Source organism: Devosia faecipullorum (assembly GCF_015158295.1).
Classification (GTDB): Bacteria; Pseudomonadota; Alphaproteobacteria; order Rhizobiales; family Devosiaceae; genus Devosia; species Devosia faecipullorum.
This window is the reverse complement of sequence record NZ_JACDXV010000008.1, coordinates 1-55086: the sequence shown is the minus strand read 5'-3', so window position 1 is coordinate 55086 and position 55086 is coordinate 1. Positions and strand designations below refer to the sequence as shown.

Annotated in this window: 62 protein-coding genes, 1 tRNA gene and 1 pseudogene (1 of these 64 only partly in view); 24 read left to right on the top strand and 40 right to left on the bottom strand. The window is 61.6% G+C overall.

Going from position 1 to position 55086, the window contains the following annotated elements:
- From H0482_RS14935 to H0482_RS14910, 6 genes are all read right to left on the bottom strand, one after another.
- Window positions 1–37 carry the 5' end (the start) of a type I restriction endonuclease subunit R gene (locus H0482_RS14935; protein ID WP_193730863.1) on the bottom strand. 3134 nt of this gene lie to the left of the window's left edge, so the window shows 37 of its 3171 coding nt (coding positions 1–37); its start codon is at window positions 35–37; the stop codon falls past the left edge of the window.
- A gap of 1 nt (window position 38) precedes the next feature.
- Entirely contained in the window at window positions 39–1274 is a 1236-nt protein-coding gene (locus tag H0482_RS14930; protein ID WP_193730862.1) for a restriction endonuclease subunit S, read from the bottom strand.
- On the bottom strand, window positions 1271–2827 hold the full coding sequence (locus tag H0482_RS14925) for a type I restriction-modification system subunit M (protein WP_193730861.1): 1557 nt from the start codon (window positions 2825–2827) through the stop codon (window positions 1271–1273). Before H0482_RS14925 ends, H0482_RS14930 begins: the two co-directional genes overlap by 4 nt.
- The gene (locus H0482_RS14920) at window positions 2817–3014 is read right to left on the bottom strand and encodes a type II toxin-antitoxin system prevent-host-death family antitoxin (protein WP_230989681.1); all 198 of its coding nucleotides are present in this window, start codon (window positions 3012–3014) and stop codon (window positions 2817–2819) included. Before H0482_RS14920 ends, H0482_RS14925 begins: the two co-directional genes overlap by 11 nt.
- 284 nt (window positions 3015–3298) lie before the next feature.
- Window positions 3299–3541 (bottom strand): conjugal transfer protein TraD, encoded by a 243-nt coding sequence (locus H0482_RS14915; RefSeq protein ID WP_193730859.1) that lies wholly within the window; start codon window positions 3539–3541, stop codon window positions 3299–3301.
- Window position 3542: 1 nt separating this feature from the next.
- Complete coding sequence (locus H0482_RS14910; protein WP_193730911.1) at window positions 3543–3869, bottom strand: conjugal transfer protein TraD; 327 nt, start codon at window positions 3867–3869, stop codon at window positions 3543–3545.
- Window positions 3870–4050: 181 nt separating this feature from the next.
- Between H0482_RS14910 and traA the strand changes: the two genes are divergently transcribed.
- Window positions 4051–7020 carry a Ti-type conjugative transfer relaxase TraA gene (gene traA, locus H0482_RS14905; RefSeq protein ID WP_193730858.1) on the top strand — a complete coding sequence of 990 codons (2970 nt, stop codon included), beginning with the start codon at window positions 4051–4053 and terminating at the stop codon, window positions 7018–7020.
- 137 nt (window positions 7021–7157) lie between these two features.
- Complete coding sequence (locus H0482_RS14900) at window positions 7158–7388, top strand: helix-turn-helix transcriptional regulator (protein WP_193730857.1); 231 nt, start codon at window positions 7158–7160, stop codon at window positions 7386–7388.
- Window position 7389: 1 nt separating this feature from the next.
- On the opposite strand, the gene H0482_RS14895 is transcribed toward H0482_RS14900, so the two are convergent.
- From H0482_RS14895 to guaB, 5 genes are all read right to left on the bottom strand, one after another.
- Window positions 7390–8739: a tyrosine-type recombinase/integrase gene (locus H0482_RS14895; RefSeq protein ID WP_193730856.1), complete on the bottom strand. Its 1350-nt coding sequence runs from the start codon at window positions 8737–8739 to the stop codon at window positions 7390–7392.
- Between the two features lie 221 nt (window positions 8740–8960).
- Window positions 8961–10532: a glutamine-hydrolyzing GMP synthase gene (gene guaA / locus H0482_RS14890; protein WP_210319200.1), complete on the bottom strand. Its 1572-nt coding sequence runs from the start codon at window positions 10530–10532 to the stop codon at window positions 8961–8963.
- Between the two features lie 65 nt (window positions 10533–10597).
- Window positions 10598–11080, bottom strand: coding sequence for a TspO/MBR family protein (locus H0482_RS14885; protein WP_193730855.1), 483 nt, complete (start codon window positions 11078–11080; stop codon window positions 10598–10600).
- Between the two features lie 86 nt (window positions 11081–11166).
- Window positions 11167–12456: an RsmB/NOP family class I SAM-dependent RNA methyltransferase gene (locus tag H0482_RS14880; RefSeq protein ID WP_193730854.1), complete on the bottom strand. Its 1290-nt coding sequence runs from the start codon at window positions 12454–12456 to the stop codon at window positions 11167–11169.
- A gap of 100 nt (window positions 12457–12556) precedes the next feature.
- A complete protein-coding gene (gene guaB, locus H0482_RS14875; protein WP_193730853.1) occupies window positions 12557–14059 on the bottom strand; it encodes an IMP dehydrogenase in 1503 nt (500 codons plus the stop codon).
- A 277-nt stretch (window positions 14060–14336) separates the two neighbouring features.
- Here guaB and H0482_RS14870 point away from each other — a divergent pair, with 277 nt between their 5' ends.
- On the top strand, window positions 14337–15725 hold the full coding sequence (locus H0482_RS14870) for a DHA2 family efflux MFS transporter permease subunit (RefSeq protein WP_193730852.1): 1389 nt from the start codon (window positions 14337–14339) through the stop codon (window positions 15723–15725).
- 33 nt (window positions 15726–15758) lie between these two features.
- Window positions 15759–17144, top strand: coding sequence for an MDR family MFS transporter (locus H0482_RS14865; protein ID WP_193730851.1), 1386 nt, complete (start codon window positions 15759–15761; stop codon window positions 17142–17144).
- A gap of 21 nt (window positions 17145–17165) precedes the next feature.
- On the opposite strand, the gene H0482_RS14860 is transcribed toward H0482_RS14865, so the two are convergent.
- The 3 genes from H0482_RS14860 to H0482_RS14850 form a co-directional block, all read right to left on the bottom strand.
- Window positions 17166–18026: a DUF6232 family protein gene (locus H0482_RS14860; protein ID WP_193730850.1), complete on the bottom strand. Its 861-nt coding sequence runs from the start codon at window positions 18024–18026 to the stop codon at window positions 17166–17168.
- 230 nt (window positions 18027–18256) lie between these two features.
- Window positions 18257–19009 (bottom strand): RlmE family RNA methyltransferase, encoded by a 753-nt coding sequence (locus tag H0482_RS14855; RefSeq protein ID WP_193730849.1) that lies wholly within the window; start codon window positions 19007–19009, stop codon window positions 18257–18259.
- Complete coding sequence (locus H0482_RS14850) at window positions 18999–20180, bottom strand: Ppx/GppA phosphatase family protein (RefSeq protein WP_330998277.1); 1182 nt, start codon at window positions 20178–20180, stop codon at window positions 18999–19001. Before H0482_RS14850 ends, H0482_RS14855 begins: the two co-directional genes overlap by 11 nt.
- A 238-nt stretch (window positions 20181–20418) precedes the next feature.
- Here H0482_RS14850 and H0482_RS14845 point away from each other — a divergent pair.
- Window positions 20419–20492, top strand: a tRNA-Gln gene (locus tag H0482_RS14845).
- Window positions 20493–20640: 148 nt separating this feature from the next.
- Here the strand turns inward: H0482_RS14845 and H0482_RS14840 are convergent.
- The 7 genes from H0482_RS14840 to H0482_RS14810 all read right to left on the bottom strand — a co-directional run bounded on the left by H0482_RS14840 (window position 20641) and on the right by H0482_RS14810 (window position 26627).
- Complete coding sequence (locus tag H0482_RS14840) at window positions 20641–21609, bottom strand: hypothetical protein (RefSeq protein ID WP_193730848.1); 969 nt, start codon at window positions 21607–21609, stop codon at window positions 20641–20643.
- A 37-nt stretch (window positions 21610–21646) separates the two neighbouring features.
- On the bottom strand, window positions 21647–22213 hold the full coding sequence (locus H0482_RS14835) for an SLATT domain-containing protein (RefSeq protein ID WP_193730847.1): 567 nt from the start codon (window positions 22211–22213) through the stop codon (window positions 21647–21649).
- A gap of 8 nt (window positions 22214–22221) precedes the next feature.
- A complete protein-coding gene (locus H0482_RS14830) occupies window positions 22222–23100 on the bottom strand; it encodes an SMODS domain-containing nucleotidyltransferase (RefSeq protein ID WP_193730846.1) in 879 nt (292 codons plus the stop codon).
- Between the two features lie 106 nt (window positions 23101–23206).
- Entirely contained in the window at window positions 23207–24919 is a 1713-nt protein-coding gene (locus H0482_RS14825) for a DUF2326 domain-containing protein (protein WP_193730845.1), read from the bottom strand.
- On the bottom strand, window positions 24909–25151 hold the full coding sequence (locus H0482_RS14820; protein ID WP_193730844.1) for a hypothetical protein: 243 nt from the start codon (window positions 25149–25151) through the stop codon (window positions 24909–24911). Before H0482_RS14820 ends, H0482_RS14825 begins: the two co-directional genes overlap by 11 nt.
- Window positions 25144–26103: an SMEK domain-containing protein gene (locus tag H0482_RS14815; protein ID WP_193730843.1), complete on the bottom strand. Its 960-nt coding sequence runs from the start codon at window positions 26101–26103 to the stop codon at window positions 25144–25146. The genes H0482_RS14820 and H0482_RS14815 overlap by 8 nt, the downstream gene beginning before the upstream one ends.
- A gap of 170 nt (window positions 26104–26273) precedes the next feature.
- On the bottom strand, window positions 26274–26627 hold the full coding sequence (locus tag H0482_RS14810) for a hypothetical protein (RefSeq protein WP_193730842.1): 354 nt from the start codon (window positions 26625–26627) through the stop codon (window positions 26274–26276).
- A 456-nt stretch (window positions 26628–27083) separates the two neighbouring features.
- On the opposite strand from H0482_RS14810, the gene H0482_RS14805 reads away from it, so the two are divergent.
- Window positions 27084–27869, top strand: coding sequence for a glutaredoxin family protein (locus tag H0482_RS14805; protein ID WP_193730841.1), 786 nt, complete (start codon window positions 27084–27086; stop codon window positions 27867–27869).
- Between the two features lie 40 nt (window positions 27870–27909).
- A complete protein-coding gene (locus H0482_RS14800; protein ID WP_230989677.1) occupies window positions 27910–28362 on the top strand; it encodes a DUF305 domain-containing protein in 453 nt (150 codons plus the stop codon).
- A gap of 75 nt (window positions 28363–28437) precedes the next feature.
- On the opposite strand, the gene H0482_RS14795 is transcribed toward H0482_RS14800, so the two are convergent.
- A complete protein-coding gene (locus tag H0482_RS14795) occupies window positions 28438–28908 on the bottom strand; it encodes a hypothetical protein (protein WP_193730840.1) in 471 nt (156 codons plus the stop codon).
- A gap of 338 nt (window positions 28909–29246) precedes the next feature.
- On the opposite strand from H0482_RS14795, the gene H0482_RS14790 reads away from it, so the two are divergent.
- The 7 genes from H0482_RS14790 to arsK are packed head-to-tail and all read left to right on the top strand — an operon-like array spanning window position 29247 to window position 33945.
- Complete coding sequence (locus H0482_RS14790) at window positions 29247–29603, top strand: ArsR/SmtB family transcription factor (RefSeq protein WP_191772199.1); 357 nt, start codon at window positions 29247–29249, stop codon at window positions 29601–29603.
- Window positions 29596–30123 (top strand): arsenate reductase ArsC, encoded by a 528-nt coding sequence (locus H0482_RS14785; RefSeq protein ID WP_191772200.1) that lies wholly within the window; start codon window positions 29596–29598, stop codon window positions 30121–30123. Before H0482_RS14790 ends, H0482_RS14785 begins: the two co-directional genes overlap by 8 nt.
- Window positions 30120–30545: an arsenic resistance N-acetyltransferase ArsN2 gene (gene arsN2 / locus H0482_RS14780; protein WP_193730839.1), complete on the top strand. Its 426-nt coding sequence runs from the start codon at window positions 30120–30122 to the stop codon at window positions 30543–30545. The genes H0482_RS14785 and arsN2 overlap by 4 nt, the downstream gene beginning before the upstream one ends.
- Before the next feature lie 7 nt (window positions 30546–30552).
- Window positions 30553–31614 carry an ACR3 family arsenite efflux transporter gene (arsB, locus tag H0482_RS14775; protein WP_193730838.1) on the top strand — a complete coding sequence of 354 codons (1062 nt, stop codon included), beginning with the start codon at window positions 30553–30555 and terminating at the stop codon, window positions 31612–31614.
- Window positions 31611–32033 (top strand): arsenate reductase (glutaredoxin), encoded by a 423-nt coding sequence (arsC, locus tag H0482_RS14770; protein WP_191772203.1) that lies wholly within the window; start codon window positions 31611–31613, stop codon window positions 32031–32033. Before arsB ends, arsC begins: the two co-directional genes overlap by 4 nt.
- Window positions 32008–32733, top strand: coding sequence for an arsenical resistance protein ArsH (gene arsH, locus H0482_RS14765; RefSeq protein WP_193730837.1), 726 nt, complete (start codon window positions 32008–32010; stop codon window positions 32731–32733). The genes arsC and arsH overlap by 26 nt, the downstream gene beginning before the upstream one ends.
- Before the next feature lie 6 nt (window positions 32734–32739).
- Window positions 32740–33945, top strand: coding sequence for an arsenite efflux MFS transporter ArsK (gene arsK, locus H0482_RS14760; RefSeq protein WP_193730836.1), 1206 nt, complete (start codon window positions 32740–32742; stop codon window positions 33943–33945).
- A gap of 61 nt (window positions 33946–34006) precedes the next feature.
- Here arsK and H0482_RS14755 read toward each other — a convergent pair whose 3' ends face one another.
- The 4 genes from H0482_RS14755 to H0482_RS14740 all read right to left on the bottom strand — a co-directional run bounded on the left by H0482_RS14755 (window position 34007) and on the right by H0482_RS14740 (window position 36521).
- Window positions 34007–34297, bottom strand: a complete 291-nt coding sequence (locus H0482_RS14755) for a heavy-metal-associated domain-containing protein (RefSeq protein WP_193730835.1) — start codon at window positions 34295–34297, stop codon at window positions 34007–34009.
- Window positions 34290–35537, bottom strand: a complete 1248-nt coding sequence (locus tag H0482_RS14750) for a L,D-transpeptidase family protein (RefSeq protein ID WP_193730834.1) — start codon at window positions 35535–35537, stop codon at window positions 34290–34292. Before H0482_RS14750 ends, H0482_RS14755 begins: the two co-directional genes overlap by 8 nt.
- 58 nt (window positions 35538–35595) lie before the next feature.
- The gene (locus tag H0482_RS14745) at window positions 35596–35925 is read right to left on the bottom strand and encodes a hypothetical protein (protein WP_035083843.1); all 330 of its coding nucleotides are present in this window, start codon (window positions 35923–35925) and stop codon (window positions 35596–35598) included.
- A gap of 113 nt (window positions 35926–36038) precedes the next feature.
- Window positions 36039–36521, bottom strand: coding sequence for a DUF305 domain-containing protein (locus tag H0482_RS14740; RefSeq protein ID WP_051960711.1), 483 nt, complete (start codon window positions 36519–36521; stop codon window positions 36039–36041).
- 559 nt (window positions 36522–37080) lie between these two features.
- Here H0482_RS14740 and H0482_RS14735 point away from each other — a divergent pair.
- The 6 genes from H0482_RS14735 (at window position 37081) to H0482_RS14710 (ending at window position 42097) form a co-directional block, all read left to right on the top strand.
- Window positions 37081–39636 carry a heavy metal translocating P-type ATPase gene (locus H0482_RS14735; RefSeq protein WP_193730832.1) on the top strand — a complete coding sequence of 852 codons (2556 nt, stop codon included), beginning with the start codon at window positions 37081–37083 and terminating at the stop codon, window positions 39634–39636.
- A complete protein-coding gene (gene cueR, locus H0482_RS14730; protein ID WP_193730831.1) occupies window positions 39633–40094 on the top strand; it encodes a Cu(I)-responsive transcriptional regulator in 462 nt (153 codons plus the stop codon). Before H0482_RS14735 ends, cueR begins: the two co-directional genes overlap by 4 nt.
- Before the next feature lie 163 nt (window positions 40095–40257).
- Window positions 40258–40560 (top strand): GNAT family N-acetyltransferase, encoded by a 303-nt coding sequence (locus H0482_RS14725; RefSeq protein WP_328769773.1) that lies wholly within the window; start codon window positions 40258–40260, stop codon window positions 40558–40560.
- A 67-nt stretch (window positions 40561–40627) separates the two neighbouring features.
- Complete coding sequence (locus H0482_RS14720) at window positions 40628–40828, top strand: heavy-metal-associated domain-containing protein (RefSeq protein WP_193730830.1); 201 nt, start codon at window positions 40628–40630, stop codon at window positions 40826–40828.
- Between the two features lie 94 nt (window positions 40829–40922).
- Complete coding sequence (locus H0482_RS14715; protein ID WP_193730829.1) at window positions 40923–41720, top strand: WD40/YVTN/BNR-like repeat-containing protein; 798 nt, start codon at window positions 40923–40925, stop codon at window positions 41718–41720.
- Window positions 41699–42097, top strand: a complete 399-nt coding sequence (locus tag H0482_RS14710; RefSeq protein ID WP_084587675.1) for a c-type cytochrome — start codon at window positions 41699–41701, stop codon at window positions 42095–42097. Before H0482_RS14715 ends, H0482_RS14710 begins: the two co-directional genes overlap by 22 nt.
- Here H0482_RS14710 and H0482_RS14705 read toward each other — a convergent pair whose 3' ends face one another.
- From H0482_RS14705 to H0482_RS14670, 8 genes are all read right to left on the bottom strand, one after another.
- Window positions 42098–42418, bottom strand: a complete 321-nt coding sequence (locus H0482_RS14705) for a hypothetical protein (protein ID WP_193730828.1) — start codon at window positions 42416–42418, stop codon at window positions 42098–42100. It lies immediately after the preceding gene.
- 456 nt (window positions 42419–42874) lie between these two features.
- The gene (locus H0482_RS14700) at window positions 42875–43351 is read right to left on the bottom strand and encodes a DUF305 domain-containing protein (protein WP_230989676.1); all 477 of its coding nucleotides are present in this window, start codon (window positions 43349–43351) and stop codon (window positions 42875–42877) included.
- 30 nt (window positions 43352–43381) lie between these two features.
- Window positions 43382–43753 carry a hypothetical protein gene (locus H0482_RS14695; RefSeq protein WP_193730827.1) on the bottom strand — a complete coding sequence of 124 codons (372 nt, stop codon included), beginning with the start codon at window positions 43751–43753 and terminating at the stop codon, window positions 43382–43384.
- 56 nt (window positions 43754–43809) lie between these two features.
- Window positions 43810–44697, bottom strand: a complete 888-nt coding sequence (locus H0482_RS14690; RefSeq protein ID WP_193730826.1) for a c-type cytochrome — start codon at window positions 44695–44697, stop codon at window positions 43810–43812.
- A 3-nt stretch (window positions 44698–44700) separates the two neighbouring features.
- A complete protein-coding gene (locus tag H0482_RS14685) occupies window positions 44701–45327 on the bottom strand; it encodes a cytochrome c (protein ID WP_193730825.1) in 627 nt (208 codons plus the stop codon).
- A 54-nt stretch (window positions 45328–45381) separates the two neighbouring features.
- A complete protein-coding gene (locus H0482_RS14680) occupies window positions 45382–45747 on the bottom strand; it encodes a hypothetical protein (RefSeq protein WP_193730824.1) in 366 nt (121 codons plus the stop codon).
- A gap of 43 nt (window positions 45748–45790) precedes the next feature.
- Window positions 45791–48154 (bottom strand): heavy metal translocating P-type ATPase, encoded by a 2364-nt coding sequence (locus H0482_RS14675; protein ID WP_330998276.1) that lies wholly within the window; start codon window positions 48152–48154, stop codon window positions 45791–45793.
- 137 nt (window positions 48155–48291) lie between these two features.
- Window positions 48292–48849: a hypothetical protein gene (locus tag H0482_RS14670; protein ID WP_035083857.1), complete on the bottom strand. Its 558-nt coding sequence runs from the start codon at window positions 48847–48849 to the stop codon at window positions 48292–48294.
- Between the two features lie 33 nt (window positions 48850–48882).
- Here H0482_RS14670 and H0482_RS16985 point away from each other — a divergent pair, with 33 nt between their 5' ends.
- On the top strand, window positions 48883–49746 hold the full coding sequence (locus tag H0482_RS16985; protein ID WP_330998275.1) for a murein L,D-transpeptidase family protein: 864 nt from the start codon (window positions 48883–48885) through the stop codon (window positions 49744–49746).
- 4 nt (window positions 49747–49750) lie between these two features.
- On the opposite strand, the gene lspA is transcribed toward H0482_RS16985, so the two are convergent.
- The gene (lspA, locus tag H0482_RS14660) at window positions 49751–50242 is read right to left on the bottom strand and encodes a signal peptidase II (RefSeq protein WP_035083859.1); all 492 of its coding nucleotides are present in this window, start codon (window positions 50240–50242) and stop codon (window positions 49751–49753) included.
- A complete protein-coding gene (locus tag H0482_RS14655; RefSeq protein WP_230989675.1) occupies window positions 50239–51117 on the bottom strand; it encodes a cation transporter in 879 nt (292 codons plus the stop codon). Before H0482_RS14655 ends, lspA begins: the two co-directional genes overlap by 4 nt.
- 71 nt (window positions 51118–51188) lie before the next feature.
- Between H0482_RS14655 and H0482_RS14650 the strand changes: the two genes are divergently transcribed.
- Window positions 51189–51584, top strand: coding sequence for a MerR family transcriptional regulator (locus H0482_RS14650; RefSeq protein ID WP_035083863.1), 396 nt, complete (start codon window positions 51189–51191; stop codon window positions 51582–51584).
- Window positions 51545–51976 (top strand): c-type cytochrome, encoded by a 432-nt coding sequence (locus H0482_RS14645; RefSeq protein ID WP_035083864.1) that lies wholly within the window; start codon window positions 51545–51547, stop codon window positions 51974–51976. Before H0482_RS14650 ends, H0482_RS14645 begins: the two co-directional genes overlap by 40 nt.
- Before the next feature lie 9 nt (window positions 51977–51985).
- Here H0482_RS14645 and nadE read toward each other — a convergent pair whose 3' ends face one another.
- The 3 genes from nadE to H0482_RS14630 all read right to left on the bottom strand — a co-directional run bounded on the left by nadE (window position 51986) and on the right by H0482_RS14630 (window position 54295).
- Window positions 51986–52810 carry an ammonia-dependent NAD(+) synthetase gene (nadE, locus tag H0482_RS14640; RefSeq protein WP_035083866.1) on the bottom strand — a complete coding sequence of 275 codons (825 nt, stop codon included), beginning with the start codon at window positions 52808–52810 and terminating at the stop codon, window positions 51986–51988.
- A gap of 65 nt (window positions 52811–52875) precedes the next feature.
- On the bottom strand, window positions 52876–53832 hold the full coding sequence (locus H0482_RS14635; protein ID WP_193730823.1) for a toll/interleukin-1 receptor domain-containing protein: 957 nt from the start codon (window positions 53830–53832) through the stop codon (window positions 52876–52878).
- 31 nt (window positions 53833–53863) lie between these two features.
- A complete protein-coding gene (locus tag H0482_RS14630) occupies window positions 53864–54295 on the bottom strand; it encodes a MerR family transcriptional regulator (protein WP_193730822.1) in 432 nt (143 codons plus the stop codon).
- A gap of 79 nt (window positions 54296–54374) precedes the next feature.
- Between H0482_RS14630 and H0482_RS16675 the strand changes: the two are divergent.
- Window positions 54375–54551: pseudogene (locus tag H0482_RS16675) on the top strand (cation transporter); the annotation flags it as partial.
- A gap of 165 nt (window positions 54552–54716) precedes the next feature.
- Here the strand turns inward: H0482_RS16675 and H0482_RS17040 are convergent.
- Window positions 54717–54926 carry a helix-turn-helix domain-containing protein gene (locus H0482_RS17040; RefSeq protein ID WP_407925744.1) on the bottom strand — a complete coding sequence of 70 codons (210 nt, stop codon included), beginning with the start codon at window positions 54924–54926 and terminating at the stop codon, window positions 54717–54719.
- Window positions 54927–55086: the final 160 nt, after the last annotated feature.

Below are 55086 nucleotides of genomic sequence, written 5' to 3'. Positions count from 1 at the left end.
CTTCGGAGAATTGGCTGGCGAGCGAAGGCGGGGTCATGTCAGGCGGCCTCCAGTTCGCGCTCGGCCTGCGCAACGGAAAGCTGGCCGGAGATCAGACGCGGGAGAAGGAGGTCGCGGGAGGCGGCGAGGCACACATTGGATTTCCGCAGATCATCACACAACCGCAGCATTGGCTCTGCAAAGTCCGTAAAGCGGCCGACAAGATCGCTGGGAGGCAACAACACGATCGCGCGTTCGAAAGTTGCCGCAGTGACCGCAGGGTAGGCCGCGCCTTGGGCGTTTCCAACCAGATAGCCTGTGAAGTTTTCGGTCGTGACCCAATGGTAGAGATAGGTGAATGAGGTTTCCTTTGCATCCAGCACGGTGAAGCCCGTCGAGGCGACGATCTCAGGTGCAGGATCAAGGACCAGCGCAAACGAGCGCCGGTTCGGTCGGACGTTTGACCACAAGATACTGCCGTCCTTGACCAGCCGACGTGCCCGCCCTGGCGCTTCCGAAAACGGCATATGGTTGATGGCGTTAATCTGGCCCGGTGATACCGAAGCGATGTCGATATAGCCGATTTCAGCAGGTGCTGCGGTGGGCTTCAACGACGCGGCGTTGATCGCTGCGACTTTGCCCAAAGTATCAAAGGCCCATCCCTGCGGCGAAAGCCCATCGGGGGTATCCTCGATGGATGCCGCTTCATGGCCGGGGAAACGGAAGCGGACGAACCATTCCTCGAACAGCCCCCGCGCCATCTCCTCCAGCCCCGCGATCCGCCGCCGGTTGACCTCGATCAGATCGTCATACGTCCCGAGGATTGACGCGATGCGGCGCTGGGTGGGGAGAGATGGTGCGTCAATCTCCACCTCGGAAAACGCTGTCTTGTTAATGATCGGCGTGGCCGCACCCGCTGCACGAGCCACCAATTCGTCGGCTTTCGTTCGCAGTCCGTAATAGACAAACCCTTGATCGAAACGATCAGGGTCAACAATCACGCTGTTGACTTGCTGATTGGTCTGAGATGGCTTGCTCGTCATACAGATTTTGCCGATCGTCGCGCCGATACAGACGACGCAGACTGCCCTTGCCGGCAATAAGGTCCTCTTTTTGCTGTCCCAATCAGTCGAAACGAAACGCTCGGTTGAGATGTTGCGATGGTCGTAAGCCATATCGCTTGGGGTTATGAACGGGATGTCCCCTTCGAACAGTTCCGGTTGCGATGAAGGAGGCGTTTTCCCGGTCACTATGCGGCCAAGGTCAGCAATACGGTAAGTCCGCCACTCACTCACGCCAGCACCTCGGCCACATTCACCGCGATCACATCCTGCAAGCGCGCTGCCTCGGCGTTCAACCCTTCCAGTTCCTCCTGCAAGGCTCCCAGCCGCTCACGGAAGTCCTCATCCTCCACCTGCTGACCCGGCGCGACGCCGACATAGCGACCGGGATTGAGGCTCCAGTCCTGCGCGGCGATCTCGGCGCGGGTGGCCACTTTGCAGAGGCCGGGAATGTCCCGATAGCCACTATCGTCTCCGAAAAGCCGGGTCATTTCCGGGCCGCTGCCAACCTCCAGCTCCTCCTCCTCGCCACGCCACAGCCGTACGATATTGCCCAGCAGCTCGATCTGGTCGGGCGTGAAGTCGCGATGCGCGCGCGTTAACTGGCGGAAGATATTGCGGGCGTCGATGAACAAAACCTCGTCGGCGCGATCAGTGCCCTTCTTCCCCTTGTCGAGGAACCACAGGGTCACTGGCAGAGTGACAGTGAAAAACATATTGGGCGACGTTGAAATGATGACATCGACCGCGCCGCTCTCGATCAGTTTGCGCCGCATTTCCCGTTCGGAGCCGCCCGCGTCGCTGGCGGAATTGGCCATCACGAAGCCGGCGCGGCCCTTTTCGTTCAGCGCGGCGGCGAACAGGCCGATCCAGAGGTAGTTGGCATTGTTGACCGTGGGGATGCCCAGACTGAAGCGCGCGTCCACCGCACCCGCCTCGTTCACCAGCCGGGCCTGATCGACCTCTTTCTGGTTGAAGGGCGGATTGGCCATCACGAAATCGAAGGTGCCGACCATATGGTGCGGGTCTTCATAATAGCTCGACGCTACCCGCACATCGCCGCTGAGCCCGTGGACCGCGAGATTGAGGCGGCAGAGCTTCTGCGTGTCCGCCATCTTCTCCACGCCGTAGATACTGATGGCGCGAGCCGGGTTTTCATTATGCCGGCGGACGAACTCGGCGGAATGGACGAACATCCCGCCGGAGCCGCAGGCGGGATCGAAAATCTTGCCGTGGTATGGCTCGATCACTTCCACGATCAGTTTCACGATGGAGGATGGCGTGAAATATTCCCCGCCCTTCTGCATGAAGGCGCTGGCGAACTCGCCCATGAAATATTCGAAGATCAGCCCGTAAGCGTCGCCGGTGATCTGGAGCGGCTGCAACAGCCGCAGCAGCTCGCGCAGAACCGAATTGGGCAGCGAGCCGTAACCCTGCGGCAGCACGCCCGCCAGATCGGGGTTATGCTCGGCGATGGCCTTCATCGCCTCATTCAGCGCCTCTGCCAGATTCTCCGTTTCCGGCAGGCCGAGCAGGTAGGAAAAGCGCGCGTGCGGCGGCAGGAAAATCGCGCCCTTGGCGTGGTAATCGGCAGGAACAGGATCGCCCAGCCGCCCGCCTCGGGGCAGTTCCGCATCCACCAGATCGAACCGCGCCTCCATCTGCCGCAATGCGATCAGCGCCAGCACCGGCTGCGCATATTGATCCGGCCGCAACTCCGTATTGGTCCAAAGCTGGTTCGCCGTCTGGAACAGGCGCCGGGAAAGGTCTTGCAGGTCAATCCTCAATGTTATCCCCCTGGACTACCGGAACTCGGGACCCAGACTCAGTTTTGGACCGCGCGGAAAGGCGTTCGTACTCTTCCACGGACAGGACCACTACGACGCCGCGCCCGTGTTTTTCGATTCGCACAGGCTCGGCTCGCGCCGTGTCGATCAGCAGACCGAAGCCGTTCTTCGCTTCCCGCGCCGACATGGTTTTCATGGTCCGTCCCGCCGCATTTCGATAGTCCATTTAGGACAAAATGGCTCTTAATGGCAATGCTTGCACTGACATTGTGGATCGTGTCCCGCGAAAGGGCACCGCTACGCTGTGTGAGGGCTCCGCGCCGCCCTTTCGCTAACGCAGAGTGGCGTGGTGCCGCCTCGGCAAGCAACAGCATCATATCGAGGAATCCGCCTTGAAAGCCGATTTTTTTGATGATTCGACGATGGCGACGAAAGACCAAAGGCGGAAGAAGTACGGGAGCGTTTCGGAATCTAGGCATTCCCGGCGATGCTGTCGCGCTCAGACTCGAACGCTTCTTTCCCCTTTCCTGCCCACAGTTCGCGCGCCCGTTCGCTGTCCTCGCTGTTGAGTTTTTCGGCCATCCAGATCATCGCCCCGTAGATAATGGCGCGGTCATCGCCGGTAAGTTCGACAACGCCCGCCTTGACGACGAGGCCGCCGAGTTCGATCAGATGCCGCGTTCGCTTGCGACGCTCGACCTGCCACGTCCGCATGTCATGTCGCGCCCGCTGCGCCTGATGCCGGTTGCGCGCCGCCCGATTGCGTTTGAGCGCTGCCGTGATCGCGGTCAGGCGTTGGTGATGATCGCCGCGACCGGCCTTGAAAGAATGCGGCCCCGCGCTTGGCCCATGCCTCCCTCTTTCCGGCATCGGTCGTTTCCGCCAGCACGATCAGCGCACCGGCCAGTTCGTCGGCAGTGAGCGCATCGGCACCCGTGGCGATCACCAGTTCGCCAAGTTGCTGCACCTTTCGAGTTTTCAGTTCGCGCGCCTTGTCTTCCAGCGCCTTCAGTTCCGCATCATAGTCCCGTGGTTTTCGCATTGCCGTGTCCTTTCCCGGTCGCAAGTGGTTGATGCAGTAAGGATAGTTGCGAAGGCGGCAAAACGCAGTAATGTTGCCGGGACGGTCTGGCACGGGCCGCTCCATCCCGAGATTTTTTCGAGGGAGGGCGCGCTTATACGTCGTTCCGACGTGCGCTTGACCGTGCCAATGCTTGATCGCGATGGCGATCTATCATCTTCACGTCAAGGTCATCGGCCGCAAGGCCGGAAGCAGCGCGGTAGCCTCTGCCGCCTACCGCTCAGGCTCGCGCCTGCGTGACGAACGCATCGACCGCGTGCAGGACTTTTCCAACAAGCGCGGCGTCGTCCATTCCGAAATCCTGCTGCCGGAGAACGCACCGGAGGCATGGAGCGACCGCGAACGGCTCTGGAACGATGTCGAGGCGTTCGAGCTCAGAAAGGACGCCCAGCTTGCCCGCGAGGTCGAGTTCGCCATTCCGCGCGAGATGACGCAGGCGCAGGGCATCGAACTTGCCCGAGACTTTGCGCAGGTCGATTTTGTCGATCAGGGCATGATCGCCGATCTGAATGTGCATTGGGACATTGGCGAGGACGGGATGCCCAAACCCCATGCTCATGTCATGCTCACCATGCGCGAAGTCGATGAAGACGGCTTCGGCAAAAAGGTCCGCGACTGGAACCGCACGGAGATGGTCGAGCAATGGCGCGAGCGTTGGGCCGAACACGTCAACGAGCGCCTTGCCGAACTCGACATAGACGCGCGGATCGACCATCGCAGCCTTGAGGCGCAGGGGATCGGGCTTGAACCGCAAAGCCAGATCGGCGCACCCGCCCAACGGATCGAGGGTGACGGCGTTGAAGTCGCAGACCGTGCCGACATGCACCGCGAGATCGCGCGGAACAACGGCGCGCGGATCATCACCGATCCTTCCGTTGCGCTGGACGCGATCACGCAGCAGCAATCGACCTTCACGCGCCGCGACATGGCGATGTTCGCGCACCGGCACAGTGACGGCATCGATCAGTTCAACGAGGTGATGGGTGCGATGCGCGGTTCGCCCGATCTGGTCGAGCTTGGGCAGGACGGACGCGGCGAGGATCGGTTCACAACCCGCGACATGATCGAGGCCGAACAGCGCCTGCATCGCGCGGCGGAAATAATGGCCGAAAAGGAACGGCACGAAGTCAGCGAGAAAGACAGACTCGACGCTCTTGCCCGCGCCGAGCAGCGCGGCCTTGTCCTGTCCGGCGAGCAGGCCAATGCGCTGGCGCAGGTCACGGACGGGCGCGACCTTGGCATTGTCGTCGGCTATGCCGGGACGGGAAAGAGCGCCATGTTGGGCGTGGCGCGCGAGGCTTGGGAGGCGTCCGGCTTTGAAGTCCGAGGCGTGGCGCTATCCGGCATCGCGGCGGAGAATCTGGAAAGCGGATCGGGCATCGCGTCCCGCACCATCGCCAGCATGGAACATGGCTGGCAGCAGGGCCGCGACATGCTCACGTCGCGCGATGTGCTTGTCATCGACGAGGCGGGCATGGTCGGCACACGGCAGTTGGAGCGCGTCCTATCCCATGCCGCCGATGCGGGTGCGAAGGTCGTGCTGGTCGGCGATCCGCAGCAGTTGCAATCCATCGAGGCGGGTGCGGCGTTTCGCTCGATCCACGAGCGCCACGGCGGCGTCGAAATCCATGAAGTGCGCCGCCAGCGCGAGGACTGGCAGCGGGACGCCACGCGCGATCTGGCCAGCGGCAGGGCGGGCAATGCCATCGCCGCTTATGACCGTCACGACATGGTGCATTCCGCCGAAACCCGCGAACAGGCGCGCGGCGATCTGATCGACCGCTGGGACCGCGACCGGCAGGCGTCACCGGACAGCAGCCGCATCATCCTTACCCACACCAATGCCGAGGTGCGCGAACTCAACGAGGCCGCCCGCGACAGGATGCGGGCAGCAGACAATCTTGGCGAGGACGTGCGCGTCACGGTCGAGCGCGGCGAACGCAGCTTCGCCGCCGGGGACCGCGTCATGTTCCTGCAAAACGAACGCGGGCTTGGCGTCAAGAACGGCACGCTCGGGACCATCGAACAGGTTAACGCGCAGAGCATGACGGTCCAGACCGACGATGGCCGTTCCATTGCCTTCGACCTCAAGGACTACGACTGCATCGATCACGGCTATGCCGCCACGATACACAAGGCGCAGGGCATGACGGTGGACCGCACCCATGTGCTGGCGACGCCGGGACTGAACGCCCACGGCAGCTATGTCGCCCTGTCGCGCCACCGCGACGGCATGGATCTGCATTACGGTCGCGATGACTTCGCCAGTCAGGACAAGCTCATCAATACCCTCTCGCGCGACCGCGCCAAGGACATGGCGACTGACTATCAGCCCGAGCAGAACTACGCCGAACGGCGCGGCATCACCTTGCCTGAGCGCGATGTCTCGGTTGGACAGGCGCGCGCGCCGAGCACCGCCATCGACCGGATCGGCGACATCATCTTCAGCGTGCGCGAACCCCGCGACGGCGCAGAAGGGCCGGAAAGGGAGACGACAGGCAGGGGGATCAGGCAGGAAATCGAGGCGGTAGCACAGGACGCCGGGATCGATCCAGAAGATGCCTTACGCCACGCGCGCAGAATGGCGCTCATTCGCCATGCCCATGCCGTTGGCCAGGTCTTCGATGCCGAGGATGCCAAGGGCAAGGCCAGCCCCGCGCAATGGGATGAACTGATCGATGCCCGCAAGGCATTCGATGCGGTGCGGCCCTACGGTTGGCAGGACGCGGAAGCGGCCTATGCCAAGGATGAGAGCCTTGCCCATGAGGCGGGATCGGGCAAGGTCAGTCGCGCCATCCGTGCCCTGCAACTGGAAACCGAGATTCGGACCAGCCCGGAGCGCCGAGCCGACCGTTTTGTCGAACGCTTTCGCGACCTCAAACAGACCAGCGAGCGTCAATATGCGGAGGGCAACTATTCCGGCTATCGCGCTGCGCGGGCGGAGATGGGCAACATGGCGATGAGCCTCGAACGCGATGCGCAGCTTGAGTCCGTTCTTGAGGGACGCAAGCGACAACTCGGCATCAGCATGGATTTCGAATCAGGGATGAGGCTTGGTCGGCAACTCGCCCTCAGTCACGGCCTCGGCAGGGGAAGGAGCATCGGATTGTAGGACGTAGAACCATCCTATTTACCGCCGTTTCTACGCCACACTACTACGACACCTAAATATCTATTGCACAATGATAATTCGTTGCTCTCACTGGTCTCTGCGATCGTCAGAAACAACCAGCAGGAGGCAGCGCAGCCATGCGTCAACCAGACCGTATCGTCCGCCTGAAAACCGTTCTCGCCCGCACCGGCCTGTCGCGGTCCACCATCTACCGCAAGATCGCCGAGGGCACGTTCCCGCCCCAACTTAGGATCAGCATCAACGGCGCAGGATGGCATGAATCCGACATTGACCGCTGGATCGCCGATCCTGCCGGCTGGCGGCCACCAATGACAACGGCTGACAGAATGGGCGCGGGCCGCATGTAGTTCAGAGATCGTCGTCCAGTTCATCATCATGGACTTCGGCGGCACGTCGCTTCGCGTCGGCGATCAGCTCCCTCGCGGATTCGCCCTTCACCCAAGCATCGAGCATGTCAGCCCAGCACTGAATCATGATCTTCCGCTCGGCGAGGTAGCGGTTCACATTGTAGATCGCCGCGATCCGGTTCCGAGGCGCATGGGCCAAGCTCATCTCGATCCAACGATCATCGAACTTGGCGCGATTTAGGCCGGTCGAAAACGTGCGGCGTAGGTCGTGAACACCGAAGCTCTGAAAGTCAGGATCAGTCTCCCGGATACGTTCTACAACCGTGTCGATCACACGGTTGAGTGTGGCGTTGCTGATCGGCGTATCGCCATCGTACCGGCCGGGATGCAGGTATCGGCTGGCACCGAACATGGTGCGGAACGCCGTCAGAATGTCGAGCGCCTGATCGCTCAGCGGGACGACATGCGCCTTGCCGGCCTTCATGCGCTCTGCCGGAATAGTCCACCGCGCGGTGGCGAAGTCGATTTCCTTCCATGTGGCGTCGATGAACTCCGACTTACGGACGCCGGTCAGCAGGACAAACTTCACCGCTGAACGTAGCGTGGGAGCCGCCGCCACATGATCCAAAGCCGTCAGGACCGCGCGGACCTCGGATGGCGAAAGGGCGCGGTCGCGCGGCTCGAACGTGGCGATGGCGCTGGTGCGGATCGACTCGGCCGGGTTGCTCACATCCAGCCCACTTCCTTGGGCGTGACGGAACACCAGCAATACGACCTCGCGGACATGCACGGCGACGGCCGGGCCGCGCTTCTCCTTAACCTCGTCGCATAGGCGTTTGAGGCGCTGCGGCGTCACTTCCGCCAGCTTGAGCTTCGACAACGCGCCTGCAATGGCGCGATCATAGACGGATCGGCGCATCGCCAAGGTGCTGTCAGCCAGTTTCTCGGCTCCCGACTTGGGATCAGCTTTGTGCTTGAAATAGGCTTCCGCCCATCCGCCGAAAGTCAGTGCTGCGGCTGACGCGGTGCGCTTTTCCACCTTTGCTTTCGACGGCGATTCCCCTCGCTCGACCTGACGGCGGGCGCGTGCCAGTAGCGTCCTCGCCTCCGCAAGCGACACCTCCATTCCGTATTCCAGCGCATCGGGCGTGCGTGTCAGCTTGCGCGCCGCCTCGGCGCTATATCGGCCGATGGTCAAGACTTCCTGCCGCCCGTTCACCCGGTACTGATACCGGAACGAGATGACCCCTGTCGGCGTGACGGCCGCGTGCATCCCGTCGCGGTCAGTCACCTTATAGAGCTTGGCCCTCGGCTTCAGATTTTTCAGTTCTTTATCAGTGAGATCGCCCATAAATCCGCATCCGGTCTGGGGGCGAACGCATACCAACAAAGGAGGTTGTTGGTAGCGAAAGCCCGTTTCTCGACCATCCTGCGCCATACCAACATCGCTACCAACAAAGTGGCTGGGTTGGGGTGACATGCAGCGATACGGGGTAGGAAGAAAAATCCTTGTCAGTCAAAGAGTTCGTGCGATTTCCGGCACGGAGCGGAATGGTCTGAAACCACCCTAATTCACTCCCACTCGATCGTGCCGGGGGGCTTGCTGGTCACGTCATAGACCACCCGGTTGATGCCGCGCACTTCGTTGATGATGCGCGTGGCGGTCTTGCCGAGGAAGTTCATGTCGAAGGCGTAGAAATCGGCCGTCATGCCATCGACCGAGGTGACGGCGCGCAGGGCGCAGACGAATTCATAGGTGCGGCCATCGCCCATGACGCCCACGGTCTGCACCGGCAGAAGCACGGCGAAAGCCTGCCAGATCTTGTCATACTGGCCCGACTTGCGGATTTCATCGAGATAGATGGCGTCGGCCTGACGCAGAATATCGAGCTTTTCGGGAGTGATGCCGCCGGGGCAACGGATGGCGAGGCCCGGCCCCGGGAAGGGGTGGCGGCCAATGAAGCTATCCGGAATACCCAGTTCGCGCCCCAGGACACGGACCTCGTCCTTGAACAATTCGCGCAGCGGCTCGACCAGCTGCATGTTCATGCGCTCGGGCAGGCCGCCGACATTGTGGTGGCTCTTGATGGTGACCGAGGGGCCGCCAGTGAAGGAAACGCTTTCGATGACGTCGGGATAGAGCGTGCCCTGAGCCAGAAAATCGGCGCCGCCGAGCTTTTTCGCCTCTTCCTCGAAGACCTCGATGAACAGGCGCCCGATGGTCTTGCGCTTGGTTTCGGGATCGGTCTGGCCTTCCAGTTCGCCAAGGAATTTAGCGCTGGCATCGACATGGACCAGCGGGATATTGAACTGGTCGCGGAACATGGTGACGACCTGTTCGCTTTCGTTCAGCCGCATCAGGCCGTGATCGACATAGATACAGGTGAGCTGGTCGCCGATGGCCTCGTGGATGAGGACAGCTGCGACCGATGAATCGACGCCGCCCGAGAGACCGCAGATGACCTTGCCGGAGCCGACCTGCTCGCGGATTTTCTCGATCATCTTCTGGCGGTAGGCCGACATGGTCCAATTGGACGCGATGCCGCAAATCTTGTGGACGAAATTGACGTAGAGCTTCGCCCCGTCCGGCGTGTGCACCACTTCAGGGTGGAATTGCACGGCCCAGATGCGGTGGGCCTCGTTGGCAATCATGGCGTAGGGTGCGTTGGGCGAAGTGCCGACGACTTCAAAGCCTTCCGGCAGGGCCACGACGCGGTCGCCATGGCTCATCCAGACCTGGTGGCCATCGCCAATGTCCCAGACCCCATCGGTCAGCGAACTGGCCTGCTGCATCGTCAGTTCGGCGCGGCCAAATTCGCGGTGATGCCCCGCTTCCACCTTGCCGCCCAAAGCCACGCATAGCGCCTGCTGGCCGTAGCAGATGCCCAGGATCGGCACATCGGCCGCAAGGATGGCCGGATCGATCGTCGGCGCGCCCTCATCCAGCGTCGATGCGGGCCCACCCGAGAGCACCACGCCCTTGGGATTGAGCGCAACCATCGCTGCGCCGGCTGACTGGAACGGATGGATTTCGCAATAAACGCCGGTCTCGCGGATGCGTCGCGCGATCAGCTGCGTGACCTGCGATCCGAAGTCCACGATCAGGATGGTGTCGTTGCGGGCGGAAATGTCTGGGTGCTGCATGGCGGGGCTTTAGCTCCACCACGCAGATTCCGCAAGCGGCGCGTGGCGCGCAGCCGCCATGCAGTTCAATTCAACAGGGCAATTGAGAGATTGAGATAGCCGGCAAAGCTGACCCAGACGATATAGGGAACGAACAGGATAGGCGCGAGAGCGTCATGCTTGCGGCTGACGGCGATGAAGCCGGCAATGGAAAGCCACATGGCGACCAGGACGACGAAGGCCAGCCAAGGCTGCTGCGCCAGGAACCAGATCGGCGACCAGGCCCAGTTCAGCAGCATCTGCGACACCCAGAAGCGCATGGCCCCGGAGCGCGGGGCCTTGATCCAGATGCGCCAACCGGCAATGGCGATCAACACGTAGAGAGTGAACCAGACGGGCCCAAAGATCCAATTAGGCGGATTGAGCGGCGGCTTGGCGAGATTTTCGTACCAGATGCCGGGGACCGATTGTGTGCCGATCAAGGCGCCGATGCCGATCACCAACACCAGAAATACGGCAAGAGCGACATAGGATTGAGGACTGCGATAGTCGGTGGCGGCAATGTTCATATCGGCGCATCCTGAATTGTTGAGGTCGTTACCTCCACAACGCAGCGATGTGACCAGCGGTTCACTCCAGCGCCAATGTCGCGCGCTCAGGCGGCCTTGCGCAGCAGGTGACAGTAGAAGCCATCCGTGCCGCTGCGGCGTGGTGTCAGGCAAAGGCCGCCGCCGGAGGTGGCAAGCCCCTCGGGCAATTCGGTGATCAGCGCGCTGCGCCAGGCCGTAGCCAGATCGAGCGTTTCAAAGTCGGGCTGTTGCTCCAGAAACGCGACGATCTGTTCGTCGTTTTCCTCGGGCAGGATGGAGCAGGTGATATAGACCAGCGTGCCGCCCGGACGGAGATAGCGCGCCGCCTCGACCAGCAGCGCCGCCTGTTCCGACTGACGCTGTGCCAACAGGTCGGCGGAAAGCTTCCACTTGGTATCGGGTCTCCGGCGCCAGGTGCCGGCGCCGGTGCAGGGAGCATCGACGACCACGCGATCCATTCTGCCGACGAGATCATCCAGCGCGCCGGGATTGGGCGCGCGCACCTGAGCATTACGCACGCCATTGCGCTTGAGCCGATCATAGATCGGGGCAAGACGCTTGCGGTCACTGTCATAGGCGAAAATCTGGCCGGAATTGCCCATGATGGCAGCAAGGGCGAGGGTCTTGCCCCCTGCCCCGGCACAAAGGTCCAGCACCTGCTCGCCCTCTTTTGCGCCGGCCAGGGCAGCAACGATCTGACTGCCCTGATCCTGTATTTCAAACCAGCCCTTGAGATAGGCCTCGTCGGTCGTAACATTGGCGGTGCGGGCGTCGCGCGGACCGGAAGGCAGAGTGAGGCCGAAGGGCGCGATGGCGGTGGGCTGGGGGGAGAAGCGCGCCAGCGACTTCATGACTTTTTCCGGCGCGGCCTTGAGCGCATTGACCCGCAGGTCGAGTGAAGGCCGCCCGGCCATGGCCTCGCCTTCTTCCACCCAATCGGCCCCGAAGGCGCGCTCCAGCGAAGGCGCGAGCCAATCGAGAAAATCGGCCCGAACGGCCTCGGGGGCAGCGGAGAGATCGGCGGCGGCTCCCGCCATCTCTTCCGGAGTCAGCGGGGCGGGGGCATGGCTATCGCCGGCAAAGGCTTCAGTGAGGCTTTCCGCCGTCTCGCCCCAATCGCGCATCGCCACGGCCAGCACCAGTGCGCGCGGGCTGTCGCTGCCCATGGCAAAAGCATGGGAGGCGCGGCGGCGCAGCGCGTCATAGACCAGATTGCCGATGGCGGCGCGGTCCCCTGCCCCGGCGAAGCGATTGTTCAGCCCCCAGGCCTTCAGCGCCTCCGAAACCGGGCGCTTGCGCTGCTCCACGTCGCTGAGGACTTCGATGGCGGCGGACAATCGGCCAGGAAAACGCATATCGGGACTCCGGGGGAGCAATAGTCAGGCACGATAGCCAGAAATAAACCGGCGCGTCACCCTCGGGCTTGCCCCGAGGGTGACGATCTGCTGGTGGGGTTTAACGCCCGCTGCGATAATTGGGAGCTTCGCGGGTGATGGTCACGTCATGGACATGGCTTTCGCCCAGCGCTGCCGCGGAAATCTTCACGAAGGTGGCGTTTTCCCGGAAATCCTTGAGATTGTGCGCGCCGGTATAGCCCATCGACGCCCGCAGCCCGCCCGCGAGCTGATGCAGCACCGCACCCACCGAGCCCTTATAGGGCACCTGACCTTCGATGCCCTCGGGCACCAGCTTCATCTGGTCGCGCACATCCTGCTGGAAGTAGCGGTCGGCCGAACCAGCCCCCATGGCCCCGACCGAGCCCATGCCGCGATAGGATTTGTAGGAACGACCCTGATAGAGATAGACCTCGCCGGGGCTTTCGTCGGTGCCGGCGAGGAGCGAGCCGACCATGACGCAGGAGGCGCCGCCCGCCAAGGCCTTGGCCAGGTCGCCGGAGAACTTGATCCCGCCATCGGCGATGACCGGCACGCCAGACTTATGTCCTTCATCAGCGCAGGCCATGATCGCGGCGAGCTGGGGCACGCCCACCCCGGCGACGATGCGGGTGGTGCAGATTGAGCCTGGCCCGATGCCGACCTTGACCGCGTCTGCTCCGGCATCGATCAGCGCCCTGGTGGCCTCGGCGGTGGCGACATTACCGGCCACGATGCGGGTGGAATTGCTCTCGCGCTTGACCCGCTCCACCGCTTCGGCGACGCGGACGGAATGGCCATGCGCGGTATCGATGACCAGCAGGTCCACCCCGGCATCGATCAGCGCCAGCGAGCGCTCAAAGCCGTTATCGCCCACGGTGGAAGCGGCGGCGACGCGCAGGCGTCCCTGCTCGTCCTTGACTGCATTGGGGTGAAGCTGGGCCTTTTCGATGTCCTTGACGGTGATAAGGCCGATGCAGCGATTGTGCTCATCGACCACCAGCAGCTTCTCGATACGGTGACGGTGCAGGAGGATTTTGGCATCGTCCTTGGAGACGCCTTCGCGCACCGTGATAAGGTTCTGATGCGTCATCAGCTCGGATACCGGCTGATTGGGATTGCTGGCGAAGCGCACGTCGCGGTGGGTCAGGATGCCGACCAGCTTGCCGATGGCGCGACCGCCATGACCGCCATTCTCGACGACGGGAATGCCGGAAATGCGGCTCTTCTGCATCAAGTCCAGCGCGTCGGCCAGCGTCGCGTCGGGGCCGATGGTGATAGGGTTCACCACCATGCCGGATTCGAAGGACTTCACCATCCGCACCTGCTCGGCCTGTTCGGCGGCGGTCAGGTTCTTGTGGATGACGCCCATGCCGCCGGCCTGCGCCATGGCAATGGCCATATTGGCTTCGGTCACCGTGTCCATGGCCGAGGAAAGGATGGGAAGGTTGAGCGCTATGTCCTTGGTGACATAGGTGGAAATGTCGGTTTCGGTGGGCAGGATGTCGGAGCGCGCCGGCTGCAGCAGCACGTCGTCAAAGGTGAGCGCCGCATCGCCGGTGATGGTGGTAATAATCTTCGCCAAGGCCAGACCCTTCCTGCCTTCTGATAAGAACCAGATATGTTGGAATATGAACCGGCCCATGAGTAGCGCGGGTTCAGGTTGGCGAGGGTCAATAGCACCGGGACGGTCCGCTGCATAGGGGTTTACCCTGGATTGGCCCGCACGGAACACCTGCATTTTTTCCGGGAAGACAGATGGCCGGGCTCGTGCAATAAGCATTAGGTTTGACTGGCCAAGCGCCACGAAGCGCTGCATAGTGCTGATGCGGTTCAGTTCTGGCCGCTGATTTCCAGTTTAAATGCCCCCGATCCGCATTACTCCGCTCATATTGGCGGTGGCGCTGTTCATGGAACAGATGGATTCCACCGTGATCGCGACGTCCCTTCCGGCAATCGCGGCCGATATCGGCACCGAGCCGATCGCGCTCAAGCTGGCCCTGACCGCCTATTTCGTGGCGCTGGCCATCTTCATTCCCATCAGCGGCTGGATGGCGGACCGGTTCGGGGCTAAGAATATCTTCCGGCTGGCCATCTTCGTCTTCATGCTCGGCTCGCTGGCCTGCGCCTTCTCCTTCTCGCTCGAAACCTTCGTCATCTCGCGCTTCTTCCAGGGGATCGGCTCGTCGATGATGACCCCGGTGGGCAGGCTGTTGCTGGTCCGCTCCACACCGCGCAACGAACTGGTGGCCGCCATGGCCTGGCTCACCATTCCGGCCCTGGTGGCGCCGGTGACCGGGCCGCTGCTCGGCGGGTTCCTCACCACCTATCTCTCCTGGCACTGGATTTTCTGGATCAACATTCCCATCGGCATTGCCGGGATCATCCTGGCCGGCATCTATCTGCGGGTACCGGACGAACGTACGCCACGCCCGGTCGATCTCGTGGGCTTTCTCATTGCTGGCGTCGCATTTTCGGGTCTCGTTTTCGGCCTCTCGGTCGTCAGCCTGCCAGCCCTGCCGATCATCTACGGATATCTGACCCTGGCCGTGGGAGCGACGGCGGGCGTCCTCTACCTGCTCCACGCGCGCAAGACGAAATACCCGCTGCTCGATCCGCGGCTGTTCCGACACAAATTGTTCCGCACCTCGATCATCGGCGGGTCATTGTTCCGCATCGGGGTCGGCGCCGTGCCGTTCCTTCTGCCATTGATGCTTCAGCTCGGCTTCGGCCTCAACCCGTTCGAATCGGGCGCGATTACCTTCGTATCCGCCATCGGCGCCATCATGAGCAAATTCATCGTGGAGCGCATTTTCGCCCGCTTGGGCTTTCCGCGCGTGCTCGGCTTTGCAGCCGTCTTCGGTGGCCTGCTGATCGCGGCGCAGGGATTGTTCACGCAGGAAACTTCCGTTCCGGTGATGATGATGGTGCTTATCGGCGGGGGCATTTTGCGGTCGATGTTCTTCACCGGCACGAACGCCATCGGCTATGCCGACATTTCCGACGAGGAAGCCAGCCAGGCAACCGCCATCGTCGCGGTAGCTCAACAAATCTCGATTGCCTTCGGCGTGGCTGTGGCCGGCGCCATTCTCGAAATTTCCAGCGCCATCAATGGCGGCGTGCTGACGCTGCTTGATTTTCAGATCGCGTTTTTCGCTGTCGGCGGCATGAGCGCGCTGGCAGGCACCACTTTTTTCCGCTTGCCGTCCGACGCCGGCGGCAATGTTTCCGGCCACAAGGCCGAAAGCTAACGCAAAGGCCGCTCGAGACGGCCCGGAGGAGCATTGTCCCGTACGATCCCGCTGATCCTGGCCACTGCCGTGTTCATGGAGAACATGGATTCCACGGTCATCGCCACCTCGCTGGCGGCCATTGCCGGCGATATCGGCACCGATCCCATTTCGCTCAAGCTGGCGCTGACCGCCTATCTGGTGGCGCTCGCCATCTTCATCCCCATTTCGAGCTGGATGGCCGACCGGTTCGGAGCGCGGCGCGTCTTCCGCGTGGCCATGCTGGTGTTCATGGTCGGATCAATCGGCTGTGCCTTCTCCGGCTCCCTCACCGCCTTTGTCATTGCCCGTTTCGTGCAGGGGATGGGAGGCGCGATGATGGGGCCGGTGGCGCGTCTGGTCCTGGTGCGGATGACCCCGCGCCATCAACTGGTGGATGCCATGGCATGGCTCACCATTCCCGGGCTGATCGGCCCTATCGTGGGCCCGCCCTTCGGCGGTTTTCTCACCACCTATTTCTCCTGGCACTGGATCTTCATCATCAACATTCCCATCGGCGTGCTGGGAATCATGCTGGTGGGACTGGCCTTGCCCAATGAGACGCGCAACCAGCCCCGCAGGATCGACGGCAAGGGATTTGTGCTGGCTGGACTGGCCTTTGCGCTCTTCGCCTTTGGTTGTTCGGTGGTGAGCCTGCCGGCCCTGCCCCCGATCTATGGCATCGCCGCCTCTGCGGCGGGCATCGGGCTGGCCTATTTCTATATCCGCCACGCCCTGGCCAGCGACTACCCGCTGCTTGACCTGCGATTGCTCAAGGTCCGCAATTTCCGCATTGCGCTGGTGGCCGGCACGTTCTTCCGCCTGAGCCAAGGCGCGACACCCTTCCTGTTCCCGCTGATGCTGCAACTGGCCTTCGGACTGTCGCCGTTCGAAAGCGGCATGGTGACCTTTGCCGGAGCGGTGGGGGCGCTGGTGGCCAAATTTGCCGCCAATTGGATCTTTGCCCATTGGGGCTTCAAATATCCGCTGGTGATCTCCACCGCCATTTCAGCCGCCGGCATCCTCGCCATGGGCTTTTATACGCCCGACACCCCGATCCCGTTGATCCTCGCCATGCTGGTGTTCACCGGCTTCTGGCAATCGACGTACTGGACCGGCTCCAACGCCTTCACCTTCGCCGATATCGAAGACAAGGATGCGGGCCAGGCCAATGTCATGAGCCAGGTCTGGGGGCAGCTCATGTTCGCCATGGGCGTGGCGCTGGGCGGGGGCCTGCTGGAGCTGTCCCATCGCCTGCGCGGCGGCGCTGAACTGGCGCTGTTGGATTTCCACGCCGCGTTTTTCATCGTCGCCGGCGTGGGCACGATATCGACGCTGCTCTTGCTGCGATTGCCGAAAAATGCGGGCCACCAATTGATCGGCGGCCCGCGCATGCATTGATGAACCTCGGTTGTCAGGCTCTCAGATAACGTTGAGCAACGTCGTGACGCCCATGCCGACCGTAGAGACAATCGTGCCAATGGTGGCGCCGGTATCCCACACGTCGCACATGCCTTTCAGCCGGCCCCATGCCGCCCGCAGCTTGCCTTTTTCAGGGTTTTGCGAGCGCAGCACCCCGACAAGATTTTTCAGTTCGGCTTCCAATTCCTCGTTGTGGCTGCCCTTGGCCAGAACGCCCCCAAGCTCGGTCAGCGCCGCATTGAACTCTCCATTGAGGAATTTCAACTGTTCGCTGGAAAGGCCGTCATAGCGCTCGAACCGAACCGAGTAATCGTAATTATTGACGACGGAATTGTCCGTGACATTGATCGAATTGTCCTCGATCTTCCGCTGGTCGATATTGATATTGTAGCTGAAGGCGCTGCTCGAAGTCGTCAGCGCGCGAAACACCAGATCGCGCACTGCTTCCATGAAACTGAGGTCACGTGACCAGAACAGGGTCATGCCGCCGGAATTGCTCAGCAATTCAACCCCATATTCCTGCACCTTTTTCCTGCGACGTTTCAAGCCTCGCAGGACAAGGAATGCGCCGGCAACGCCCAGGATCAGCGGAATGAACTGATCCAGTGTCCAAACCAGTTCTCCCAGTCCGGGAACGTAATAGAGAGGCGCCAGCGCACTTTGCCGGGCGTAAGAATTGACAAACTGAACCGCGAAGAAAATCAAGACAACACCGACAATGCCCAGCCTGAGCAAGCGCCAGAAATAGGCGGCACCCTTGTCGAAATCGGTAACCTGCCGCTCCACCATCCTGGCCGATGAAATGTTTTTCGTCGGATAGATCTGGTTGTTCAGCTTGATCGCGTCGCTCGTTATTTCCATGTCCCCCACCCCACTCTCGCGAAATGCGGACAGGATTATCGCGTAAGACTTTAATATGAAACTATTTTTTGGCCGCCATCATTTGCCGGATGGCGTGAGCACCAAGCCGCCACGGGGCCGAGCGCATTCCCCTTGCGCCGCAATATCTGGACGCCTTCAATCGCAGTTTGGCGCTTCGTCAGCGGCGCGCCGTGGATCGATTCCGTCATCGCGGCGGGCCCGCCAGCCCATTACCGCGCGGAATCGACCTCCTGCTCATCGTCGGCAACGACATTGGCGCGGCCCTTGAACCCCTTCGCCACAAGATAGGCTTCCGCGGAATCCTTGCGGCTCGAAGGCGGCTTGACGTGGAACGTGGACGCGAAATGTCGCTTCAACATATGCAGCAATTCATGCTCGGTGCCGCCCTGAAACACCTTGGCCACGAATGCGCCGCCGGGATTGAGCACCTGGATGGCAAAATCGGCGGCGATCTCGATGAGATGCACGATGCGCAGATGGTCGGTGGCGCGATGGCCGGTGGTCGGCCAGGCCATGTCGCTCATCACCACATCGGCGCCCTTGCCGCCCATGGCCTCGATCAACATGGCGGGCGCATCCTCTTCGGTGAAATCCTTGCGCAGCAGGATGACGCCGGGAACGGGGTCCATCTCAAGATAGTCGATGCCAACGACCAGCGGCGCTTCAACGGTTGAGCCCACCGCTTGAGCCGCAACCTGCGACCAGCCGCCCGGCGCCGCGCCCAGATCGACAACGCGCATTCCCTTTTTGAAAAGCTTATGCTTTTCGTCGATTTCCTTGATCTTGAACGCGGCGCGCGAGCGATAACCCTCCGAGCGCGCCCGCGCCACGTAAGGATCGTTCAGCTGCCGCTCCAGCCATTTGGTCGAGGCCACGGTGCGGCCCTTGGCCGTTTTCACCCGAATCTTGAGATCGCGGTCGGATTTACGCCCCCCCGTGCCCAAAGCCTTGTTATTGGCCATTGTTCTGCCTCCTTGGGTAGCGAGTTGGCCGCTTTTGCACGCGGTCCCCATCCATGAGCGAAATCAAAATACCCTCGCGCAGGCCGCGATCGGCAACGCGCACCCGCTCGGTCGGCCATTCACGCCGAATGGCCTCGAAAATGGCGCAGCCGGGCAGAACCAGATCGGCGCGATCCCTGCCGATGCAGGGATGGGACACACGCCGCTCGAATGCCATGCCGAGCAGCGCCCGCATGGTCTCATCCACCTGATCGCGCCGCATCCACAGCCCATCCACCTTCTGGCGCTCATAGCGTTCGAGGCCCAGATGCAGGCCGGCCAGCGTCGTGACCGTGCCCGAGGTGCCGATCAGATGCACTTTATGGCTGCTGATCATCTGTCGCAATTTCTCGCGCCCGCGAAACTGGCGCAGGTGCTCGGAGACATGGGTGACCATCGCCTCGAACACTTGCGGTGTGACATCGACGCCGCCGAATTTCTCGGCAATGGACACCACGCCGACCGGCAGGGATTGCCACGACCGGATCGAGGCGGCCATGCGGCCCTGGGCGCGCGGCCGGCCACCGCGGAAATCGAGCCAGGCCAGCTCCGACGACCCCCCGCCGATGTCGAACATCAGCGCGCCTTGCGCCTCGCCATCGATCAGGTCGGCGCAACCGGTAACGGCCAGTTCGGCCTCGGTGCGCCGATCGACGACTTCCAGATCCATTCCCAGCTCGGTCTTGACCCGCTCCAGAAACGCCGGGCCGTTCTCGGCGGCGCGACAGGCTTCGGTGGCGATCAGGCGCATTCGCGTTGGCTGGTGCTCGCGCAGCTTGTTGCGGCACAGGCGCAGGGCCTCCATGGTCCGCTCCATCGCGGCGTCGGAGAGACGCCCGGTAACGGACACGCCCTCGCCCAGCCGCACGATGCGGGTGAAGCCATCGATGACCCGGAAGCCGCGTTCATGGGGACGTGCGATCAGCAGGCGGCAATTATTGGTACCCAGATCGAGCGCCGCATAGAGAGGGCCACGCGGGCGTTTTGCATTGGGGGCGGATGTTGTCCGCTGGTCGGGCCGGGGCGGCGGCGATATGCCGGCCCGATCCTTCCGGACTGCGCCGGAAGACGTACCAGACCCCGCATCGGCCAGAAGAGCCGAAGCGGCAGCGGACCGATTCGAGTCGGTCACGTCTGTCTCCTTCGTGCGCGGTCGCAGGACCGGACCCAGCCGGCCGCGCCCGAGCGCACCTGTGTTACATTGTCGGAAATGAGGGTAGAGCAAGGGGGAGAGAAGCGCAATGAAAACGATGATTGCACCAGACTGCGCAGAGGCGCTTGCAATCTCATTCCGCTTTGTCTAATGAGACCCCGCGCCGTGCTTCGCAACCAACGGTTCCGACCACGCCGCCCAGCCTGATGGCTCATGCTGGGGAATAGTTCAACGGTAGAACAGCGGACTCTGACTCCGTCGATCTTGGTTCGAATCCAGGTTCCCCAGCCAATCCTTTTTCATCTATGACGGGGCTGAAAGAGTGCCGCGATTCGGCTGTAAGAGTGCCACGATCCGGCTGTAAGAGTGCGCCGGTTGTCCGCTTCCAGATAAGGCTGACTGGAAATTTAGAGAACTTCACGCTCAGCCGGCTTGCAGGCTAGTCGGCCAACCCTGAGGCGTCCTCGCCGCAGATCAGGCAAATGCCGTCGTTCTCACCCTCGGGGTCTGTACAGATTACGTTGCCCTTGCAGTGGTCTTGACGACATAGACTGCGTTCGACCGCCACTTCCTCCCCGCACATGAAGCAGCAGGTACGATCCGCTCCTTTGACCAGGAAAGCCGTGTGAACGGGATCAGACCTGAGGTCATTCCAGTCGGTGGTACCCAGTCGAAAGCAGGAGAGGCAAAGATAACGCCGCTGGAACTTCGCCACGCCGAAAAGTCGTTTGAAGTCCGACTTGCCGATGAACTTCAGGGCCAGAGGCCACTGCGCGAAGACATCGGCATATGGAGAAGAATTGGAATAGTCGTGGAAATAGGAGAGCCGGGTGTTCGACTCGGCTTGCACCCATTCCTTCAGCCACATTCGTTCAGGCCACAGTTGCTGGTACTGAAACAGCATCTTCTTCAGCAAATCTTCCGGTGTGAATACGGCGTTGGCGGAGCCGAGATGCGCCACCTTGTTTCGAAGGGACCGAAACAGATTGTAGGTCTGCACGAACTCATCGGACAGTGGCCTAGCGGACAGGGTGTTTACCGCGCCGGGAAGGTCCACGGCATCAAGGGTGCGGAGATCGGAAAATTCGATGTCGCTACCGTTCGTGCTGAATTTTGGTTCAGACTTCAAAAGAAGCAGGTACGGGCTGACCTCGCAAATCCGGGCCTTTAGCGCCAGCTCGTTGGACTGCTGAACGATGGTGCATATCGATTGCAGTTCCGGTTGGCACGCTTCCAGATATTCTTTCCGTTCTTCCGCCCAGGTGTCCTCATCGTCATCGGCGGACCCCGGAACATCGAAATGCAGTTCGAAATCGTGGATAATGCCGATAAGCGACGACCAGGCGCTGAAGTAAAGGCGAAGCGCGACTTCGTTGAGCGACTCTGCCGATGGCGGGTTGATGATCAACTGCGGTCCCCCGGGATGACGGATTCTGGAGTTATGTCTAACCTTTTGCTTCGGCGCCCTTCCTCAAGGTTGGCGGAAGAAACAAGTCGATTTCTCCTTCCGAGAACGTGTACTCCTCATTGTGCTGCAGGGCCTTTTGAGCCCTTCCGTAGGCCGAGCCATGTGTTTGCGGCGCCCCTTTATGTATGGCGGCCAGTTGCGCCTGCAGCTGATCGCGCCGCTCCCGTGCCGCCTGCGGTTCGACAGCGTTCATGCGCAGGTCGGTGAGGAGCGAGAGATAGGACTCCCTTATGTTCCACAGGGCAGACGCCGCATCTCGGTGTTTCTGAGCGGTCGCACCGGGGTCGAACCCTTTCATGTAACCGGACACCAGAAGGGACAACAGGGCCAGACCAGCTGTCGCGACCTTCATCCAACCTTCGTCGACAAGCAGCACCCCGACCGCCCCCGAGGTCGTCAAAGCCGTGATAACGATCTGCGCCACCTTGAAGGTCGCGAGCTTGCCACTACACTCCTCCGCCTCTTTCTCGTGCGTCTTGTGGGTGTAAACCACCCGGCCGAAGCACTCGCGGATTTGGTCTTCTAAATGTGAGAAGGGCTGCATCTCTACCTCTAAACCGGGTACAGCGGGCCAAAAATCTCCCGCCACTTTCGCCGCCTGCTATACGGATTGTCATTGTACACAATCGCATCGAGGGAAAGCAGGTAGGCCGCCCAAGCCCTCTTCTCGAACGCCCCCCTTCTCCCCACCTGCGACCCGCTTCCCGGCGCGCGCCAGTAGGACTGCGTGGTGGCCTGCCGCGACATGAACAGGAAGAAGTCCCGTGCCATGTAGTCGTGGTACAGGAAAGACTTGTCGCGATGGGGCCAGTTTTCAAGGAACTGGAATGCGAGGGTGTCGATCAGCATGCCCGAGATTGGAACGCCGTTGTAGTCTTTCCAAACCCGCATCATCCGGCAAAGGTGCTTCATGTTCCGGTTGGTGGCGCGGCTTCTGGCGTTCACCGCTTCCATCTCCGCCCATGGGTTGCACACCCGCCAACTCCCGCCATTGTTGGCATTGGCGTATGTCCAGGTCTTCTTGTCCTTGTTCAAGAAGGCGGGCAGAACTTCGAAGTTGATCCCATCCGTGAAGTTGACGCCGACTACCTGTCCATCTCCGAAGCTGTCCGTGGTTCTATAGGTCTTCTGGATGGAGCGCTTGACTGCCTGAAGAAGCGCCGACTGCCCGTTCGTGGCGTAGGCGTGGTATTGATGGTAGACCGCGTTGGGCAAGAGATAGCCCATGTCGAGATCGGACACTCCACGCGCTGCGGTATCCCGACCGTACGATCCGACATACCAACTGTGCGCCGTTTCCGAGTCCGATCCGTAGAAGTCGTTGTTCAGCTGGCGCGTGATACGGCGATACCTGCGTGAGATAGAACCCATCGTATCGGCGTCCAAGTTGTAGTTGGACTTGAACGCTGCGAAATCTTCTCCGACGCCCATGATCGCTCCCTGACAATAGTACTGTATCACCATGGAAGTATTGTCCCTGCGGCGCTGACACCATTTCCACAGAATGTCACGACTGTCGGGTCGGCCGGTCGACGGGTCAGCGCACTTCCTGGTAAGTAGTGTTCAGGAAGCGATCGGCTTTAGTGAACGAAGCCACCACGCAACGCTGCAGATCCTCAAACCAAGCCTCGTCCTCGGCATGGGCGATCCGGTCAACGTTCAGCGTCAGGATATACTGCTGCTCCTCCTCGAACTCCGCTCGCGTGAGCAGGAATTCCAGGCTCTTGTTCAAGGTGTCCTCGTCGACATCGAATATGTTGTCGTGCACCAACAGGCCTGGATGCCGCACCTTGGTGAAGTCGTTCAACAGCAGTGCGATGTCGTAGATGAAGACCTTTTCCCGCTCCACGCTGTGGCTGCCGTCGTCGTCAATGCGCAGGACAATGTCGACGACCTGCTTGTTGGCCGTGGTGCGGACGTCGAAAGAAGCCTTCCGGTTGCCCTGGATGAACTGGTGGATGTCGAGGATGGTCTTCTCGACCGATTTCAGCCGGTCGCGAGCGGCTGCGATGCTTCCCTGCAGTCGCAGACGCTCGGTTTCCTTGTCGGACCGCTTCTGCTGCTTCTCGACGGCCAGCTGATCGTAGCGCTCGAGGAATCCCTTTAACTGGCCGAGCTCGTCGCTCTTGACCTGATAGGAGGCGTAGGTCTGCCGCAGGCTGCGGAGCTGCCCTTCCTGGTCCAGAACCGCGAGAAGCTTCGAGTACCGCCGGTCGAGGTCGGCAAGTTGCCTGTTCAGACCCTTGAGCTCGACGTCCACCACCTTGGACTTCTCCTCGAGCAGGTGCTGCTGGAAGCGCTCGATCTTGTCCTTGAAGGAGATGACCTCCGTCAGGTCGCGCGCGACCGCCGTCCCTAAGCCGGCACGCAACTCGTCGTAAAAGTGCCGGATCTCCTCGGTTTCGATGGAAGGCTTCGCGGCCACCGGGGCGAGACGCGCGGACCGTTGTGACAGCACTTCCTTCCGGCGCCGAAGCGCCGCCATTTCCTCCTCGATCGCCAGCATCTCGGCCTGAACGATGTCGAAGGCGGGCGCGGTTTCGAGGGCCTCGATGGCATCGTTGATGCTCTGCACCTCCTCGTCCAGCGCGTTCAGGTCCGAACGCGCGTCGTCGATGGTCTTCTGGCGTACGAGCAGGACGTTCTCCCGGATGCGGGCCTCCTCCGCGCCGATATGGTCTATCTCCTTCAGGATTTCCTTGATGAGACGGTAGATGCCGAGGTCGATGCCCAGCAGCATCAGGTGGGGAGCATAGTTCTCCGGCACCTTCAGCCTGGTGTCGAAGTAGGAAACGATGGACTTGAACTCGGACCGCTCGTCCCGGATGAGAGGACCGAGCATCTCGCGGAAATTCACCGCTCCGGCCGCTTTGAACGGGAACATGCGCTGTGTCAGGAAGTCGGTGGCATCCTCGCGCTTGGCGAATATGATTTCCCTGCCGTCGACGATGATCCTGGGCTGCTCGGATTCCGCCAAGGATCGTTTGATGGTGTATACCTCGCCGTGCAGCCGGAAGCGGACGCAGACGAACGTGTAAGGATCGAATGCTTCCTTCGGAATCTTCGACACCCGGCTGTCGGACTTCTTCTTCAGCAGCGCGAAGTTGATGAACTCGATGCACAGGGACTTGCCGACCCCGTTGTTCTTGGAGCTCGTATCGTCGCTTTCACCGAGTACGACGTTCACACCGTCATCGAACTCGATGGGCTCGATCGTTGCCGGCTCTGTGTAGAGGAGCTCAATCCGCATCGAGCGCTACCAGGTAGGGTTCCTCGAACTCGAGCAGCCCGACCGCGTACAGGAAGGTCAGGCCATAGAAGAAGGCCGTGGAGGTGAACCAGCGCTCCCGCTTGAAGTGGTCGACGACGTCGAAGATGCTGACCCGCCCCTTGCCGGCGGTACGAACGTAACGGATGACCTCGAACCCGACGATCGCCGGGGCCCTCTCCAACGGTTCATCCTTGAGGAACAGGTTAGGCATGGGCAGCGGTCTTGTTGGGGAACACGTTGCAACGGATCAACTGGTCGATGAGGTAGAAGCGGACCGCGCTCTCGTCGAACCCCGCAGTCCCGTCGCCCATCTTCTCCATGATCCGGATCACCATCGTCTCCAGCGCCTGTTCGGGATCGCCGGCGCATTCCTGCAGGACCCGGTCGCTCCAGTTCGTCAGGTATATCTGGAGCTTCAGCATACGACCATGACCGATGTCGGACTGGCCGGAGACCTCGGCCAGGGTGGCGCCATAGAGGGCATGAAGGTCGGTGAACTGCCGCTTCAGGAAATCGGCGTGGTCGGCGAAGCGGGCGTTGATCTTTCCTTCCGGGTCCGGGTCGACCCGAATGTCCGCAGCGACCGCCTCGACCTCGGATTCGCTCAGGACCTCGATGAGGCGCAGCAGCGTGAGTACCTCGTTCGCCTCACGCGGTTGCCGGGTCGATATACCCGCCTTCAGGTAGTCGAAGCACTGGACGAGTTTCTCGGGCGGCAGGTCGTCGATCCGTGCGAGGAGCTCATCGAGACCCCAGACATCATCCTTGATCGACATGGCGAACACGTCACCACCGCCCAAGCTGTCCTGCCTGTATGTCTTCTTCTCGCCTATGACCAGCACCACCAGTCGGTCGTACTTGGCGTCCAGTCCACCCGCCACGAAACCGGAGTGAGTGTACTTGATCTTGGGCATGCCGGCGGTCGATGTCACCTGGATGGCGATGCGGGCGTCCTCATCGCCGAGGTCGATCGCCCGGGCATTTTTCTCCACGATATTGATGTTCTTCAGCTCGTATCCGAAAGCCAGGTTCAGGAAGTCACGGAAGAAGTTCTCGGAAACGACGTTGATGTCTTGGTGGTTGAGGCTGTTGTGAAGCTCCACGGACACCCTGAGGATGGATAGGTAGTGGATTATGCCGTCGAGGAGCGACTTGCGGTTCATGCAGGAACGTCTCCTTGATCGTTACCGGGATCGACGGCGAATCTTGCCATCAGCCAAAACGCACTTCGCCATATGCTCTACGGGCCGGTGAACCAATGCAACCGGTCGTTGACATGCTCCAGTCCCACCCCTGCGGCCAGCCCCGCCCCGGGACGAACGTTCAGGGCTTTCTAGAACCGCGGGGGTGTCCGCGACCTCTTGAATGCCCCCTGCTGGCGCTGGTGATCGAGGTGGTCGACCAGCTGGGTGATCTCGTGCCGAAGCCGGTCCTGATCCGTCTCTTCATCCTGCGCGATCTCGATAAGCATGCTCGCGAGGACGCCGGCGCCGCCGAAGTTCCGACCCCTGCCATTCGGTCTCTGGGTCCGACGCTTGTTGCCGTCGACCTCCACCGGGCCGAGGACGTCGGCGATGCGGATCATGGCGTTCCTGATACGCGTGCTGCTGGCGCCGGTCTGCTGCTTGAGCGCAGTGGTGGGAAAGACGGCCTCGTCTCCGTGGACCAATGCCCCCAGACGAGCCAAGACCAAAAGGTCTCCCAAAGTTACATCCGGCTCGAAAGCCACTCGACGAGGCATCCCATGTCTCCGAAGGTGCCTCGTCATTGTGCATTCGGCATCTTGCGAAAGGGTTTAACCTCAAGTTGCCATCAATCGGGACATAGTGATGGTTACAACACCTCTAATGACGTCGACTCGACATCATCGGACCTGAATTTGCGGCTAACTGCCATCGCAACTCTATTTGTGACCTCGTTCCACCATCGAAAGCCACTGGTTGGCGGTTATCACCCATCATTCCAGGCGGGAAATCCTTGATCTCCCATCATAATGGTGGCGATCATGGGCAAGGCTGCAGCGACGGCTGTCGGATCAGCGTCCACTCTCCTCTTACCATCCTCGTCCGCAGGGGTATTGACCTTCCAATGATGGGAAGGTGCAGAAAGGAAGCACGACAGCAATTCGACAAGGAGCAAACCTATGTCCACCGTGGTGGCCAACGCCGGCAAGAAGGCGGTTATCCATCGTATGGTGATGCCGAGCCACACCTGCCCCTATGGTCTCAAGGCCGTGGATCTGCTGAAGCGGTCCGGTTACGAGGTCGAGGATCACCACCTCACCACCCGCGAAGAAACCGACGCATTCAAGACCGAGCACGACGTCAAGACGACACCTCAGGTGTTCGTCGATGGCAGGCGGATCGGCGGCTACGACGACACGCGACGTTTTCTGGGCAAGACGGTCGTGGATCCCAAGGCGACCAGCTACCGCCCGGTTGCGGTGCTGTTCGCCATGACCGCCCTCACCGCCATGGCAGCGAGCTTTGCGGTGAGCGGCAACCCTCTCACCCTCCGGGCGCTGGAATGGTTCATCAGCTTCTCGATGGTGTTCTTGGCGCTGCTCAAGCTCCAGAACGTCGAGACCTTCGCGACCATGTTCCTGAACTACGACCTGCTCGCCAAGCGCTGGGTGCCCTACAGCTACATCTATCCCTATGCGGAAGGTCTTGCGGGCATCCTGATGGTGGCCGGAGCGCTGACCTGGCTTTCGGTGCCCGTGGCCCTCTTCATCGGGACGGTCGGGGCCGTCTCAGTGTTCAAGGCCGTCTACATCGACAGGCGGGAGCTCAAGTGCGCCTGCGTTGGTGGGTCGAGCAACGTGCCTCTCGGGTTCGTTTCGCTCACCGAGAACCTGATGATGATCACAATGGCTGTCTGGATGGGACTTTCCGCTCTCGGGATCATTCCCTCCAGCCACGCAATGTAACCACACCGCACGCGCCCCCTTTGAACAACGGAGACCAACGATGAAGCACACCATTATCGCCCTTGCCGTCCTCGGCATGTCGACATTGCCGTCATTGGCGCAGGATGCACATGCCGGTCACGGCACCGCTGCCGCACCTGTCGACATGCCATCGGTGGCCCAATTGCCCGAGATCTGCCTGTCCGCGGAAGCTCCTGCATCGGCACCGATGGATATGGATCACGAGATGGACCAGCCACATTCTGACCTGATGGCGGGAATGGACGAGAACAACCGGCTCATGATGCGAGCAGGCATGGTCGAGGACATCGACGTGGCATTCGTCTGCGCCATGATCCCGCACCACCAGAGCGCCATCAACATGGCCAAGGCCGAGCTTGAACATGGGGACAATGCCTGGGCCAAGGAGATGGCGCAGAAGATCATCGACGCGCAGGAATCAGAAATTTCCGAAATGCTGGGCTGGCTCTCGGGCGAAGGCGCTTCCGGATAGGCTTGTAAGACGATCGTGACGGGTTGATCGCCATCGAACGCCGCCTCGCGAGGTAGTTGGGTTCGATGGCGGTCATTATGACTCGTCTTCGTCACCGCGGAGCAGGTCTTCCAGGCCGGAGTTCATCGCGAGAAACCCGCCGTCGTCCAAGCGATCGAGGGTCAGGAGCCCGGCGCGTTCGAAGATGATCCAGATCCGGCGTTCCGCCCGGGCGAGCCAAAGCTGTATGGACAGCAAACGCCTGCTCATGAATCGGCAGTCTTCCCCGTCCAAGTCGCCGGGCCACACCCCTTCATGGAAGAGGCGGTGTACGAAGTAGTCGCGCTTGTCCTTGATCCACTTCAGGTACCTGATGTCGTCCGTCGCGATCCCATGTTTTTCGAGCACCTTGATGAGGGACCCCAAGGTAGAACCTTGAAGCGCGGCCCGTTTTGCCACGAACCTGTCCCACCGGTCGGCGTCTTCACCGAGCCTGTGCTGCACCTTGAGCCGGTCGCACATCTGCATGGCGCTGATCAGCATGTCCTCGAACTTGCCAACCGCCAATAGGTACCGGCCATCTCCTGGCAATAAAGAAATCGAGCCACATCGTCCTCCGACATGGCGCCGATGATCTCGAGGAGCTGTTCCTTCGACAGTTCGGGACGAAACACCGTTGCTACTCCTCCGCGCGTCGGTCCCGCGTATGATCGCGCAAGTAACCTTTAGGCAATACCGGGTCGAGCCAACGCCCGTCTGGCATGTTACCAGGTTTGATGCTGCGCGTGGTCATGTCTCATCGCCCCGGCTGTTAGCCGTGGCAGTGCTGAAGCTTCCGCGCCCTGCATAAGACGCGGCAAAAACCTTATCTTGACAGCGAATGATAAATCCATAATTTTGGATATATGGAATCAACACATGCAATCGAAGTCTTCGCTGCACTATCGCAGTCGACCCGTCTGGATACCTTCCGCTTGCTCATGGAACACGAGCCTGAAGGTCTACCGGCAGGGGAAATCGCGCGCCGCCTAGAGGTGCCACAGAACACGATGTCGTCGCACCTGGGCGTACTAACCCGTGCCGGCCTGATCGAGTCCGAGCGTCACAGTCGTTCGATCGTTTATCGTGCCGTCGTTGATCGTGTTCGAGAGATTGCGAGCTTTCTAGTGCAAGACTGCTGCGGTGGTCGACCGGAGCTGTGCGAGCCTCTCGTCGCCGAGTTCACCCCTTGTTGCCCACCAAAGGAGTCGAGCCATGCCTGACCGCGTCTACAATGTCCTGTTCCTCTGCACCGGCAATTCTGCCCGCTCGATCTTGGGCGAGGCGATCCTCAATCATGTGGGCCAAGGCCGTTTTCAGGCATACTCCGCGGGCTCGACGCCCAAAGAATCGGTTCATCCGATGACGCTGGAGACGCTGGCCAAGGTTGGCATTCCGACGGATGGCCTTCGCTCGAAGGCTTGGGATGAGTTCGCCGCCCCGGATGCACCCAAGATGGATTTCATCTTCACGGTCTGCGACAACGCTGCCGGCGAAGTCTGTCCGATTTGGCCCGGTCAGCCGATGACCGCCCACTGGGGCATCGAAGACCCTGCTGCAGTTGACGGACCGGAGTTCAAGCAACGTGCCGCCTTCGATGATGCCATGCGCTATTTGCGCAACCGGATCGGCGCGTTCATCAACCTGCCGATCGCCAGCATCGATCGTATGGCATTGAACTCGAAGCTTGAAGGCATTGGCGCCATGGACGGAACGACCACCAAGTCGTCCAAGGTCGCATGATCAGCTCGACCCCCATACCGGGGGATGATCCGAAGTTCCTCGCCGCTCTCACCGAAGCAAAGCTTCCCACCGACGATGTTGGTGAACCTGACCGGTCGTTCTTCCGCTTCGAGCGGGGCGGTCGGCTTCTCGGTTTCGGCGGCTTCGAGCTCTACGGCGAGGACGCCCTTCTTCGATCCGTTGTCGTGCCGCAGGAAAGCCGGGGCACTGGCGCCGGGCGTACGGTGGCCGAGGGCATGCTTCGTGAAATCTCCAATGCCGGCGGCACGCGAGCGTACCTGCTGACCACCACGGCAGCCGACTTCTTCAAGCATCTTGGCTTCGAGGTCATCGACCGTGAGGACGCACCTTCCGCGATCCTCAGGACGCGCCAAGCCTCTTCCATCTGCTCATCCGCACCGATGCTGTTTTGCGCCATCTAGGTTTCCCATGTCCATTTTCGAACGCTACCTGACCTTGTGGGTCGCCATCTGCATCGTCGTCGGCATTGCTGCCGGCCACTTCTTCCCTGCTGTTTTCCAAAGCCTGGGCTCCTTCGAATACGCCCAGGTCAACACACCCATGGCGGTCCTCATCTGGCTGATGATCATCCCCATGCTCGTCCGCATCGACTTCATGAGCCTTCGGCAGGTGGGCGCATACTGGCGCGGCATCGGCGTCACCGTCTTCATCAACTGGGCAATCAAGCCGTTCTCAATGGCCCTTCTAGGCTGGCTCTTCATCGGCGGGCTGTTCCGACCACTGCTGCCGGAGACGCAGATCGACAGCTATGTCGCGGGCCTCATCATCCTGGCCGCAGCGCCGTGCACCGCCATGGTGTTCGTCTGGTCAAACCTGGTCCGGGGCGAACCCCACTTCACCCTGAGCCAAGTCGCCCTCAACGACGCCATCATGGTCGTCGCCTTTGCGCCGATCGTCGGCCTGCTGCTCGGCCTTTCTGCCATCACCGTTCCCTGGGACACGCTGCTGCTCTCAGTCGGGCTCTACATCGTCGTGCCGGTGATTGCTGCGCAGCTCTATCGCAGGTGGCTGCTTGCCAATGGCGGCATCGACGCCATGAACAAGGTGCTGGCCGTCCTGCAGCCGATCTCGATCGCCGCGCTGCTGCTGACCCTCGTCATGCTCTTCGGCTTCCAGGGCGAGCAGATCATCGCCCAGCCCATGGTTATCCTGCTGCTGGCCGTGCCCATCCTGATCCAGGTCTACCTCAACTCGGGCTTGGCTTACTTCCTGAACAGGGTCTCCGGGGAGCAGCACTGCGTCGCCGGGCCCTCGGCACTGATTGGCGCTTCCAACTTCTTCGAACTCGCGGTTGCGGCTGCCATTGCCCTCTTCGGCTTCAACTCCGGGGCCGCGTTGGCCACCGTGGTCGGCGTGCTGGTCGAAGTGCCGGTCATGCTGTCGGTGGTCTGGATCGTGAACCGTAGCAAGGGCTGGTACGAGCGCGGCGCAGCCGTTCGACACAACACAGAAACGAGGGCCGCCGAATGAGCGTCACCATCTACCACAACCCCGATTGCGGCACGTCCCGCAACACCTTGGCCATGATCCGTCAAAGCGGCGTCGAAGCGACGGTGATCGAATACCTCAAGACGCCGCCAAGCCGCGATCGCATCTTGGAACTGGTCTCCGCCGCCGGCATCAGCCTGCGTGATGCCCTCCGCAAGAAGGATACCCCGTACGAGGAACTCGGCTTGGGTGACCCGGCCAAGACCGACGAGGACCTGCTCGAAGCCATAGAAGCGCAGCCGATCCTGCTCAACCGTCCGTTCGTGGAGACCCCGGTGGGCACCCGCCTCTGCCGGCCATCCGAAGTCGTGCTCGATATCCTCGAGAACCCCGATATCGGGCCGTTCACCAAGGAGGACGGCGAGGTCATCATCGATGCCGAAGGGAAACGGCTTGTCTAACTTGCCCAACGTCCTGCCTGCAGCCTTCCAGGTTCCCGACTTCGGCCAGCTCGTCGCTCCTGCCCTCGACCACAAACCACGCATTCTGATGCTCTACGGGTCGCTACGGGAACGCTCCTACAGCCGATTCCTGACCCTGGAAGCCGCACGCCTCCTTGAGGCATTCGGTGCCGAAGTCCGGATCTTCCACGCAAATGGCCTACCGCTGCCCAACGATGCTCCAGATACCCACCCCAAGGTGCAGGAACTCCGCGAGATGATGCTGTGGTCGGAAGGCCAGGTTTGGACATCGCCGGAACGTCATGGCGCGATGAGCGCGGTGTTGAAGTCGCAGATCGACTGGATACCGCTCCCTGGCGGCGCCATTCGGCCCACGCAGGGTCGAACTCTGGCGGTCATGCAGGTGTCGGGTGGCTCCCAGTCCTTCAACGCCGTCAACCAAATGCGCATTCTCGGACGCTGGATGCGGATGGTGACCATCCCCAACCAGTCCTCGGTCGCAAAGGCCTTCCAAGAGTTCGATGAGGACGGTCGCATGAAACCGTCATCCTACTACGATAGGGTCATCGACGTTATGGAGGAGCTGGTGAAGTTCACGCTGATCAACCGCGGCGTATCCGGCTACCTGACCTCCCGCTATAGCGAGCGCAAGGAAGCGGCAGCCAAGCTCGAGGAGCGGGTCGGCCTCAAGTCGATCTAGGATACGATGGCCGATACCCAATCCAACGCCGGCGCCATCTGGGCTCTCGGCATCACCCAGATTATCGGGTATGGCACCCTCTATTACAGCTTCAGCATTCTTGCCCCGAACGTCGCCGGCGACCTGCAGGTGCCAGTGGAGTGGATCTACGGCTGCATCTCCCTCGCACTGCTCGCCGGTGGGCTCGTCTCGCCATGGGCGGGCGGGCTGGCAGATCGGGTCGGTGCCGGCAAGGTCATGTCGATCGGCTCGATCGGTGCCGCTGCGGCGCTTGCGACTTGCGGGCTGGCAGGGAGCGCCATGGCCTTCCTGGCTGGCGTGATCCTCGTCGAACTTGCGTCGGCCTTCGTGCTCTATTCCACCGCGTTCGCATTCCTCGCCCAGACGACGGGCTCACGCGCGCAGCGCAGCATCACCTACCTGACCCTCATCGCCGGCTTTGCCTCGACGATCTTCTGGCCACTGACCACTTGGCTGCTGCAAGCCACGGACTGGCACCAGGTCTACTTCCTCTTCGCCGGCCTGAACCTCGCCGTCTGCCTCCCGCTGCACCTGTGGCTATCCCGCTTCGCACGGATCGCAGCGGGTCGTCCGCCCGAAACGGTCGCTGCCCCGATGCCGATATCGGTCGAGAACGGAAACCTCGTGTTCGTCCTCATCGTCCTTGGTTTCTCGCTCGCCGGCTTCGTTTCGGCGGCGACATTGTTCCATATGGTGCCCATGCTTGGCCTGCTGGGGCTGGGCACAGCCGGCGTGTGGGTCGCCTCGCTGCTCGGTCCTGCCCAGGTGGCAAGTCGATTGATCAACATGGCCTTCGGCCAGAACCTTCCTGCTACGGTCTTGGCAGTGGTCTCGGCAGTCACAATGCCGCTGGCGTTGGGTGCGTTAGCGCTATCCGCCCCCTCAACTACTGGCGCCATTGCCTTCGCGGTGGTTTTCGGTATCGGCAGCGGGCTCTTCAGCATCGTCTCCGGGACGCTGCCATTGGCGATCTTCGGCAAGGCAGGTTTCGGGAAACGGCTGGGCTGGATCGGCATGGGAAGGCTGGGGCTGTCCGCATTGGCGCCATTCGCCTTGTCGATCTCCCTCGGCACTATCGGACCGGAGCCATCGCTCTGGGTCTTAGCTGGCGCCGGCACCTGCTGCGTCGCGGTGTTCGCCGAAGTGCGGCGTCGCTGCTGTCCGTCAAGATCAGTGATGCCAGCTCGTTAGTGCACGAAGTTCACGTTCCGCGATTTACCTATCTCGCAACCGCTCTATAGATCTGGTCACGTCACCTCGCTCCGGCGCGTGCTCGACAGGGGCAGTCCGTCGAGGTGCCGGGAAACGCCTTCCCGGCTTCCGACACTTCGTAGCCGAGAGCCTTCACGCAACCGAACAAGTCGGCGAGGTCGAACCCCTCGCCACTGCGGACGGTCATGCTTGCGCCGCTCAGCGAAACTCCGACATAGGCGATGCCCGGGAGCCGATTGACCGCGTTCTCCAGCACCTGGACGCAGCCGTCGCAGGCCATTACGGCGATCCCGATCGTCAGCTTCTCCCCGACCCCCAGGACGTCATGCATCGAAGCTGACCTTGCCGGCCATGTCGAACTCGTAGACATCGTCCCGGAAACTGACGACCCCGTTCCGGTTCGCCCACGCCGAGATGTAGGTCGTGTGGATCTCCGGAGGGTTGGTCACCTCGACGTCCTTCCGCTCGCCGGTGGCGAATACGTTGGCGACCTCGCCGGGCCCCCAGTCGCCGTTGTCGCGTAGCACCCAGCCGACGAAGTCCTGGACCTGGTCGACGCGGACGCAGCCTGACGAATAGAACCGGGCGTTCTCCCCGAACAGGCCCTTGGTCGGCGTGTCGTGCAGATAGACCGCATGAGGGTTGTGGAAGTTGATCTTGACGTTCCCCATCGAGTTCTGCGGACCCGGATCCTGGCGGAACCGGTAGTTCACCGCTTCCTCGGTCTGCCAGTTGATCTGGCTCGGTTGCAGCTCGTTGCCGCTGCCGTCGAAGATCCTGATCTTCTGTTCGGTCAGGTAGTTCGGGTTCTCGTTCATGTACTTGATGAGATCGCGACGGATGATCGAGACGGGCACGTTCCAGTACGGATTGAAGTTGATCTGGTGGATGCGGCTCTTGAGGATTGGCGTCTGCCGGTCGATGCGTCCAACCACAGCGGTGTGCCGGCGCTGCACCATCCCGCCCTCGACAACCTCGATGAAGGCCGCGGGAATGTTCACCACGACGTAGCGGTCCGCCAACGCCGACGCCATGTTCTGCACCCGTAGCAGGTTGAGGCGAAGCTGGTGCAGTCGGGTCTCGGCCGGAACATTGAGGGCATACCAGGTGGCTTCGTCGACCTGTCCGCTTACCTGCAGGCCATGGCGAGCCTGGAAGCGTCGCAAGGCGGCGTCGGTCGGAGCGTCCATTGCATCGTCGACCCTGTCCACCATGGGCATGTCCGCAGAGGCGAGCAGCCGCCGCTTGAGCTGCACCACGCCATCACGGTTGACGCCCATGGTAACGCCGTAAGTTTCCTGCGGCACCTGCTCCCAGCCGCCGCGGGCGACGAAGGGCTCGTATTGGGCAATCGCCATCTGAAGGTTGTTGGCCGTGTCGTAGCTGAGGATCGGCTCGACAGTATCGATGGCTTGGATCGCGGCGGCACTGTTCGCTTCCCGCTCTGCATCTGTCAGAGTGCGGGTCTGGTTCATCATGTCCCACAGCGACTGCGCCCGGGCAGGCTGCATCATGGGCAACTTGGCAGCCGCACCCAATGGCAGCAGCCGCAGGAAATCTCTTCTCTTCATTTCTGTCTTCCGTGGCTTGGATCGTTGGCATTGCCGGTCCGGAGCCCGGACCGCGGCTTCAGCCGACACGCGGAGGACGGAAGAGACCTTTCGGCACAGTTGCGCCGGTCGCGGCAAGATCGAGATCCAGACCGTGGTCATGCCTTGCAGCATAGGGTTCGGCTGCCGCTGCCGCCACATCGGGAGCACAGAAGGCGACGGAGCAGCACCCTATGGCATGGAGCGGTTCTCCGCCGCAGCCGTCGTGATGCTGGTGATCGTAGCCCTCGACCACAGGAGGTGGATCGATGGCTGCAAAAGCCGTCGCGTTGGCCTGCACTGAAATCATCAGGATCATGGCAGCGCACAAAGCGGGCAGCAGCCCGCGGGCGAGGCGGATAATCGACATCGGTTTCACGGACGCAGCATGGCCTGTTCAGTTGACCTGCTTATCAAGAGAAAATCGGGCGACATTACGAATGACGCATATGGAGACTCCGGTCGCGTTGGATGGCGGGGCGATCACAGCCTCGCGCCGATGGCTTCCATCTGTTCAATCTCGCTGCGCTGCGCCTCGATGATTTCGCCGCACAGGTCGACCAATTCCTGATCCTCGAGGTCGGCCTCGCGGCACATGAGAATGGCCCCGGAATGATGCGGGATCATGCTGTCGACGAACTGACGGTCGTCAATTAGGGCCTGGCTTCTCGTTCCCCAGAAGGACAGCACCGTGAGCAGTACGAATGCAAGATAGAGGACGATGTTCATCCTACGGTTCGGGAACATACCCGGCATTGTCGCTAGCATGAAAATGCCCATCGGCGCCCACATGGTCACGGCCATGTAGAACATGTTCAGGTTGTTCCGAAAATCGGGCCAGCCGTCGATCATCGAGAACATGACGAAGTACATGACGACCAAGCCAAGGATCATGTTGATCCAGAACATGAGATACGGACGCCCGTGCCCCTTGTGATCGCCTCCTTCATGAGTCGCATGACCCATTCCTGAATGTTGCGCATGGTCAGTCATGATCGTCTCCGGGTGCCTTGATCAGGGCCCTGTCGGTCCTGCCGGTTGATTTCGGACCATCACCGCTTGCGAACGCCGGCGATGGCTCACCTTGCCACCATAAAGGTTTCCACGGTGGCAAGGTCAATGGGTCAAGTCTCAGAACGCCTTGCCCTCGATCTTCGCCTCCTCGCAGCTCAGGCCTTCAGGCGCGCAACCCCAGGTCAACCTGGATGGCGGAAAGCGCCACGCCCATGGGGGACGTGTTGAGGATGACGATGAACTGCGCTGCGCAGAGAGCGCCAGCGCCGCCCACCGCCTCGTGTCGGTATTGGCGTTTTGCATAATGAGGTCCTTGACGATTCCGCCGGTGCGGAAGCGGTTATCGTGCAACCGCTGCACGACTGTCGCGGAGTCCTGGCTGTTCCAACCCTGGAAAGGTCAAGCGCCCCGTGACCGTCCCGAACCTTGTTCATCGATCGACATTGCCTCTTGACCTTCCAATCGTTGGAAGAATTACCTATGTCGACAGTCGATCAAAAGGACTGTCGAAATGTCGCTTGCATCCGATCTCCAGACGCCAGTCGGCACCGCCGCCGCGAAGCTCGACTTCCAGGTGGAAGGCATGACCTGCGCGTCGTGCGTGTCCCGTGTGGAGAAGGCCATCCGTGCGGTGCCGGGCGTGGCATCGGCCACCATCAACCTCGCCACTGAAAGGGCGACTGTCGACTTCTCGGGTGCACTGGATCCACGCGGCGTGGTTTCCGCTATCGAGAAGGCGGGCTACGCTGTTCGCTCGGAAACGACCGAGCTGCTGATTGAGGGCATGACCTGCGCCTCGTGCCTGTCTAGGGTGGAAAAGGCGCTGACCGCCGTCCCCGGCGTCGCATCGGCTTCGGTCAATCTCGCCACCGAAAAGGCGGTCGTGACCCACCCCGCCGACACGGTCACTCGATCCCAGCTCGAGGAAGCGGTGCGGGCCCGCGGCTACGATGTGGTGCAACAGGCAACGGTTACCCCGGACGCGGAGCCCGAGGATCGTCGGGCCATCGAGATCATCGGCCTCCGGAACTCGCTCGCGCTTTCCGCGGTGCTGACCATACCTCTCTTCGGCATGGAGATGGGGTCGCACTTCATCCCGGCCGTCCATGATTGGATCATGATGGGTCTCGGCCACGCCAACAGCCTCTACATCCAGTTCGCGGTGGCCACAGCAGTGCTGTTTGGACCCGGCCTCCGGTTCTTCCGCAAAGGCATCCCCAACCTGTTCCGTCTTGCGCCGGACATGAACTCGCTTGTCGTCCTGGGCACCAGTGCAGCCTGGCTTTATTCGGTGGTGGCCACCTTCCTCCCCGGCTTGCTGCCGGAAGGTACCCGCAACGTCTACTTCGAGGCTGCGGCGGTGATCGTGACCTTGATCCTGCTCGGTCGCTTCCTGGAGGCAAGGGCGAAGGGGCGCACCAGCCAGGCGATCAAGCGGCTCGTCGGTCTTCAGCCGAAGACCGCTCGTGTCGTCAGGAACGGCGTTGCCTTGGAGGTGCCGCTCGAAACGGTTGTGGCAGGCGATGTGCTGGAAATCCGCCCTGGCGATCGCGTGCCGGTCGACGGCACAGTAGTCGACGGCAACTCCTATGTTGACGAGTCCATGATTACCGGCGAACCCGTCCCTGCCCGTAAGTCGGCGGGCTCGGAGGTTGTCGGCGGCACCATCAACAAGACAGGGGCCTTCAGCTTCACGGCCACCAAAGTCGGGGCCGAAACGATCCTTGCCCAGATCATCCGGATGGTGGAAGCCGCACAGGGCTCGAAGCTCCCGATCCAGGCCATGGTGGACAAGGTTACGGCGTGGTTTGTGCCGGCCGTGATCGGCGCGGCGCTCCTCACCTTCGCCGCATGGTTCATCTTCGGCCCCTCCCCCGCCCTTACCTTCGGCCTGGTCAATGCAGTCGCCGTCCTGATCATCGCCTGCCCTTGCGCCATGGGTCTCGCGACGCCCACCTCCATCATGGTCGGTACCGGTCGGGCCGCCGAAATGGGCATCCTCTTCCGCAAGGGAGAAGCGCTCCAGACCCTTCGTTCGGCTCAGGTGGTGGCACTCGACAAGACGGGCACGCTGACCAAGGGCAAGCCTGAACTCACCGATATCGAGGTTGTAACCGGCTTCGATCGCCGTGAAGTGCTGCGGCTCGTCGCCAGCGTCGAGGCGAAGTCAGAGCACCCGATCGCCGAAGCCATCGTTGCCGCTGCCGAAGCGGAGGGGCTTGTGCGTGGTCCCGTCGACGGCTTCTCTGCGGAACCCGGTTTCGGCGTCATCGGCAATGTGGATGGTCGATCGGTCCTCGTCGGCGCCGACCGTGCCATGACCAAGGCTGGCATCGATGTTGCCGCCTTCAACACGACGGCGTCCCGGTTGGGCGATGAGGGCAAGACCCCGCTTTACGCGGCGATCAACGGGCAACTGGCTGCCGTCATCGCGGTTTCGGATCCTGTTAAGGAAACTTCGCGCGAAGCGATCCGGGCGCTGCATGACCTCGGCCTCAAGGTCGCGATGATCACCGGCGACAATGCCCGGACCGCCCACGCCGTGGCCTTCCGTCTTGGCATCGACGAAGTCGTCGCCGAGGTGCTGCCGGACGGCAAGGTCGCGGCCATCAAGCGGCTTAAGGAGGGCGGCCGCACGGTGGCCTTCGTGGGTGATGGCATCAACGACGCTCCTGCCCTGGCGGAAGCCGATGTTGGCCTGGCAGTCGGCACAGGCACGGACATCGCTATCGAGAGTGCCGATGTTGTGCTGATGTCCGGCGACCTGCGTGGTGTTCCTAATGCGATTGCCCTTTCCAAGGCGACCATCGGCAACATCAAGCAGAACCTGTTCTGGGCCTTCGGCTACAACGTGATCTTGATCCCTGTGGCCGCCGGGCTGCTCTATCCCGTGAACGGCACTCTGCTGTCGCCGGTCCTGGCAGCGGGTGCAATGGCGCTGAGCAGCGTTTTCGTCCTGGGCAACGCCTTGCGGCTTCGAGGCTTCCATCCCCCTGTGAAACAGGGCGCTGGCAACGGAGCCGAACCCAATACGCTCGAATTCAACCAGATGGAGACCGCATCATGAATATCGGCCAAGCCTCCAAGGCCAGTGGCGTGTCGACCAAGATGATCCGCTACTACGAATCGATTGGCCTCATCACGGCGCCGCTGAGGACCGAATCCGGCTACCGGGTGTATTCGGACAACGATGTCCATGCCCTCCGCTTCATCAGCCGGGCCAGGGACCTCGGCTTCTCCATCGAGCAGATGGCCGACCTCCTCGCGCTGTGGCGGGACCGCTCCCGCGCCAGCGCGGACGTGAAGGCCATCGCCCTCGATCACATCCGTGTTCTCGACGAGAAAGCCAAGGCCTTGGCGGCCATGAGCGAGACGCTGCGCCACCTCGCCGAAAACTGCCACGGCGATGGTCGGCCCGACTGCCCAATCATTGATGGCTTTGCCGGCGAAGCACCTGTCGCTGCCCGGAAGCGGAAGCCACGTTTCGGCGTGCTGGATATCTCCCCTGACCGTGCGCATGGTTAAGCCGTGTTTGGGGAAGATCTCTATCGTGTCGCCGAGGAGCTGCCGTCCATCGATGACTACCTGAGGCTTCGGGATCTCACGGGCCTCGGTCTCAAGAGCAGCAGGGGCGCTTCGATCGGACTGCCGAACTCCGTTTTGGGGTGCGTTGTCCGCTCCGCCGATCATGTCGTCGGCATGGGGTCGGGTGATAGGCGATGGAGGACTCTTCTTCCAGATCACAGACATCGCGGTCGATCCGGCCCATCAAGGCCTCGGGTTGGGCAAGTCCATCATGACCAGCCTGATGACACGCCTCGATGCCCTGGCTCCCGAAGGTGCCTATGTCAGCCTGATCGCTGACGGCGACGCACGTCATCTCTATGCACGCTTCGGCTTTGCGGAGACAGCACCTGCCTCGGTCGGCATGGCCATGGTTTTCAGACCCATCGAGGGCCAGCGCGACGATCACTGGGAAAAAACCGGCTGAGAAACGTCTTGACCTTCCCAGCGTTGGAAACCCCATATTCAGGTAACCATCAACCGAGGATGAACCGATGCATAATTTCCAAGTCGACGACATGACCTGCGGCCATTGCGCTTCGACGGTCGAAAAGGCGGTGAAGAGCGTCGATGCCGCTGCCCAGGTTAAAATCGACGTCAACACCCGCAAGGTCGAGATTCAGAGCGAAAAACCGGCGGATGCGTTCGTCGCCGCCATCGGCGAAGCTGGCTATACTGGCGAACTGCAGGTCTAGTCCTTTAGGCAGGCAGCGAACCTGCCTGCCGGCCCTTCTCCGAAAGCATGGTCAATCGATGCATCCAAGCGCTGCCGTCCTTCCGCTCCTCTTTATGACCGCGGCATTCGCGGGCGAGCATGCTCCGGCCCGACCGATCGCCGAGCTGTCTCACATCCATGGCGTGATGCTACCTGCCGGTTCGGACGACGTCCTGCTCGCCACGCACCATGGTCTCTATTCGGTGGACGCCGAGGGCATGGCGACAATGATCACTGCGACGGCTGACGACTTCATGGGCTTCACCACCTCGACCGATGGTAAGCTTTTCGCCAGCGGCCATCCCGCGTCGGGCGGCAACACAGGCGTGATCGGTGCCGACCATGCTGGGTCGGGCTGGATTTTACTCTCTCCCGGTGCGAACGGTCCGGTCGACTTCCACGCAATGACCGTCAGTCCTTCCGATCCGCAAACGCTCTACGGCTCGTACGGCGGCATACAGGCGAGCCGGAACGGCGGCCTGACATGGTCCGTCGCCGGTCCGGGTCCCGACGACCTCATCGATCTGGCCGCTGCCGCCGATGATCCCGGCCACCTCTATGCCGGAACCATAACAGGGCTCTACGAGAGCTTCGACTTCGGACGCTCCTGGGCTGCGGCGACTGACATTGCGATGCCGGTGACGGCGCTAGAAACGGCTCCTGACGGAACGGTATGGGGGTTCATCCCGAACCTCGGTCTTCACCGGCTGAACGGCAGCGATCTCGAGATGGCATCCCCGATCACCGATGCTGTCATCTTGCACATGGCATTCGATCCTGATGACCCCGCTCGGATGGTGGCAGTCACCTCGCATAGCGAGGTCCTTTCCAGCGGCAATGGCGGCAAGACATGGTCACCGCTCGTTCCATAGCGCTGCCGATCGCCCTTTCCTTGCTCATGGGCGTGGCCGATGGCCAGGAGCTGGATGGTAGGACCCTTTACTTGGACAATTGCGCCGCTTGCCACGGCGTCGAGCTCGAGGGTCAGCCGGACTGGATGGCTCGGCTGTCGAACGGTCGCCTGCCTGCACCTCCGCACGACGAGACGGGGCATACATGGCATCATTCCGACGCCCAGCTCTTCCGTATCGTCAAGGAAGGACTTGCAAGCATAGCTCCGGGCTATGAAACGGATATGCCAGCGTTCGGCGCCACCATGACGGATACGGAAATCACCGCTGTCCTCGACTATATCAAGAGTACATGGCCGGATCGGGTGCGCGAGTCCCAGGCGCAGCGGTCGCAATAGTCAGCGCATCTCCCGTTCACGGTCCGGGTGTGTCCGCCGATAGCGAAGATGCACCCGCGCCACGACCAAAGCGACGGTCGGCCAGAACATGGTGTTGACCACATCGACGATCGCCCCGCTGAAGTCGACTTCGTGAAACAAGTCGAGGGCCTCGTTGATCAGTTCAAAAGCTAACACCGACAACCAGGGCAGGACGCTCGTCGGCCCACGCCGGAAGACAAGGATGGCGATGACGTAGATGGCGAGGCCGAGATGGATGTGCAGCGCATCCCTGCTCAGGTTCAAGAAGTCGGTTGCCAATGTCTTGAGGTCGTTCAGCATGAATGGCGCCCTTCAGGCCTCTACAACATGTCCCGTGGACAACCCTTTGTCGTCACTGGAAGAATCAAGAAAAATGTTGTATTAGCCTCGGCTATGGTTGAGGCGCGAGAAGGCGAGCGCTTCCGAAGGAAGGCACCTCAACCATAGCCGAGCGCGCATGTTGCGCTCCTTGAGCGCAACAACGATCCGAAGGGCGCTCAATTGGACCTTGCCGACTTGGACCTTTATAGTCCTGGTGATCTTGGACAACATAATCTCTGACCTCTACGAGTTTACTAAGCACCTGATTTTGTAGCATAAAACGGGCTCAAAAGCAAACGGCTTGGGTCTTCGGCGTCTCGGTTTGGCAGGCGTCGTATGCAACTGCTTTCGTTGAATGCTCACCTAAAACCACACGGGCCGATGCGCTTCTCGATGGTCGGAGGAGCGCCGTGGGCGCTCCTCCTTGTTTGGCCGTTACTCGTTGGCGCCTTCGCCTTCCAGCCAGGCGACCATGTCGGCGATCTCCTGCTCCTGGGCATCGATCACCTTCTGGGCCATGTCCTTGGCCCACTGGTTGTCGCCATGTTCAAGCTCGGCCTTGGCCATGTTGATGGCACCCTGGTGGTGCGGGATCATCGAACAGACGAAAGCCACGTCGATGTCTTCCACCATCATGGAATCCATCATCTGCTTGTTGGTCTCGTCCATGCCGGCCATCAGGTCCATGTGGGCCTGATCCATCTCGTGGTCCATGTTCATCGACATGTCGCTCGACATGTCGCTCGACATGCCTTTGGCGGACTTGCAGATCTCCGGCAGTTCGGCGGCGCCTGCCTGGCTGCCGCCCATCGCGGACATATCGTGTCCCGCCATGGCATCCTGAGCCAAGACAGGAGCCGACATCGCAGCGAGGACGGTGGTGGCGAGAAGGGCGTTCTTGATGATGTTCATTCTAGTTGTTCCTTGATTTGAGAATTCGTTTCAGATGAGGTTCTGCTCAAGGAACTTCGGAGGTCGATCTATGCGGCCCCATGCCTGCCGCGGAATAACACCGAGCAGTCCGATGCCATGATCGGTCGCCGCATAGGCGGGCATGCTGGCGATGGCTGCGACCGGAAGCGCGGAAAGACAAAGTCCCATGCCGCAACAGACCACGACACCATGGGCATCGGAAAGGCAAGCGCCCTCACAGTCACCATGATCGGAGTGATGGTGAGCCATTGTCGTCCCAAGGGCAGGGGAGGATGCCATTGCACCGTGATGCATCGTCATGCTCACCACCACTGCGGCGATGACCATCGCTATCACGCGGATGCGCTGCCTTATGGCTGCCAGGAAAAACGGTTTGGGCATGAAGCTCCAACTCCTAGCCCTCCCCGGGGTTCCTGCGGAAGCGGTCAGAGGCAGCATCATTTCCTTCCGATATCCAGAAGATAGGTGGCCATGTCGTCGATGTGCTCGTCCAGAAGGAATTTCATGCTTCCATGGATCACCTCAGCCATCGATCCGCCGAGCACGTCCCCGCTCGGGGTGATGCCCGTGCGCATCGTCTCGACCAATGCCGGCTTGGTATATCCGTTGGCGGTCAGGTAGCGGGCGGTAAGCGGAGGCGACTTGCCCCCATCCTGCATCGCCGGATCACCCGTCAGCTCGAGCGAGCTCGGCAAACCGCCGAGGACGTTGCGCGGCGCATGGCAGGCGGCGCAATGGGCCGGTCCCCAGACCAGGTACTTCCCGCGGTTCCATTCGGGCGATCTCGTTTCGTCCGGAACGTACTCGACAGGGCTCTCGAAGAACGTGCGCCATGGCCTCAGGCCCGCCCTGACGTTGAATGGGAAGCTTACCTGGTGGGGAACGTCGGGCGTGCCCACTGCCGGCGTCGCACGCAGTGCGGCCCACAGGTCGGCCATGTCGCTGTCGGTCAACGTGGCATAGAACTCGTAAGGGAATGCCGGGTAATAGGGGTCACCATCAGGCGACACCCCTTCCCTGACGGCCCTCACGAACTGCTGGAACGACCAGGTGCCAATGCCCTGGGTCGGATCCGGCGTGATATTGGGTGCGTAGAAAGACCCGAACTTCGACACCAACGCGGCCCCTCCTGAAAGGGGCGGTGCCCCGGGCGCCGTGTGGCAGGTGATGCACCCGGAAAGGCGTGCAAGATAGGCGCCCCTCTTCGGATCGCCCTGAAGCTCGGCCACCGGGCGAGCACCGGCGACGGGCCAGGTCTCGAGCACGAGAACACCCAGCGCCGACAGCACAAGAAGTGCGACAAGGATCATCGGCAAGCGGTTCATGGCTCACCGACGAAAAGCGGTATGGCATGCCGCACAGGTGGCTGCGATGTCCGCATAGACTGCGGCGACGGGTCTCGCCTCTGATAACGGTTCACTGTTGGCATGGATCGAACCTGTGGTCGCCATGTCGATCGATGCTACCTGTTCGGTCGAAAGTCCCATCAGCCACTCGAAGTCCATCTGCTCCCACTGAGACAGCTGAGCTCTTACCGCCACCGGCTCAGGGGTCGGCATGCTCGGCGACTTTACGAGCTCATCGGCGGACGTACCCAGTTCGGTACCAAGCTCGGCCAACCGATCGGCATAGTCTGAGAACGTCTGCCAATTCGCCCATATCTCGGGCTTGGCCTCAGACGGCCCCTCGATGCTTCCTTGGGGGAACAGATCGGTCATGGACCGGCCGGCATGCATCTTGATCATTTCGGCGGCTGTGGCGATGGCCTGCACGTCCGCTTGAGTGGGCTGCGATGCGATGGGAGCCAGCAGTTTGATCTGCTCGCTCAGCATCATCATGCCCGCCATCCGCTCGCCTACTATGCCCGTGGCGCCGCCATGCGCGAACACCGAAGCGGCGCCCGCGAGCAACAACCCTGAGGCAAGGAGCCTCGGGTCAACTCGATTCATCTTCATTTGTCGTGGTCCAGGTTGCTGAATGCCGCAGGTGCGGCCGCCGTTTTGAGTGGCTCAGCTACGAGGAGGTCGAAGGTCTTCGATGGCCAAGGACAGAGGAATGTCCGTCTCCTGGTCAAAATAGACCACCGAAGCCACTTTTACCTGGCACGACAGACTCACCGGTTCGATCCCAAGTATGGGCGCACCGCAATGGACGGCGGCATCACCAGGAAGATGCGAATGATCCGAAGTGTGCGAGGAGGGAGAATAATTGTGAGCGGCCTCAACAGTTGCGACGTCGAAAGGCCGGGCGTCGTCCGCATGCACGGAGACTGCTCCGAGCAGCAGGACCATCAGCAGGGCCAGCATGTTGACGAGGCAGCTTAGCGGCTTCAACGGCGAATCTTTCCTAACGCGGCGTCCCTTGGACGATGGCATTGTGACCTTCCCATGGCGCAAGGACAACTTGGAAGAGCCATGATCAAGTGATCCTCGCGGAGCGCAGCCGCAGCGAATTTGCGATGACGCTTACTGACGACAGAGCCATGGCTGCCGCGGCGATCGCAGGCGACAGGGTCAGACCGAAAAAAGGGTAGAGCAAGCCTGCCGCCACCGGGATGCCGGCGGCATTGTAGACGAAGGCCAGGAACAGGTTCTGCCGAATGTTGCCCATCGTCGCCCGCGACAGCCGGATGGCCTTGGCGATGCCGACCAGGTCTCCGTTCAGCAGCGTGACCCCGGCACTTTCCATCGCCACATCGGTGCCGGTGCCCATTGCGATGCCGACGTCCGCCGCGGCCAAGGCCGGTGCATCGTTGACGCCGTCGCCGGCCATGGCCACCACCCTGCGTCCGTTTCGCAGGCCGCTGACCACGTCGCCTTTCCGCTCCGGCAGCACGTCGGCCTCGACCTCCGTGATCCCCAACTCGTGCGCCACAGCTGCTGCCGTGACCGAATTGTCCCCGGTGAGCATGACCACGCGGATGCCCTCCCGCTTGAGCTCTGCCAAGGCAGCTGGCGTTGTCTCCCGGACAGGATCGGAAATCCCGATGGCGCCAGCTACCCGACCGCTAATGCTCACCAGCACCACCGTTGCGCCTGCGTTGCGGATCTCATCGGCACGGCCCTGGAGGATGTCGGACGCCATGCCCTCGGAAGCTAGATACTTGGCGCTGCCGACCATGATGCGGCGTCCATCGACCGTTCCGGTGATGCCCTTGCCGACCGGCGAGTTCACGTCCTGCGGCTCCGCAAGCACGAGCTGCCGTTCGTCCGCTGCTGCGACGATGGCGTCGGCAAGGGGATGCTCGCTCGCCCGCTCGAGGCTGGCGGCCGCGGCCAACAGCGAGGTTTCGTCAAAACCGGCGGCGGGTAGGATGTGCGTGACCTTGGGACGCCCCTCGGTAAGCGTGCCGGTCTTGTCCACCACCAGGGTGTTGACCCTTTCCAGCCGCTCGAGTGCTTCGGCATTCTTGACCAGGAGACCCAGTTGGGCCCCCTTCCCCACACCGACCATGATCGACATCGGCGTCGCCAGCCCCAATGCGCATGGACAGGCGATGATCAACACCGATACGGCAGCGACCAGTGCATGGGCGAAGGTCGGCTCCGGACCCCATATCATCCAAGCGATGAAAGCTAAGGCCGCGATGGCGATGACGATGGGGACAAACCAGCCGGAGACTTGATCGGCGAGACGCTGGATCGGTGCACGGGACCGCTGTGCGGCGGCGACCATGCCGACTATCCTCGATAGCATGGTGTCCCTGCCGACACCCGTGGCCTCCATGACGAAGCCGCCCGAGCGGTTGACAGTGCCGGCGATGAGCTTGGATCCCTTCTCCTTGGTCACGGGCATCGACTCGCCCGTTAGCATGGACTCGTCAATGGCGCTTCGCCCGTCGAGGACGACGCCGTCCACCGGCACCTTCTCCCCGGGGCGGACACGTAGCCGGTCACCGACGACCACCGCATCGATCTCAATCTCCTCGTCAAACCCTGCGGCGGTGATGCGTCGTGCGGTTTTGGGTACGAGCCCGAGCAACGCCCTAATGGCACCCGAGGTCTTTTCCCTGGCCCTCAGCTCGAGCACCTGCCCCAACAGGGCTAGTGCCGTGATGACGGCAGCTGCCTCGAAATAGACCGGCACTGCGCCATCCATGTCGCGCATGGTGTGCGGGAAGATGCCGGGCAGCAGCGTGGCGACAACAGAGTAAATCCAAGCCACGCCGATGCCCAAGGCGATTAGGGTGAACATGTTGAGGCTGCGATTCCGGATTGAGGCTATGCCGCGCTCAAAGAATGGCCATCCGGCCCAAAGCACCACCGGGGTCGCGAGGAACAGCTGTATCCAGTTCAAGGCTTGGCCGGAGATCCACATGTGGAGGTCGACTGCATGGGCGGTCATCTCGAGCACGAAGACAGGCACCGCCAGCGCTGCGCCGAACGAGAACCGCCGGTTCATGTCCCGCAATTCGGGACTTGGTTCTTCGTACGCTGTTGGCAGCTCCGGCTCGAGGGCCATGCCGCAGATCGGGCAAGAACCGGGTGCGTCCCGCCGGATCTCGGGGTGCATCGGACACGTCCACACGGTACCCGCGGGTGCTTTTCGTTCCTTTAAGTTTGGGGAGGCATTGAGATAGCTGTCCGGATCGGCGATAAATTTGGAGCGGCACACCTCCGAGCAGAAGTAGTAGGTCTCGCCCTGGTAGGAGAAGTTATGCTTGGCGGTCGACGGGTCCATCGTCATTCCGCACACCGGGTCCTTGATCAAGGCGGAAGCACTGCCTGGTGCTAGGTTTTCATGGCCATGATGGTCGTCATTCTCATGGTGATGGGCTGACACGATCTGCCTCCTGTTTCGTTCAGGATGCTCCTTGCCACGGTGGGAAGGTCAACCCCTACCCTCATCTCGATCAGGCGAGCGATCACCCCTGAGACATCGGGGACGAAACCATAGCCCCTATACGGCCGCATCACACTTCAGAGCGTCAACCCTGACCGGTCCGATCGATCGAAAGGCAGATCAAGATCGCTCTCGGGATACAGTGCCATGAAGGCATTAGCCATGGCCTGCACGTGTTCAAGATCGGTATGTGCACCAGACGTCCGCGTAGATGTCTCAGAAGGCTGACAAACGTAAGCCAAAAGTTCTTGGCGATGCCGTGCCACCACGAGTTTAAGTTTGTGGGCGGCAGCAGCGGCTGGGGCCTCTTCGCCGATGATCCGTTTCACTACTGCAATCGCATGAATCGCATCCGCGTCCTTCGGTTTGGCATCGAAGTACCGAGCCGCCCACCAATCCTGGACCAAAGCGAAATTGCCGTCCTTGAACTCGATGCGATATGGACCTTCGAATGATTTCGAATTGCCTGCTGGGTCCTTCCAGCTCGCGATGGCGGTGACGAAGTCGTCCTTTTTCAGTCTGCGTTTGTGGCTATCGGCCCGAAGAACGATCAAGACGCCTTCGTCTTCCCACTGCGCCAAAATCTTGTTTTCGTAGTCGTACGGTTCCAGTGCAACGATGTCGTCCGCGTTCATGGTGATCTCCTTGTCTCTTGAGGATACGGCGCAATGGCGCAAGACACATCCAGCGAGAACGAGGCTCATGATCGGGTAACCCTGGTCCGATATGGTGACGCGGAACTGAACAGGACTCCCATGCCCGCTCGCCTTCTTCAACTCGTCACGGCCATGATCGTAGCCGTATTCCTTGTCGGCTGCAGCCAGTTCGTCGGCGACAATCGTCACAACGTTCCATTGCCGAAGGGACTGGTGGACCAGATGGCGGCGATCGGTTCCTCGCCTACCGAACCGATGATGATCCGGGTGTTCAAGGAGAGTTCCGAGCTCGAGGTGTGGAAGCGCACCCACACCGGCCGGTACGCCCTGCTCAAGACCTATCCGATCTGCAAATGGTCGGGTGCGCTCGGACCCAAGATCCAGGAAGGCGACTACCAATCGCCGGAAGGCTTCTACGACGTGACCCCAGCCCTGATGAACCCGAAGTCGAACTACTTCCTGTCGTTCAACGTGGGTTTCCCGAACAAGTTCGACCAGGCTTGGGGACGCACCGGCAGCTACCTGATGATCCACGGCGACTGCAAGTCGGTGGGTTGCTACGCCATGACCGACGACGGCATCAAGGAACTCTACGCCCTGGTTCGCGAGAGCTTCAGGGGCGGCAATCGGTCCGTGCAGCTGCAGTTGCTGCCATTCCGCATGACGGAGGCAAACCTCGCGCGGCACGCCGCCAGCCCCCATGTCCCCTTCTGGCGCAACCTCAAGGAGGGCACGGACATCTTCGACCGCACGCTGCAGTTGCCGGCGGTTGACGTGTGCGAGAAGCGTTACGTGTTCAACCGCACGGGCGCCGCTCTGCTCGATCCCAACGGAACCTGCCCCGTCGCGCCGCTCTCGACCATGGCCGCCCTTTGATGGGTTAGGGGCGCCCGGCACCGGGGGCGGTACGGCCCGCGAAGGCGCCGGTGATGGTCGCCATCAGCAGCATGACGACGCCGGCGGTGATGCCGACGTCGGCCAGGTTGAAGGTGGGGAAGTGCCAGCCGCCCGCGTGCAGGTCGATGAAGTCGGTGACCGCGCCATCGGGAATGCGGTCGACGAGATTGCCCAGTGCCCCGCCCAGGATGGCGGCGTAGCCAAAGCGCTCGAGTCGTCCACGGCTCCTGTGCCACAGCCAGGCGACCACCGCGGACACCACGAGGGTCACGAGGACGATGGCCCACCAGCCCCCGGGCCCGTCCGCGGCGAACATGCCAAAGCTCACGCCGGTATTGAATCCCAGGGTAAGGTTCAAAACCGGCAGCACCGGCACGCCAGCCCCGTCGAGGTACATCAGGGCGGCCTCCTTGGTGGAGGCGTCCACGCCGATGACGCCCAGAACGAGGAAGAGCGAGGAGTCGCGATTGCTCATCGGCCAGCCTGCCGTAGGTCAGACCTCGCATCACGGATGATCGACCAAGCGGACTGCAGGAACAGGCCGGCCACCGCGAAGGCGACGATCAGGTCCGGCCACTGCGACCCGGTCCACCAGACCGCACCCGCGGCGGCAACCACGGCGAGGTTGCCGATGGCGTCGTTGCGGGAGAACAGCCAAACCGCTCGCATGTTGGCGTCGCCCTTGCGGTGCGGGATAAGTACCACTGCGGCCAGCACGTTGACCATGAACGCCACCAGCGCGAAGCCGCCCATCAAGAGGCTCTCGGGCTGGTGCTCGATGAAGACCCTATAGAGCGTCGACGCGACGACGCCCAAACCGAGCAGGCCGAGAAAGATGCCCTGCAGCAGGGCCGCCTTCGCCCGGGCGGCAAGTCCCCAGCCAACGGCGATCAGGCCCAGGAACGAAATGAGCCCGTCGCCAAGGAAGTCGAGCGAGTCGGCCTGCAGCGCCTGGGAGCCGGCGATGAAGCTGCCGGCGATCTCGACGATGCCGTAGCCGACATTGAGCAGCACGACGATCCAGAGAGCCCGCTTGTAGGCCGGCGTGACGTGCGAGAGGTCCGGAATGTGATCGTCGTCGCCCTCCTCGTCGTGGTCGTGCTCGGAGTTCGCCCCCTTCTGCCCGCCGATCCGGTCGAGCTGGTAACCGAGGTCCGTTACTGCGGTCTCGAGCAGCGGCAAGCGCCGACCGGGATCGTCCACCTCGAGCGTCATGATCTGGGAGGCGATGGAGACCTTGACGTCCTGGATACCGTCCACCTTGCGGGCGGCCCCTTCGATCTTGGCGGCGCAGGACGAGCAGTCCATGCCAGTGACTTGGTAGCGTACGGTTTCGGCAGCAGCGCTCATGCCTTTGCTCCTTCTTGAGACGATTTGGTGCAGAGGCTACAACCTGTAGTCACTACAGGAGCAAGCAGGAAATGCAGATAGGGGATCTCTCCCGCCACGCGGGGGTCAATATCGAGACCATCCGCTACTACGAACGAGCGGGCGTGCTGCCCGTACCGGCCAGACAGGGCAACGGGCGCCGCATCTATGGCGAGGCGGACGTCCGCCGTCTCGGATTCATCCGCCACGCCCGCGATCTCGGCTTCGACCTGCAGTCCGTCCGCACCTTGTTGGCTTTGCAGGAACAGCCCGAGGCCTCCTGCACCGATGCCAGTCGAATCGCACAGGCTCAACTGGACGAGGTCGAACGTCGCCTGGCGCAGTTGCAGAGCCTGCGAGCAGAATTGTCGCGGATGGTCGCCGAATGCCGGAAAGGGGTCGTCGCTGAATGTCGTGTCATCGAAGCGCTCAACACCTCGCCGTTCTGATCGCGGTCGCCTTGGCGGGAGCGGCGGGGGCGGCCCTTGCCGAGGACGCTTCCGGCAGGCAGGTCTATGTCGAACATTGCGCAAGCTGCCATGGCGCGAACCTCGAAGGTCAGCCGAACTGGAAGCAGCGGCTGCCGACCGGGCGCCTGCCGGCACCGCCCCACGACGCGACCGGCCACACCTGGCATCATTCCGACCGGCAATTATTCCGGATCGTCAAGGAAGGGCCGGCGGCCATGATGTCCGGCTACGAGACCGACATGCCGGGCTTCGGTGCGGTGCTCGACGACGCCGAGATCGCAGCCGTGCTCGACTACATCAAGAGCACCTGGCCCGAACGCCAGCGCGACGTGCAGGCCGCCAAGTCCGCTTCGGACCCGCTCCAACCATAGACGAAGCCGTCAGGCCGCGGCGTTGGCGGCGACCGGAAGGGCTCGCTTGTGGGCGGTCGCGCGATAGGCGTTCACGATCCGATCGCGGGCGAAATCGGGAACCGCCCTGCCTTCGAGGAAATCGTCGATCTGGTCGTAGGTCACCCCATAGGCGTCCTCGTCTGGCCGCAAAGGGGCATTGTCCTCGAGATCCGCCGTAGGCACCTTGAACACCAGCTCCGACGGTACACCGAGGTGGGCTGCTATGGCGCGGACCCTTCGCTTGTTCAGGCCGGCGAGCGGCAGGATGTCGGCGGCGCCGTCGCCGAACTTGGTGAAGAAGCCCATGACCGCCTCGGCGGCATGGTCGGTGCCGATGACGAGGCCCTTGAGACCTCCTGCCAGGGCGTACTGAGCGATCATGCGCTGCCTCGCCTTGACGTTGCCGAGGACGAAATCCTCCTGGGCTGCGTCGTTCGGCACGAACCCGGCGGATTTTACCTGTTGCCACATGGCGTCCGCAGCCGGCTTGATGTTGACGGTGAAGGTCTGGTCAGGATTGATCGCCGCCAACGCCGCCCGGGCGTCCTTCTCGTCTGCCTGCGTACCGTAGGGAAGTCTTACCGCGACAAACCGGGCTTCATGCCCTTCCGCCCTCAGTTCACGGGCGGCCCGCTGCGCGAGCAAGGCCGCCGTGGTGGAATCGATGCCGCCGCTGATGCCCAGGACATAGGTGGCAAGCCGGGAGCGCACGAGGTAATCCTTGAGGAACGCCACCCGTCTCTCCGCTTCGGCAAGCGCATCGAACGTCGGAGCGACGCCCAATTCGGCCATGATCTGGGCTTGCGTGCTCATCGTCCTGGCTTCCTTTCATCCGTCCTGTTCATGGTCTGGACGCCCCGATCCAAGGAGCGGTTCATCTACATGTCACCCTGCAGTCGCCCGATGAACATGGACCAGTAGATTTCGGCAGCTCCCTCGAGCGTGAGGTGCTCCTCGCGTTGGCCTCCGAACGATCGCATGCCCATGCTGCGCAGGAACATCGACTGCTCGTCGGCATCTACCCTGAGGTTCTCGTTATAGCCGTTCGACTCCATGGTTTCCCCTTCGACATAGCTGATGCCGTTTGTGGAGAACTCGCCGCCCATGAAGATCGTGCAGCGGGTGATGGCCTTGCCGCCTCGGTAAACCGCCGCGGTAAAACGGTTGGAGTCGGTCCGCCGGAAATCGCCGTCGATGCCGTCGTTGCGCTGGCTTAGCTCCGCCAAAGAATTCTCGAAGTATTTGGCCAGGAACTCGAAGGCCTCCACCCTGAAACGATCCTTATCTCGATCCGTGAAGCTCTTGGCCAGACGCAGATTGCTCGATCTCGGACCCGCCGCAACCGCAGTCGTGGACGCGACCAATCTTGTGGGCTCCGGGTGGGTTCGGACCGAGTCGGCGAATCGCTCCGCTGCTTTCCTGATGTCCTTGACCACGTCCAGCATGGCCACGTCCCGGTCTGGCCATTGCGTCACCGGCTTGCCGTCCGAAGGTGTGGCCCGCAACTTGCCGAAGGGAGCATGGTGCCATTCGCAGGGGCGAAGGATGACGGGAATAACGATGGCTTCACCTCTGGCCTGCCGGTCCAAGGCAACGGTCATCTCCTTGTCGTAGCAGTAGTCCGATGCCAGGAAGTCTGGGCTTACCAGCAGAAGCACTATCTCGGCACTTTCCAGTTCCGCACTGATCGAACCGCCGAGTTCCTCCCCTGCAACGATACGTCGGTCGTGCCACGTCTCGATCACGCCCTGGCGTTTCAGCATGGCCAACTGGGTCTCCAGTTGATCGCGGAGCATTTCGTCACGATGGGAGTAGGAAAAGAACACTGTGGTCATGGCTGCTTCTGGACACGCGTTGAGGAACGAATCAGGCGTCGTGCTGGTGGTGCTTGCACTTGCCATGATCGGCAAGGATCTCGATGACCTGGCAGCTCTCGACCCGACCATGCGAGCAGCCTTCCACCATCCGCTCTAGCTCGGCCTCGAGTGCCTTGAGGCTGGCGATCTTGTCCTTCACTTCGACCAGACGAGCCCTGGCGATGGTGTCGGCGTCGGCACATGACTGATCCGGACGATCCTGTAGGTCGAGGAGCGTTCTGATCTGGTCGATCTCGAAGCCCAGCTCACGGGAATGCCGGATGAAGGTCAGGCGCTCGGCATCCTTGTGGTGGTAGGTGCGGCGGTTCCCTTCGGTGCGCGGCGGAGCCGGCAGCAACCCGATCTGCTCGTAGTACCGGATGGTGGGGATCTTGACCCCCGTTGCCTCTGAAACTTTCCCGATCGCGATGCCGTGACTCATTTCCGCTTGCTCCTATAGTGACTGGAGGATGTACGGCAATGATGGAGAATTCAAGGAGTCGCTGCCGATGGAGGCAAGGATTGGAACCACACGCTTCAAGGTGGACGGTATGGATTGCGCCAGCTGTGCTTCAAAAGTGGATACCGCCGCACGTCGCATTCAAGGAGTCGAGGACGTATCCGTCTCCGTCGTTTCGGGCACCATGTCGGTGAAGCACTCAGACGGCGCCGATCTCGCCGATCTTGCCCGACGTGTCTCCAACCAAGCCTCCATCCAGCTGGTCGATGCCGATAGACGGTTCTTCGGCACCCTTGCTGCCGAGGAAGGCTTCGACGTCAAGTTGGCCAAGGTTCGCCGCATCATCGGCGAGGGATAACACCCTTCCCAGCGTCACCTCACGGCACGATCGGGAACCTCACGGCTAGCGGAGGACCCGATGCACGCCTTCGGGTTCGTCTTCGCCACTAAACCTGACGCCGGCACGCTCCAAGGCCTCTTTCATGGCCACGACGCTGGTAGGCATCACCCTGTCGCCACCGTTCTCGTAGGCCGCCACTGTCCGGCGACCGATGCCGCTGTGGCCCGCAAGCTCCTGCTGGCTCCAGTCGAGGAGGGCTCGTCCCGCCCGGATCTGGGCGGGAGTTGGCCGGTTCTGATGTTCGCTCTGTCCGTCGTCAGATCATTTGGCGCAGTTTGGGTCTTGGATTAGCGGAGTATCGGCCTCGTCTTTGGGTTGATGTTATGCGGCGAGCTTGCGGTGCTGCAAGCGCCGATGCTGGATGGTTTGTCGT

Bases quoted from the DNA above. Each gene is read 5' to 3' on its own strand.
- H0482_RS14920 (WP_230989681.1), bottom strand. From the start codon at position 3,014: ATGTCGGCGCGGGAAGCGAAGAACGGCTTCGGTCTGCTGATCGACACG.
- H0482_RS14915 (WP_193730859.1), bottom strand. From the start codon at position 3,541: ATGCGGACGTGGCAGGTCGAGCGTCGCAAGCGAACGCGGCATCTGATC.
- H0482_RS14910 (WP_193730911.1), bottom strand. From the start codon at position 3,869: ATGCGAAAACCACGGGACTATGATGCGGAACTGAAGGCGCTGGAAGAC.
- traA (WP_193730858.1), top strand. From the start codon at position 4,051: ATGGCGATCTATCATCTTCACGTCAAGGTCATCGGCCGCAAGGCCGGA.
- H0482_RS14900 (WP_193730857.1), top strand. From the start codon at position 7,158: ATGCGTCAACCAGACCGTATCGTCCGCCTGAAAACCGTTCTCGCCCGC.
- H0482_RS14895 (WP_193730856.1), bottom strand. From the start codon at position 8,739: ATGGGCGATCTCACTGATAAAGAACTGAAAAATCTGAAGCCGAGGGCC.
- guaA (WP_210319200.1), bottom strand. From the start codon at position 10,532: ATGCAGCACCCAGACATTTCCGCCCGCAACGACACCATCCTGATCGTG.
- H0482_RS14885 (WP_193730855.1), bottom strand. From the start codon at position 11,080: ATGAACATTGCCGCCACCGACTATCGCAGTCCTCAATCCTATGTCGCT.
- H0482_RS14880 (WP_193730854.1), bottom strand. From the start codon at position 12,456: ATGCGTTTTCCTGGCCGATTGTCCGCCGCCATCGAAGTCCTCAGCGAC.
- H0482_RS14870 (WP_193730852.1), top strand. From the start codon at position 14,337: ATGCCCCCGATCCGCATTACTCCGCTCATATTGGCGGTGGCGCTGTTC.
- H0482_RS14860 (WP_193730850.1), bottom strand. From the start codon at position 18,026: ATGGAAATAACGAGCGACGCGATCAAGCTGAACAACCAGATCTATCCG.
- H0482_RS14855 (WP_193730849.1), bottom strand. From the start codon at position 19,009: ATGGCCAATAACAAGGCTTTGGGCACGGGGGGGCGTAAATCCGACCGC.
- H0482_RS14835 (WP_193730847.1), bottom strand. From the start codon at position 22,213: ATGCAGCCCTTCTCACATTTAGAAGACCAAATCCGCGAGTGCTTCGGC.
- H0482_RS14830 (WP_193730846.1), bottom strand. From the start codon at position 23,100: ATGGGCGTCGGAGAAGATTTCGCAGCGTTCAAGTCCAACTACAACTTG.
- H0482_RS14825 (WP_193730845.1), bottom strand. From the start codon at position 24,919: ATGCGGATTGAGCTCCTCTACACAGAGCCGGCAACGATCGAGCCCATC.
- H0482_RS14820 (WP_193730844.1), bottom strand. From the start codon at position 25,151: ATGCCTAACCTGTTCCTCAAGGATGAACCGTTGGAGAGGGCCCCGGCG.
- H0482_RS14815 (WP_193730843.1), bottom strand. From the start codon at position 26,103: ATGAACCGCAAGTCGCTCCTCGACGGCATAATCCACTACCTATCCATC.
- H0482_RS14805 (WP_193730841.1), top strand. From the start codon at position 27,084: ATGTCCACCGTGGTGGCCAACGCCGGCAAGAAGGCGGTTATCCATCGT.
- H0482_RS14800 (WP_230989677.1), top strand. From the start codon at position 27,910: ATGAAGCACACCATTATCGCCCTTGCCGTCCTCGGCATGTCGACATTG.
- H0482_RS14790 (WP_191772199.1), top strand. From the start codon at position 29,247: ATGGAATCAACACATGCAATCGAAGTCTTCGCTGCACTATCGCAGTCG.
- H0482_RS14785 (WP_191772200.1), top strand. From the start codon at position 29,596: ATGCCTGACCGCGTCTACAATGTCCTGTTCCTCTGCACCGGCAATTCT.
- arsN2 (WP_193730839.1), top strand. From the start codon at position 30,120: ATGATCAGCTCGACCCCCATACCGGGGGATGATCCGAAGTTCCTCGCC.
- arsB (WP_193730838.1), top strand. From the start codon at position 30,553: ATGTCCATTTTCGAACGCTACCTGACCTTGTGGGTCGCCATCTGCATC.
- arsC (WP_191772203.1), top strand. From the start codon at position 31,611: ATGAGCGTCACCATCTACCACAACCCCGATTGCGGCACGTCCCGCAAC.
- arsH (WP_193730837.1), top strand. From the start codon at position 32,008: ATGCCGAAGGGAAACGGCTTGTCTAACTTGCCCAACGTCCTGCCTGCA.
- arsK (WP_193730836.1), top strand. From the start codon at position 32,740: ATGGCCGATACCCAATCCAACGCCGGCGCCATCTGGGCTCTCGGCATC.
- H0482_RS14755 (WP_193730835.1), bottom strand. From the start codon at position 34,297: ATGCATGACGTCCTGGGGGTCGGGGAGAAGCTGACGATCGGGATCGCC.
- H0482_RS14750 (WP_193730834.1), bottom strand. From the start codon at position 35,537: ATGAAGAGAAGAGATTTCCTGCGGCTGCTGCCATTGGGTGCGGCTGCC.
- H0482_RS14745 (WP_035083843.1), bottom strand. From the start codon at position 35,925: ATGTCGATTATCCGCCTCGCCCGCGGGCTGCTGCCCGCTTTGTGCGCT.
- H0482_RS14740 (WP_051960711.1), bottom strand. From the start codon at position 36,521: ATGGGTCATGCGACTCATGAAGGAGGCGATCACAAGGGGCACGGGCGT.
- H0482_RS14735 (WP_193730832.1), top strand. From the start codon at position 37,081: ATGTCGCTTGCATCCGATCTCCAGACGCCAGTCGGCACCGCCGCCGCG.
- cueR (WP_193730831.1), top strand. From the start codon at position 39,633: ATGAATATCGGCCAAGCCTCCAAGGCCAGTGGCGTGTCGACCAAGATG.
- H0482_RS14725 (WP_328769773.1), top strand. From the start codon at position 40,258: ATGTCGTCGGCATGGGGTCGGGTGATAGGCGATGGAGGACTCTTCTTC.
- H0482_RS14720 (WP_193730830.1), top strand. From the start codon at position 40,628: ATGCATAATTTCCAAGTCGACGACATGACCTGCGGCCATTGCGCTTCG.
- H0482_RS14715 (WP_193730829.1), top strand. From the start codon at position 40,923: ATGACCGCGGCATTCGCGGGCGAGCATGCTCCGGCCCGACCGATCGCC.
- H0482_RS14710 (WP_084587675.1), top strand. From the start codon at position 41,699: ATGGTCACCGCTCGTTCCATAGCGCTGCCGATCGCCCTTTCCTTGCTC.
- H0482_RS14705 (WP_193730828.1), bottom strand. From the start codon at position 42,418: ATGCTGAACGACCTCAAGACATTGGCAACCGACTTCTTGAACCTGAGC.
- H0482_RS14700 (WP_230989676.1), bottom strand. From the start codon at position 43,351: ATGAACATCATCAAGAACGCCCTTCTCGCCACCACCGTCCTCGCTGCG.
- H0482_RS14695 (WP_193730827.1), bottom strand. From the start codon at position 43,753: ATGCCCAAACCGTTTTTCCTGGCAGCCATAAGGCAGCGCATCCGCGTG.
- H0482_RS14690 (WP_193730826.1), bottom strand. From the start codon at position 44,697: ATGAACCGCTTGCCGATGATCCTTGTCGCACTTCTTGTGCTGTCGGCG.
- H0482_RS14685 (WP_193730825.1), bottom strand. From the start codon at position 45,327: ATGAAGATGAATCGAGTTGACCCGAGGCTCCTTGCCTCAGGGTTGTTG.
- H0482_RS14680 (WP_193730824.1), bottom strand. From the start codon at position 45,747: ATGCCATCGTCCAAGGGACGCCGCGTTAGGAAAGATTCGCCGTTGAAG.
- H0482_RS14670 (WP_035083857.1), bottom strand. From the start codon at position 48,849: ATGAACGCGGACGACATCGTTGCACTGGAACCGTACGACTACGAAAAC.
- H0482_RS16985 (WP_330998275.1), top strand. From the start codon at position 48,883: ATGGCGCAAGACACATCCAGCGAGAACGAGGCTCATGATCGGGTAACC.
- lspA (WP_035083859.1), bottom strand. From the start codon at position 50,242: ATGAGCAATCGCGACTCCTCGCTCTTCCTCGTTCTGGGCGTCATCGGC.
- H0482_RS14655 (WP_230989675.1), bottom strand. From the start codon at position 51,117: ATGAGCGCTGCTGCCGAAACCGTACGCTACCAAGTCACTGGCATGGAC.
- H0482_RS14650 (WP_035083863.1), top strand. From the start codon at position 51,189: ATGCAGATAGGGGATCTCTCCCGCCACGCGGGGGTCAATATCGAGACC.
- H0482_RS14645 (WP_035083864.1), top strand. From the start codon at position 51,545: ATGTCGTGTCATCGAAGCGCTCAACACCTCGCCGTTCTGATCGCGGTC.
- nadE (WP_035083866.1), bottom strand. From the start codon at position 52,810: ATGAGCACGCAAGCCCAGATCATGGCCGAATTGGGCGTCGCTCCGACG.
- H0482_RS14635 (WP_193730823.1), bottom strand. From the start codon at position 53,832: ATGACCACAGTGTTCTTTTCCTACTCCCATCGTGACGAAATGCTCCGC.
- H0482_RS14630 (WP_193730822.1), bottom strand. From the start codon at position 54,295: ATGAGTCACGGCATCGCGATCGGGAAAGTTTCAGAGGCAACGGGGGTC.